A 56,676-nucleotide genomic window follows, 5' to 3' on the forward strand; every position below is an offset into this window, starting at 1 on the left:
TTGCGCCGAGGCACGCTCCCAGAACTGAGCGAGGTCGAAGGCATCGCCGAAACGACCGCGAAGCAACATGCGTGTCGCCTCGGCCGAAAGCCCGATCGTATCGAGATAAAGGGAGACAGGCATGTTGTGACCGAGCGCTGCCGCTGTCTGGATCATCGCGTCGCGGTAGAGCGCTTCGGTGTCGAAGAGCAATCCGTCCATGTCGAAGACGACGCCAAGAGGTTTCATGGGCAGGACGATGTTGGTCGAACCGATTTCGGGCATACGAAAAATCCAGCTTGATATCGACGGCTTCGAACTTGGAGCCAACAACGCGGCCGCGCAAGACCCACGGCATTGGCATTTTGCAGCGGCAACGGCCGCATGTTGCGGCCCTGTAAACGCGGCAAAAGGCCGTCTGCGGCGGAATTTGCTTGCCATTCGGCGCCGGGCGTGGTTTTACCGCCGCCTCAGCCGGTCGCATCCGGCGCGGAACTCTCAAAGACAGGTGATCCATGGCAGAGACCACGGCAGCCCACATCCTGATTGTGGAAGCGCGTTTCTATGACGATATGGCCGATGCATTGCTCGACGGCGCCAAGCATGCGCTGGACGCAGCCGGGGCCACCTATGATATCGTGACGGTTCCGGGTGCGCTCGAAATCCCGCCGGCGATTGCCATGGCACTCGACGGCGCCGACGAGGGCGGCACCGAATATGATGGTTTCGTGGCCCTTGGCATGGTCATTCGCGGCGAAACCTACCATTTTGACATCGTCGCGAACGAGTCTTCGCGCGCGATCATGGACCTCGCCGTCAGCGAGAGCCTTGCGATCGGCAATGGTATCCTGACGGTGGAGAACGACGACCAGGCCTGGGCGCGCGCCCGCCGGTCGGAAGGCGACAAGGGTGGCTTTGCTGCGCGTGCGGCACTGACCATGATTGAACTTAAGAAGAAATTGGGCACGGAAAAGTGACGAAAACCCCCTCGGATCAACCGCTGAAGCAGGTCAACCAGCGCGGTGCAGCACGCCTCGCTGCGGTGCAGGCGCTCTATCAGATGGACATCGGCGGCACCGGTGTCCTCGAAGTGGTTGCTGAATACGAAGCGCATCGCCTCGGACAGGATGTCGACGGCGACACCTACCTGAAGGCTGACGCCTCCTGGTTCCGGTCGATTGTCGCCGGTGTCGTGCGCGACCAGCGCAAGCTTGATCCGCTGATCGGCTCGGCCCTCCAGGACGACTGGGCTCTGTCGCGCCTCGATTCCACCGTGCGTGCCATCTTGCGCGCGGGCACATTCGAGATGCTCGAGCGCAAGGACGTGCCGGTTCCGGTGATCGTCACGGAGTATGTCGAGATCGCCAAGGCTTTCTTCTCGGATGATGAGCCCAAGCTGGTCAATGCCGTTCTCGACCGCATTGCCAAGCAGGTCCGCGGCGAACCGAGGAAGTAAAGTCGATGGTTGCGGCTGCTGCTGAGGACATGGGGAACACCCTTCGCGAAACACGCCGCAACGTTTACCTCCTGACAGCCGCACAGGCCGTTCTTGGCGTCGTCGGCCCCATCTGCTTTTCGGTCGGCGGTGTCGCCGGCTACCAGATGCTGGCGGAGGACAAGTCGCTGGCCACCGCGCCGCTCACCGCCTTTAACGTCGGCATGGCGCTCGGCGTCGTGCTGGTTGCGGTGTTGTCGCGCCTGATCGGCCGCCGCTTCGCCTTCATGAGCGGGACCGCAATCGCGGCCGCCGGGGCAGCACTCGCCGCCGTCGCGCTCTTCCGCGAGAATTTCTGGCTTTTCGCCTTCGCCCTTGCGATGCTCGGCTCGTCGAACGGCTTTACGCAGAAGTTGCGGTTCGCCGCCGCCGACGCCTCGCCGTCGTTCTACAAGCCCAAGGCAATCTCGCTGATCCTTGGTGGCGGCATCGTTTCGGCCGTTCTCGGTCCGCAGATCGTCATTTTTGCTGGCGACCTGTTCGCGCCGGTTTCCTTTGCCGGGGCTTTCGTCGTCCTGATGCCGATTTGCCTGGTTGCAGCCCTGTTTTTCGCGCCGCTGCGGCTGCCCGAGCCGGGCGCAATGGTGAGTGCCCACCACGATCAGTCTGTCCGTCCCCTCGGCGAGATTGTCCGCAGCCAACGCTTCGCCACCGGCATGATCTGCGGCATTTCCAGCTACGCACTGATGACCTTCATGATGACCGGGGCGCCGGTCGCCATGGTGATCGGCTGCGGCTTCTCGACCGAACTCGCCACGCTCGGCATCCAGTGGCACGTGCTGGCGATGTTCGCGCCAAGCTTCGTCACCGGCATGCTCATCAGCCGCTTTGGCGCCGAGCGCATCGTCGGCTGCGGCCTCCTTCTGCTGATGGCGTGCGCGGCGGTTGCGCATATGGGTATCGAGCTCTGGAACTTCTGGGGCGCGCTCGTATTGCTCGGCCTTGGCTGGAATTTCGGCTTCATCGGCTCGACGGCGATCGTTGCCAGCAGCTATCGCCCACAGGAGGCCGACAAGGTTCAGGCCTTCCACGACATCATCCTGTTCACCACGGTGGCGCTGTCGTCGTTTGCCTCGGGCAAGGTGCTCACCGCCTATGGCTGGGACATGCTGAACGCGGTCGTGTGGCCGGTAACCATCGTCTGCCTTATCCTCCTGCTGCTTCTGAAGCGGGCGCCGCGCAAGCCCGCCGCCTAACGCTCCATTCCCCTGAAATCTAAAGCGAACGAGGCGCCGCCAGTGGCGTTTCTCGGGGCTTGACGATCTCCTGTTGCAACCGCACTCTGGCCGCGCCGTGAGGGGTGCTGCTTGAGGAGGTGGTGCGTGATTCGCGGTTTTGAGGGGCCTGCGGCCGGGAGTGAGTCCGCGGGTTGTAACGGAGGGTAATGCGAAATGACCATTTTATTGGGCGTTATCGCATGCGGGTTGCTCGCGGTGGCTTATGCCATCTGGGCAACACAGTCGGTGCTTGCCGCCGACCAGGGGAACGCCCGCATGCAAGAAATCGCAGGCTACATTCGTGAAGGGGCGCAGGCCTATCTCACGCGTCAATACAAGACCATTGCCATTGTCGGCGTCGTCGTATTCATCGCCGCTTGGGTTCTTCTTTCTCCCGCCGCCGCTTTCGGCTTTCTGATCGGTGCGATCCTTTCGGGCGCCGCGGGGTTCATCGGTATGCATGTTTCGGTCCGGGCAAACGTCCGCACTGCCCAGGCGGCGTCAGTGAGCCTCGCCTCCGGCCTCGATATCGCATTCAAATCCGGCGCGATCACCGGCCTTCTTGTGGCCGGCCTCGCGCTCCTTGGCGTCTCGGTCTACTACGTCGTCCTCACGGCCGGCCTGGGTCATGAGCCCGCCTCGCGCGAAGTCATCGACGCACTGGTGTCGCTCGGCTTCGGCGCATCGCTGATTTCGATATTCGCCCGTCTCGGCGGTGGCATCTTTACCAAGGGTGCCGACGTCGGCGGCGACCTCGTCGGCAAGGTCGAAGCCGGCATTCCCGAGGATGATCCGCGCAACCCGGCAACCATCGCCGACAACGTCGGCGACAATGTCGGCGACTGCGCCGGCATGGCAGCCGACCTGTTCGAGACCTATGCGGTCTCGGTCGTGGCGACCATGGTTCTGGCGGCGATCTTCTTTGCCGGCACGCCTGTGCTTGCGACCGTCATGGTCTATCCGCTCGCCATCTGCGCGGCTTGCATCATCACCTCGATCGTCGGCACCTTCTTCGTGAAGCTCGGGTCCAACAACTCGATCATGGGTGCGCTATACAGGGGCCTGATCGTGACCGGTGTCCTGTCGATCCTCGGTCTCGGCGCCGCCACGTCCTTCACCATCGGCTGGGGCACGATCGGCACCGTCGCCGGCAAGGAGATCACCGGCTGGAATCTGTTCCTCTGCGGTATTCTCGGCCTGATCGTAACGGCCCTGATCGTGGTGATCACGGAATACTATACCGGCACCAACAAGCGGCCGGTCAACTCGATCGCCCAGGCGTCGGTGACCGGTCACGGCACCAACGTGATCCAGGGCCTGGCCGTCTCGCTGGAATCGACGGCTTTGCCGGCGATCGTCATCGTCGGCGGCATCATCGCGACCTACCAGCTTGCCGGCCTCTTCGGCACTGGCATCGCCGTCACCGCCATGCTTGGCCTTGCCGGCATGATCGTGGCGCTCGACGCCTTCGGTCCGGTCACCGACAATGCCGGCGGCATCGCGGAAATGTCGCATCTGCCGCCGGAAGTGCGTAAATCCACCGACGCGCTCGACGCCGTCGGCAACACCACCAAGGCCGTCACCAAGGGCTACGCGATCGGCTCGGCCGGTCTCGGCGCGCTGGTGCTCTTCGCCGCCTACTCGAACGACCTCAGCTACTTTGCCGCCAATGGCGACAAGTATCCGTACTTCGCCGATGTCGGGCAGATCTCCTTCGATCTCTCCAACCCCTATGTGGTCGCGGGTTTGATCTTCGGCGGCCTCATTCCCTACCTCTTCGGCGGTATCGCGATGACTGCGGTCGGCCGTGCGGCCGGGTCGATCGTCGAGGAGGTTCGCCGCCAGTTCCGCGAGAAGCCCGGCATCATGCAGGGGACCGAACGGCCGGACTATGGCCGCGCCGTCGACCTTCTGACAAAAGCGGCGATCCGCGAAATGGTCATTCCTTCGCTGCTCCCGGTGCTGGCGCCGATTGTCGTCTATTTCGGCGTGCTGCTGCTCTCGGGCTCGAAGGCTTCGGCTTTCGCGGCTCTCGGTGCCTCTCTGCTCGGTGTCATCGTCAACGGCCTCTTCGTGGCGATCTCGATGACCTCGGGCGGCGGTGCCTGGGACAACGCCAAGAAGAGCTTCGAGGACGGGTTTGTCGACAAGAACGGCGAACGCCATCTGAAGGGCTCCGACGCCCACAAGGCGTCGGTAACCGGCGACACCGTCGGCGACCCCTATAAGGACACGGCCGGGCCGGCCGTGAACCCGGCGATCAAGATCACCAACATCGTGGCGCTCTTGCTTCTGGCCGTCCTCGCCTGATCGCATCGATGCGCAAACAAAGGCCCGCGGAACATCGTTCCGCGGGCCTTTGTTTGGAATGGGGAGGATTAGTTGCCGAAATCCTTGAACAGGCTGCGCGCCGCGGCCTGACCGGCGCCGGGGCCTGTCAGCAGCTGGCCGAGGAAGCTCGTTTCCTTGCCACCTGTCGGCGTCGTGCGTGTCAGCATGTCGAAGACCTTGCCGTCCTTCAGCGTATAGTGAGCCAGCTGGCTGACGGTGCCTTCCTTGTCGAAATAGACGGCCAGGATCGATTGGTCGATCAGCTTGGGCTTCATGAAGGCGACAGGGCGCTTGCGCGTCTGCGAGATGTAGTAGAACACTTCGTTGTCGAAGGTCGCGGTCGTCGACGGCGTGCCGAGCGAGAGCAGCACCTGCTCGCGGCTGGAACCGACCGGAACGAGGTTTAGCGTTTCCTGATCAACCACATAGCCCTGATGGAGAACTTCACCGACATTGGCGGACTGGCAGGCGGAAAGGGTAAAACCGGCGATGGTGGCTACGACCGCCACGCGGCCGAGGGTCTTAAAGTTTTTTCTCAAATACCGCTTCGTCAACGACAGCTCCCCTTGGAGAAACGATGGCAGATCCGCCATTGCAATTCGTGCCTGCTTCGGTAAACCAGCTTCGGCTGTCATGCAACAACGTCATGGGCGCTTGCGCGCATTTCGAGAAAGCCAAGCCCGAGCTTTGTGATGATTTTTGGACTGTTTAAAAGAAAAAGTGGCAACACCGCGATTGTCGAGCGGCAATATGCATTGCTGACGGCGGCGGCACGCCAGCCCTACCTTTACACCGACCTCGATGTTCCGGACACGGTCATGGGCCGGTTCGAGATGCTGTCGGCGACGCTGATCCTCTATTTCCGCCGCACACGTGCTTCGGCAAGGCCTGGCCAGGAAATCGCCCAGGAGATCATCGATGCCTTCTTCGAGGATGTGGATCACTCGATCCGCGAGCTCGGTGTCGGCGACGCCGGCGTGCCGAAGAAGATGAAGAAGTTGGCCGGCATGTATTACGGTCGACTCGAATCCTATGCGGCGGCGCTGGAAGCAAGGGACGTCGAGGCCCTGGCGGCAGCGCTCAGGCGCAACTTCCACCCTGATGGCGGCGACGCGGCGCCTTCGATGGTTGCGCTCGCTGGCTATCTGCTGGCGGTTGAGGCCCAGCTCGTCGACGTCGCGGAAGACGCCGTCGAAATCGGCCAGTTGCACATTCCGCCGGCTGGGGCGTAATAGAAAACAAGAGCGTCGCCACCGGCAGCCGGTTGGCGGCTGCGTTCGCGATGGGTGCCAGGTAGCCCGCGCGAGGAAGGATCCAATCATGAAAGACGAAAGTCAGGCGGCCTTTTCTTATCCGGTGAAAGTAGGGCACATTTCGGCGAACGCGGTCAGCGTGCATCTCTCCGCCAACGAGCGCGAGCGCAAGGCGCTTGCCGCGCTTTGGAACATCAACGAGGTTCTGTCGCTCGAAGCCGACCTGCAGATCGCGCGCTGGAAGAAGGATGGCGTGAAGATCAAGGGCGACGTCAGGGCCCGCGTCGTGCAGAGCTGTGTCGTTACTCTTGAGCCGGTCGAAGCCGATATCGACGAACCGGTCGAAGCGATCTTCGTGCCCGAGGGCTCGCGGCTTGCCCGCCAGGCGAGCAATGACGGTGGCGAGATGATTCTCGACCCTGACGGCCCCGATATTCCCGATACCTTTATCGGCGACACCATCGACGCCGGCGTCGTCGTCAGCGAGCAGGTTGCACTCGCGATCGAGCCTTATCCCCGTAAGCCCGGCGTGACGTTCGGCGAGCGCATCGAGAGCACATCTGCCGATGACAAGAAGCCGAACCCCTTTGCGGTCCTGAGGGACTGGAAAAAGGACTGAGGTCGCGAAAGCGTCATCTACAATTCGGTTGTCACGCAAAGGAAAAGCAGTATTTTGGCCCCAAACCGGCCAGAAGAGCCGCTAAAGCGATCTGCCGCGTGCTTGGCTCAAGCGTCAGAAGCAATATGTTTCGTCAATGCGTTTCCGTTGAGTACGCCGCGGCGGCACGTGTTGTGTGGCAGAAATGAAGGATAAGACACGCGTGGTCAGAATTTCACTTGACGTGATGGGGGGCGACTATGGTCCTGAAGTCGTCATCCCCGGCGCCGCAAGGGCGCTTGAACGTCATCCGGACATCAAGTTCGTTTTGTTCGGCATCGAAGCGCAGTGCGCGGGCCTCCTTGAAAAACATCCGAAGCTGAAGGCCAACAGCACCTTTTACGACTGCGAGATTGCAGTCGCCATGGACGAGAAGCCGAGCCAGGCGCTTCGCCGAGGCCGCGGCAAGTCGAGCATGTGGAAAGCGATCGACGCGATCAATGCCGGCGAGGCAGATGTCGTCGTTTCCGCCGGCAATACCGGCGCGCTGATGGCCATGTCGGTCTTCTGTCTGCGCACCATGCAGGGAATTCAACGGCCGGCGATTGCCGCCATCTGGCCGACGCTGAAAGGCGAGAGCATCGTGCTTGATGTCGGCGCGACGATCGGCGCGGACGCGCAGCAATTGATGGATTTCGCGCTGATGGGCGGCGCCATGGCACGGGCGCTGTTCGAGATCGAGCGGCCGATGGTCGGGCTGCTGAATGTCGGCGTCGAGGAAATCAAGGGACAGGAAGAGGTCAAGGAAGCCGGCCGCCTGATCCGTGAGGCCAACATCGACGGCTTCGACTATTACGGCTTCGTCGAGGGCGACGACATCGGTCGCGGGACCGTCGACGTCGTCGTCACGGAAGGTTTTTCCGGCAACATCGCGCTGAAGGCCGCCGAAGGCACCGCGCGCCAGATCGCCGAGTATCTGCGCGCGGCGATGTCGCGCACGCTTCTTGCCAAGATCGGCTACATCCTGGCCAAGGGCGCATTCGACCGCCTGCGGGAGAAGATGGACCCGAGGAAGGTCAATGGCGGCGTGTTCCTCGGCCTCAATGGCGTCGTGATCAAGAGCCATGGTGGTGCAGATGCCGAGGGCTTTGCAGCCGCGATCGATGTCGGCTACGACATGGTGAAGAATGGCCTGAAGTCGAAGATCGAGCTCGATCTGGCGAAGTACCATGGCGGCGAACCGCCCAAGGCCCTTTCCGCCGGCATGAATGATGAGGTTTGAATAGATGATCCGTTCCGTCGTTCGCGGTTTCGGCGCAGCTTTGCCGAAGCGCGTGGTCACCAATCAGGAGCTGGAATCCAAGGTCGATACGTCCGATGAGTGGATCGTGCAGCGCACCGGCATCCGGCAGCGCTACATCGCCGGCGAGGGCGAAACCACAGCTTCGCTCGGGGAAGGTGCCGCGCGTGCTGCGCTCGCCAATGCGGGGCTTACCCCTGATGATATCGACCTGATCATCCTGGCGACCTCCACTCCCGACAACACGTTTCCAGCAACGGCTGTCAACATCCAGGACCGCCTCGGCATGCGCCATGGCGCGGCCTTCGACATGCAGGCGGTCTGCTCGGGCTTCGTCTACGCGGTTACCACGGCGGATGCCTATATCCGCGGTGGGCTTGCCAAGCGCGTGCTGGTGATCGGCTCGGAGACCTTCTCGCGTATCCTCGACTGGAACGACCGCACGACCTGTGTGCTCTTCGGTGACGGCGCCGGCGCCATCATCCTGGAAGCCCAGGAAGGCGAGGGCACCATTGCCGACCGGGGCGTGCTGACGGCGAAGCTTCGCTCCGACGGCGCACATCGCGACAAGCTCTATGTGGATGGCGGCCCTTCGACCACGGGGACGGTCGGCCATCTGAAGATGGAAGGCCGCGAAGTCTTCAAGCACGCGGTCGGCATGATCACCGATGTGATCGAGGCTGCCTTCGAGGCGACCGGGACGACGGCGGAAGATCTGGATTGGCTGGTGCCGCACCAGGCCAACCGGCGCATCATCGACGGCTCCGCCAAGAAGCTCGGCATCCCTCTCGATAAGGTTGTGGTCACGGTCGATCTCCATGGCAACACCTCCGCAGCCTCCATTCCGCTGGCGTTGAATGCGGCGGCGGGCGACGGCCGGATCAAGAAGGGCGACCTCGTCCTGCTCGAGGCCATGGGCGGCGGCTTCACCTGGGGCTCCGTGCTTCTCCGCTGGTAAAGAAATTGCTTAAGCAACAGACGCTTGACCGCAAAAGGCAAGGGCAATAGTCTTCGGACGCTGATCGGCGTACCAGACGTTGGTGGGGGAAGATGAGCGGAAAAACAGTAACACGGGCGGACTTGGCTGAGTCGGTTTTTCGCAAGGTGGGTCTGTCGAGGACAGAGTCTGCCGAATTGGTGGAAACCGTCATTGACGAAATATGCAACGCAATCGTGCGTGGCGAGAGTGTGAAGCTGTCCTCTTTCGCGACCTTCCAGGTCCGCGACAAGAACGAACGCATCGGGCGAAACCCGAAAACCGGCGAGGAAGTGCCGATTTCGCCCCGGCGCGTGATGACCTTCAAGGCGTCGAATGTCTTGAAGCAGCGCGTCCTGAAGGCGCATCTGGGCCGCAGGGCCAAGCAGAAACCGGTATCTCCCGTTTCGTGAACGCCTGACGACAGCCACAAATGTGGTTGAAAACCCATCCATAAGCCGTTGAAATGGAGCCGATTCGTGCCATCATTGGCGCGGTATCGGCTTCACTACGGCTTTCGAGCCTGAGTCGCACGGCATGGATTGGGAACGATATGGAAAAGAGCCCGGACGCTTTTCGCACCATCAGCGAGGTCGCTGACGATCTCGATCTGCCGCAGCATGTCCTGCGTTTCTGGGAAACCCGCTTCCAGCAGATCAAGCCGATGAAGCGCGGCGGCGGCCGGCGGTACTACCGGCCGGAGGATGTCGACCTTCTGAAGGGTATCCGGCATCTGCTCTATGATCACGGCTATACGATCAAGGGCGTGCAGAAGCTCCTGAAGACCAACGGCAACAAGTTCGTCGCGGCGATTGCAAGCGGCGATCTCGCGACCGTCGAGGCGCTGGCAGCCTCCAGCAACGAGGAGCCGGCACCGCCGAAGGCTGGTCTTTCCGAGGAGGATCAGATCGTCGGCCGTGCCAAGGCGCCGGCGAGCCGCCGCTTCTTCTCCTTCGGCGGCAGCAGCGACGACGTGCCGGAGATCTCGCTCGGAAAATCGTCGTCAGTGGGCAAGGAAGATCGCGCTCTGCTTCAGGAGGCGCTCTACGACCTCCTGGAATGCAAGCGGCTTCTCGACCAGGTGCGCTGAGAAAGCCTTTCAGGCGATTATCAAGACCGGTTCCGCACGGCCGAACGTCTGCCGAATGCGGTTGCCTCCACAGATACCTTTTACACAATTGCCAAGATGGTGCCGTCGGCGGGGTGCCCGCCGACGGGGGGCATATGCGCGTCCGTCCGCAGGGCGCCCGCGCATTATCCCAGCAAGGATTGAAAGCGTCAGTAGGAGATCCGGAAGCCGCCGGGGCTCGCCGCGGAGACGTCGGGCTCCGGGTAGGGGCCGGTCCACTGCGCATAGGTCGTGTTGGTCGAACCGGAGGTCGCACAGCCGGAGAGCGTGAGAAGCGCAAGCGCGGTGAGGGCCATAAGGGACTTAAGAGGCATGGTTTTCTCCTAGCAGGGGAGACGCTCCAGGCCTCAAGGGCCAGTATCAAACTGTCCCTCAATTCATCCATGATGGCAAGCTCACGTTGCGTTAGGCAGCAAGTTTCGAGCGACGGGATCTCGTTTTGGTGAAGGTTCGGTAGACGGACGGCCGGTCGGTGATTTCCTCGTCAGGCAGCATCGGAACTTGCAGACACCCAGTGGCGCGCGAATGGCGGGAGCTTTCTATGTCCATGGTCGCATCACAGGTGCGACGCCATGCTGTGAGTTTGCGGAAGTCCCGTTGGACTTTCGGTTCCCAAACATACTTTTCCACGCCGTTTGTTCCTTTTTCGATCCAGGCCGCATTTTCCCGCTTGCGCTCTAAGCGTTGGTTATATAGGGGTTTCCTCGGTTCGGAGCGTAGCGCAGCCCGGTAGCGCACTTGACTGGGGGTCAAGGGGTCGTGGGTTCGAATCCCGCCGCTCCGACCATTTTCCTCTTTGATTTCAGTCACACAGCAGCGCTACCGCAATTGGCGGCTGGCGGTAGCCAGCAGTTCCACGCGTAAAATCGCGCATTCGGGCACCCATTGCCCCGGCAAAAATCTCAAACGCCTGCTGATTTGTTTCGCTTTGGCCCACCGTGTCTGCTCCGAGATCGGATGCGGTTTTGTCGCTTGCGCCTGACAAAATTTATCGCCCATCGGAAATCGCTAAAATGCCTCGTTCCGGTGCGATGGTCCACGCGGTTGGGGTCGATCGCCGTCCTCGCGAAAGTGATGGAATGGCCTCATGGCGGGCGTCTGTCTGCCAAAGGAGGAAATGTAATGAAGACGTTTTCGAAGATTTTTGCCGCGTCGTTGCTCGGGCTTTCGGCCCTGACGGCAATGCCGCTCATCTCGGCGTCCGGCACTGCCCGTGCAGACGACGCCGTCATCCTCGTTCCGGGCCAGCCCACCGGCTCGCCGGGCGATACGGGTACAGCGAGTTCCAACCCGGACACCGGTGCTCCGAGCTCCAACCCTGATACCGGCACCGCAAACGCCAACGGTGATACCGGGGCGCCGAGTTCAAATCCCGATACCGGTGGCGGTTCGGGCGCAGAAGGGTCGACGCCTTAAGCGATCCTGCAACCGCAGCAAAAGAGGTCCTTCAGCAGGGCCTCTTTTTTGTTTCCCGATAATACAGCGCGGCAATCACGCCGTTCTTTCTGCGCTACCTGGTTGACTGGAGCAGGTCGACCGTCTGCCGCTTTGAGGCCGCGTTCTGGTAAAGGGCCTCTGTGCGATCGAGCATGACGGCGAGCGTAAAGCGGTCTTTCAGGTTTTCGGCGCTAGCCGACAGGGCCTTGAAGGGTTCGGGCTCCGCTGCCTGGATCATGGTCTTGGCGAGCGCGGACGTGTCGTCGCTATTGGGCAGGATATAACCGTTCCGATCGTCCTCGATCACCGTGCGCGCGCCACCGATGTCGGTTGCGATGATCGCCTTGCCGGCGGCGGCCCCTTCGAGCATCACATAGGACATCGCCTCGTAGCGGCTTGGCATCACCAGGAGGTCGAAGGCGGGAACGGCTTGCGGGCCGGTGAAGGCGGAGGTGAGATGCATGCGGTTCTGCAGTCCGCTTTCGGCGATCGCCTTGCGAAGGTCACCTTCGAGCTCGCCGCTGCCGACCATGACCAGGTGGCTGTTTCTGACGGAAGCGGCGACACTCTTGAACGCTGCGATCAGCCGTTCCGGCGCCTTCTGTGCGGAAAGTCGTCCAACAAAGCCGAAGACGAAAGCGTCCGGCGCGATCCCGAAGCTCGCGCGCAGCGTCTGCGCCATTTCGCATGAGGGCGGTGCCACGCCGTTGACGATCACCGACATGCGCTTCTCGGGCATATGCAGCGAGAGCGCATGGTGGAACTCGTCGTCGGAGACGCAGATCAGGTGATCGGTAAAGAAACGGGCCAGCGCCCATTCGATCGTGCCGTAGATGAGCCGTCCACCACGGCCGAGCGTCGGGTCCAGTGTGCGAAAGGCGTGGGGCGTGTAGATCCGCGGAACATGAGAACCAGGCAGTCGCAGGCGTGTCAGCGCACCGGCCTTGGAACTGTGGCCATGGATGATGTCGAAACTGTTGGCCCGCATGATGCGGCGGAGTTCGAGAAAGCGGATGACGTCAGACGGTCCGGGTGCGCGCTTCATGTTGACGGCGTGTACGGCAGGCAGGCCGATTGCCTTCAGTTCACGAACGAAACCTTCCTCGGCGCGCACCGGCGAATAGACGGCCTCGACGTGATGCCCGCGCTTGTGCATGCCGCGGCACAGATCGAGAAAGTGTCGGCCCGAGCCGCCGCCACTCGGCTCCAGCACCTGCAGGAGCTTGAGGGGAGGGGCCGGCGACCGGCGCGGAACCACATGTTCCATGGTCAGGAGCTCCGGCCGGCGCGCGCCTGCCGGCGATGGCGATATTCAAGGGCGGCGCATCCCCAGATGATTCCGATGAGCAGATAGAAGTGGCGCCAATGGTCCGTGTCGATGACATTGCCGACCCCGACATGGCCGAGAACGGCGACCCAGGCGATCATCAGATAGGTCTGCCAAGGGCGGTTGAGCAGCAGAAAGCGAAAGCCGAGCGAGAGCGTCCAGACGATCAGCGTCACGTAACTGACAAAGCCGAGCCAGCCGTAGGACGTCAGCGACTTCAGCCAGACGTTGTGCTCATCCTCCGGGAAGATCGTGCTGAAGACCATCGGGCCGATGCCGAGCGGCTTTTCCATCGACATCAGGAAGCCGAGGCGATGGCGATCGAAGCGGCCGAGGTGGCCGCCGTCATAATCCTGCACCAGCTGCGAGCGGCTGGAGAACAGTGTCGCGACCTGCTCGGACTGCAATGCCACGAGGAGCGCGCCGACGATCATGATCCCGCCGACGAGAGCCAACACCAGAATCCGCAGGCGGAAGAGGCCGTTTCGCTCCTTGAGCAGCATGACGAAGACGAAGGCGACGACACAGAAGAGGTTGAGGGCCCAGGCTGCGCGGGAGAACGAAAGAAAGACGCCAAGCGCCAGCACCATCAGCGCGGCGATCTTCGGGGGGGCTTTCTGGATGGGCTGCGTGAGGATGCCGTGGATGAGGTACATGGCCGGCACCGAGAGGAACGGGCCGAAGACGTTCGGATCCTGGAACGCGCCCTTGGCGCGGCCATAGAGCGTGAAGCTTTCCGCGCCCGGCACGGCGCCGAAGTAGCCGAGGATGCCGAGCAGGGCGGTGATGATGGCCGCCGCCGTCCAGGCATTGAAGATCAGCCGCAAGCGTTCGTGGCGGTCCTCGATGATGGCTGCGAAGAAGACCGAGGAGAGCGCGAGGAAGGCCGAGACCGCCATGTACATCGGCCCCTTCGTCAGGTCGGTCATGACCGTCAGGGACAGGATGCCGCCGACCATGAACAGGGTCAGAAGCGTCAGCAGCGGGGCGACGCTGCGCGAGATCTTGAGGCCCACGAGCGCCCAAAGGCCGATGAGCGCGACCAGGAACAGCTCATAGGGTGCCGGCTCGAAAATGACGAAACCGGAGAGAAACACGGCAAAGGCGACGAGCCCGGAGCCGAGCAGCGAGAGCGCCGCGAGCTGGGGGCGAGCGATCGGGAGCCGACCTGTATCGACGGTGCTCAATAGGCGTTCTCGGTATTGAGAAGCCGGAACGGCGTCAGGAACAGGATCTTGAGATCGAAGAGCAACGACCAGTTTTCGATGTAGTGCAGGTCGAAGGCGGTGCGCAGGCGGATCTTGTCGTCATTGTCGATCTCGCCGCGCCAGCCGTTGATCTGCGCCCAGCCGGTGACGCCGGGCTTGACGCGGTGGCGGGCGAAATAGCCTTCGACGACGTCGGAATAGGTTCGGTTCTGGGTCTGGGCGAGCACGGCGTGCGGCCGCGGCCCGACGAGCGACAGCTCGCCCTTCAGCACGTTGAAGATCTGCGGCAGTTCGTCGATCGAGGACTTGCGGATGAAACGGCCGACGGGGGTGACGCGCGGGTCGCGCTTGGTCACGGCGTTGCGGGCCGTCGGGTCGCTCATATGCGTATACATCGAGCGGAACTTGTAGACCTCGATGGTCTCGTTGTTGAAGCCGTGCCGCTTCTGCTTGAAGATGATCGGGCCCGGGGACGTCGCTTTGACGGCGATCGCCGCGCCGAGCATGATCGGCCACAGAAGCACGAGGGCGACCAGGCTGAAGAAGATGTCGAAGCCGCGCTTGGCGACCGAGTCCCAATCGGCGATCGGCTTGTCGAAGATGTCGAGCATGGGGACATCGCCGACATGGGAGTAGCTGCGCGGGCGGAACCGCAGGTTGTTGGCGTGGGCGGCGAGCCGGATGTCGACCGGCAGGATCCAGAGCTTCTTCAGAAGCTGGAGAATGCGCTTCTCCGCCGTCAGCGGCAGCGAGATGATCAGCATGTCGATGCGCGCCAGGCGGGCGAATTCCACCAGTTCGTCGACCGTCCCGAGCTTCGGGTAGCCGGCGATCACATTGGGCGAGCGGCGCTCGTCGCGGTCGTCGAAAATACCGCAGATGCGGATGTCGTTGTCGGGCTGGTCCTCGAGCGTGCGGATCAGGTCCTTGGCCGGCTGGCCGCCGCCGACGACGACCGCGCGGCGTTCCATCGTACCGTTCCGGGCCCAATGGCGAATGGAATAGGCGATGAAGGCGCGCTCCGCGATCAGAAAGATTGCGCCGCCGATGAACCAGCCGCCGAACCAGACGCGCGAATACTGGTGACCGGATTTCAGAAAGAACAGCGCGATGGCGATGCCGCCAAACGCGATGGCCCAGGAGGCGAGGATGCGCGGGATCACCCGCAGCCAGGCGCGCAGCGCCGGGATCTGATAGGTGTCGGCGATCTGCATGGCGGCGACCGCCAATGCGGAACCACCGACGAGAATTGCCAGGTACAGCGGCAGTTGTTCGAAGCCCGGCTGGACATAGAGCGCGTTGATGGCATAGCCGATCGTAAAGAGCGCGCTGAATTCGAACAGGCGCATCAGCCCCATGATCATCGCAGGCGAATAGGTATCGGCGCTGAACTGCTCGGCGATCTGCCGCGCCAGCGGATTGAGATCCGTGGTCGTTGTTTCGCCCGGCATTTCGCCGGGCGCGCGGGCGCGGATTTCCGAAATCTTCTTGCGAAGCGCTTCGGGATCGAACGAACCCGGGCGGTCAAACTTGTTCATGGCTGTCTTCCGGCGCTGAAGTCCCTCAGCCGGGATAGCAGAAAGCCACTAAGAAACGCTTACGTTGTGGGCAACACGCTATCGGCGGGCGGCTGGTAACGGCACAATTCCCGATAGAGGCTTAGCATATCCGCCGACATTACCGAAGCTGCAAATTGCGACTTGAACGTGCTCGGATCGGGCATCACACGTGCCGCCCAGTCCTTCTCGGTGATTGCGCGGGCCATGATGTCGGCGAGCGACCGGGCATTGGCGGGTTCGGCAAGTGCGGTGCTGTCGCGTCCGAGAATTTCCGGGATGCCGCCGACACGACTGGCGATGACCGGCTTCCGCGCCGCAAGCGCCTCGAGCACGATATAGGGCATGGACTCGGCGCGCGAGGGAACGACGATGTTGCGCGTCAGCGCGAAGGCCTCGCGCGTCTTCATCGCCGGCTGCATGCGGATGCGGCGGGCGAGGCCCTGCTGCAGCACCAGATCGCTGTATTCCTGCTGCTGCGGGCCGTCGCCGATCATCAGCGCCGACAGCGGCCTGCCGACAAGCCTTTCGGTCTGGGCGAAAGCTTCCACAAACAGATCGGGACCCTTCAGGTCCCGCATCATGCCGATATAGAGAAAGTCGACCGCATCCGGCCCAGGCGGGACGGTCTCGAACTCCCGGTCGTCGATGCCGTTGTAGATCAGTTCGTTGCGCTCACGCGGCGCGCCGACCTTTGCGAAATAGGTCTGCCGCTCGAAATCGCAGACGAAGACGAGGGCGTCGGTAATCCGCTGCTGGATCCGCTCCGCCGGGAAGACCAGCCGGCCTGTCATGGAGCCTGGACGGTAGTGCAGGCTGCCGCCATGCGGCGAATAGAGGCGGGCTACGCGATACCTGTTGACCCGCAAGGCTGAACCGATGAGCCGGGCAATGACGCCGCCTTTGGCGCCGTGCCCATGCAACACATCCGGTCGCAAACTTCTGATTTCCTTATAGCCGCGCCACAACGCGGCAAAATCCGACGGCCCGACCGAGCGATGGATCGGCATCCGTATCAGGCCGAGCGCCAGATAGGGGCGGATTTCGTCGAACAACCGATCCTCGTGACTGCCGCCTGTCGTGCTGTCGCAGAGGATCCCGACCTCATGGCCGGCCTTGGCATGCGCCTCGGCCAGGTCGCGCACGTGGCGGAATATCCCGCCGACAGGCGACCTGAAGCAGTGGATGATGCGCAAAGGCCGCTCTTGTTGCATCGAGATCAGAACAGGCGTTCGCGAACATAGATCGTGTCGCCGGCAAGAACCGCGTCGGTGATCGGAACCCGGCCGGTGATGATGCGGCCATTGATCTTGCGCGTGATGTCGGCGTTCGACTGATTGGCGCGCGGAGAGAAGCCGCCGGCGACCGCGATCGCGTTCTGCACGGTCATGCCGGGCACATAGGCATATTGGCCAGCCTGGCCGACTTCGCCCATGATGAAGACGGAACGGTAGCGATCGACCTCGATCGTGACGTCTGGATCGCGCAGATAGCCCTGCTTCAGCTTGGCGGCGATCATGCCCTCCAGTTCGGGTAGCGTCCTGCCGCGCGAGGCGACGGTGCCGATCAGGGGGAAGGCGACGTAACCGGCCTGATCGACCGTGTAAGTGCCGCTGAGACCGGCCTGTTCGAAGACATTGATGCGCAGGCGGTCGCCGCTGTCGAGCCGATAGGGCTGGATCGTGGCTTCACTGAAGGCCTTGGGTGCGGGCTGGTAGCTCGTGCAGCCGCCGAGCAACATCGACAGCGCTGCCGCCGTGATCGCGAGACCCGTCTTGATAGCTGCGGTGGACATGCGGTTCATAGGCTCCGGAAACGACCAGCTTTTGTGACGTTATCGGTCCGTTAGGGTTAATAGCAGGTAAACTCGCGGTAGAATTTTCGCGGAGACCTGGCGATACCGCCCCGTCTTTATCATCCGCAGGTTGATCGCATTAACCCTTGCGTTACCATGTTCCTTTACGGTCCGGCGAGATTTGAAGGTTCGGAGCGACTAGCATGTCGGGAAGCGGCAGCGCACAACAGGATGTGGATATCGACCTCGGCGGCCTGTTTCGCGCCGTCTGGGATCGGCGCGTCAAGGTTTTGCTCGCCACCGTCGCTGTGGCGGCGCTTGCCTTCGGCGCAGCAAAGATGATCGCGCCGGATTACCAGAGCGAAACCCGTGTACTCATCGAATCGCGCGAGCCGGAGTTCAGCGGCCCCAACCAGGCTTCCCAGGCGGGCGCCGACCGCGTCTTCGATGAATCCGGTATCCTCAGCCAGGTACAGGTGCTCAAGTCGGCCGATCTCATCAAGCAGGTCGCCCGCAACATGAAGCTCTATGAGCTCAAGGAATTCGACCCGTCGTCGGCGCCCTCGGCGCTTTCGGATCTTCTCGTCATGCTCGGGCTGAAGAAGAACCCGCTGGAGATGCCGCCCGAGGAGAGGGTGCTCAAGGAATTCTCCGACAAGCTCCAGGTCTACCAGGTGGAGAAATCGCGGGTGATCGCGATTGGCTTCACCTCGAAGGACCGCCAGCTTGCGGCCGCCGTGCCCAACGAGATGGCGAAGGTCTTCCTGGCGCTCCAGAGCGGTGCGAAACTCGACACCAATTCCGAGGCGACACGCTGGCTCGAACCGGAGATCGCCAATCTGCGCGAGAAGGTGCGCGACGCCGAGGCGAAGGTGGCGGCCTATCGCGCCTCGTCGGATCTGCTGCCGACCGGCGAAACCACCAACTTCGCGACGCGGCAGCTCACGGACATCTCGACGGAGCTGACCCGGGTGCGCGGCGAGCGTGCCAATGCGGAGGCGCGTGCCGCCGGGGTGCGTTCGGCGCTTGCGAGCGGCCGCGCGCCGGACACCATCGCCGACGTCGTCGGTTCACAGATGATCCAGCGGCTGAAGGAAACCGAGGCCAATCTCCAGGCGCAGGTCGCCGATCTTTCGACGACCCTGCTCGACGGTCATCCGCGCCTGAAGGCGCTGAAGTCGCAGCTCGAAGGCATCCGCGGCCAGATCAGCTCCGAGACCCGCAAGATCCTGACGAGCCTTGAAAACGAGGCGAAGGTCGGTGAACTGCGTGAGCAGCAGTTGACCCAGCAGCTGAATGCGCTGAAGGCGCAGTCGGCTCGGGCGGGCGAAGAAGAGGTGGGGCTGCGCGCGCTCGAGCGCGAGGCAACGGCGCAGCGGCAATTGCTGGAGACCTATCTCGCGCGCTACCGTGAAGCGACATCGCGCACGGTGGAGAATGCGACGCCGGCCGATGCACGGGTCATTTCGAGTGCCGTGGTTCCGACCGGCGCGAGTTTCCCGAAAGTGCTGCCGATCACGATCGTCGCAGCGCTTGCCACGTTCCTCCTGACCTGCATTGGAATCATGCTCGGCGAGCTTTTCAGCGGACGAGCCTTGCGGCCGGTCGCGGCTACGGGCGAACGGGCACCGGTCCACCCGCGTCCGGCGCTCGCCGCAAGCGTCGCCGATTTGCCGCCGGTCGAGATGGCTCAGGCTTCGCCTGCAATTGCGCCCGCAGCAGATGACGCCGTCGACTTGCTGCCTGCGATGGACGTGTCGCTTGCACCGGACATGGAGGAAGAGGCCGCCGAGGCGGATTTCTCGATCGAGGCCGTCGCCGAGCATCTGCGCGCCACCAACGTGCGCGTTGCGATTTCGGTTTCGCCCGGCGGAGACGAGGGTTCTACCGCCACCGTGATGCTCGCCCGGTTGCTGGCCGAAGAGGAGCTGAAGGTCGTATTGATCGACCTGACGGGTTCTGCCTGCCCGACACGCCTGATGGCGCGCTCGCAGCAGCTTCCTGGGATCACCAACCTGCTGGCGGGGGAGGTGCCCTTCACGGACACGATCCACGCCGACCGTTTTTCCGACGCGCACATCATTCCTCAGGGCGATGCCGATCCGCGTCAGGCGATGCGCGGCATCGACCGGCTGAAGATGATCATCGACGCCTTGACCAACGCCTATGATCTCGTCCTGCTCGAATGCGGCCCTGCCGATGAAATGGCTGTTGAGAAGATCGCTGGCCGAGATGGCGCGGAAATCATCCTGTCGGCGCCGTCGGTGAGCGATGAGCGGATCGTCGAGGTGCTGACCGGATTCGGCGCAGCGGGCTATCGCGACATCGTGCTGATGACCGGCCAGGTACAATCGGACCCCGAATACCCGGACCGCGACGCGGCATAATGGTCTCGCCGGCCACCGGCGACAACGCGCCTGGGCCCCGTCCTCTTATCTCGGTTATCAGTCGGCGCTGCTGTCGAAGGTCTTGTCTTGCCTTTGCCGTCGCGTGCGCTGGATGCGGGCATAAACGGCCCGGTTCGCCTTGATCGCCCTTTTTGCCCTCACGACGAGGTGATGCCGCAGGCCTGCGAGCCGGCCGGCGAACGTTACCGGCAACACGATGTCGCGCAGCGGTGTCTCGATCGTGCACCAGGAGCGTTTGTAGGGCTGGTCGCCGACGCCGAAATCGAACAGGCGCACGTCTTCCCCCGATAGGCGCTCGATCATGCGGTAAAACAGCAATTCACCCGGGCTGGCATCGCCGGCCAAAGCTTCGTCGATCGACCCGAACTGGCAGATCACGTGATCTGCCTTGCGGGAAAGTCCGGCGACGGCGACGATGCGGCCGTCGTTTTCGCCCCGCAGGCGGATGGCATTGAGTTCCATGAGTTGAACGTCGTCGCCCATACGGGCGGCGAGCGCATGGAAAAACGCCTGCGTTTCCTTGTCCTGGAAGACATCGGGAAGGCCGAGCGCAGCAAAACGCGTCGCCTTCTGCCGAAAGAAGGTATCAAGCAGCGCGTGGGCCTCGTCACCCGTACGCGCGACCACATAGTCGTAGCCGCCCATTTCAGCCAGCCGTCGCTCGGAAATGCGCATCTTTTTGCGCCGCCGCTTGGCGTTGAGCTGGGCCAGTGTCGGCTGAATGCCACCGAGAAGGGGAACCTGAAACGACGGGTTGGGATTGGCAACGCCCGAAAGCAGGGCGAAGGGGCTGGGGGCGCCGCGCCAGTCGCTCGGTAGACGATCGAGCATGACGATGTCGGCAAGGCCGCGCAGTGCGCCACAGATGGCGCGGGCAAGCGCGTCGGCAAGCGCGGGCGTACTGATGATCGCCGCGGCGTTGGGGGCAAAGAGCCCGGTGTTGAGGTTGCTATGCTCGGTTCCGATCAGCTTTGCCGTTCGAAACAAGCGTCCGCGCGCCACTTCCAGCGGCAGGACGAGCAGGAGTTCGCCATCGAAGGTAACGCGCAGAAGGGCCAGGTCGCTGACATGGGTCGCAGCCCAGGCGCTGCACCATTGATAGGCATGATGCAGCGAGTTCTCAGGAAGACCGTCGAGCACGCGCCACTCGGTTTCGAGCGCCTCCATATTGCGGTGAAGCGAGATTTCGAAGCGGCCGGCGGCATCGGTCGGATCTGCACGCAAGGACGCGTGCGCGCGGCGGTCGCCGGAGCCGTCCATGGTGAGTTCCGAGTTCGTCATCGCAGGTGCCGTCCGGTCCTTGTTGCGGAGAGATTGAACCTCAAGCCCGCTACGATCGCTTTAATTCGGGAATACTTATGAAGCCGATTGGGAATAACCGGCGAACGCGGTTAGCAAAGCGTGAAGCGAGGAATGTGAAGCGCGCGCAAATTTCAATCGAGAAAGCCGGTGGCCAACGCCTTTGCCCATTCCATGCGGTTGCGGCTGGCCGCAAGCCGGGACATTGCCATCCAGTCATAGGGGACATTGCGGAAGGTGACGTGCCACCCCGAGGCCGATTTCTCGATGATCGCGTAGCGGGCGTCCGGGGAGCCCGCCTCGACCTTGTGCGGCACCGGTTGGTCGTCGTCATACCCGGGGCAGCCGACGCTGCCGGGATTGACGACGAGGCGGCCGTCGGAAAGCCGCACGGCGCGCTGGATATGGGTGTGGCCGCACAGGATAACCGGATAGTCGACGCCGGCTGCTTTCGCTTCGATGGCCGAATGCTGCGCCATGTGGACGGTGCCATCGGCCGTCAAGGCCTCCAGCCAGTAGGTCTCGTCATCCGTCGGCGTCGCATGGCACAGGAAGAACGTTTGCTCGTGGACGTGTGCGACGGGCAGGGTCGCCAGCCATTCGCGGTGCTGCGGCTGCAATTGATCATAGGCTGCGCGATCAGATTGCCCCATTTCATGCGGATCCATGGTCAAAAGATAGCGATCGTGATTGCCGCGGATCGAAAGGATCGCCCGTTTGATGAGGATGTCGGCCGTGCGTGCGGCATTGAGGGGGCCGCTCAGATGGTCGCCAAGATTGACGATATCGGGGATCCCTTGCGCATCGATGTCGGCGAGCACCGCTTCGAGCGCAAGATCGTTGCCGTGGATGTCAGCGATAACTGCAAGTCGCATGGGCGTCCCCCCGAATGGCTACCGGATTGAGGATCAACGATCCTTGGCGGGCTTTTCCATCCATTTGATGATCAGCATGGCCGGCAATATCCAGAGCAGGCCGGTGAAGAAGAAGTAGGCCAGATGCACGTACCAGGGGGCAGCGCCGAGCAGTAGCGAGGCGAAGGTGACGGCGGCCAGCGCATAGACGACGACGAGGATGATGATCAGGATCGTGCCGATCAGCTTTCTGAGGCGTACGGGCATTTCATATCTTTCACATGGGCAAATGCGCGCGGAGCGGCCGCGACCGCATGCCGCAAAGGTTTCGGCCTTGTTTTGCATGCCGCTCTGGTGCAAATCAACGGCTTTCCTGAAGGTGCGACCGTTGATCCGTCCGGTTGCACCGCCGACAACCCTGCGACACCAGAGGGAACATGATGGCCGGCGTCGAAATGGCGACTGAACAAATGCTTCGAAACGAGATCGGCAGGACCGACCGCAACCGCCGGCAGATCCGCGGCTGGCTGGCAGTCGTGCTGTTCACCCTCTTTGCCCTGGTGCTCGTCGGCGGCGCGACGCGGCTTACCGAATCGGGCCTCTCCATCACCGAGTGGAAGCCGATCCATGGCGTGATCCCGCCGCTGACGGTCGCCGAGTGGGAAGAGGAATTCCAGCTCTACCAGCGCATTCCGCAGTATCAGCAGATGAACAGCAGCATGACGGTCGACGAGTTCAAGACGATCTTCTGGTGGGAATGGGCGCACCGTCTGCTTGCCCGCACCATCGGCCTGATCTTCGCGTTGCCGCTTGCCTATTTCTGGTTCACCGGAAAGGTCGAGCGCAAGCTGCGCATGCCGCTGCTCGGTATCCTTGCGCTTGGCGGTTTCCAGGGGTTCATCGGGTGGTGGATGGTTTCATCGGGCCTCGTGGAGCGCACCGAGGTCAGCCAGTACCGGCTTGCGACGCATCTCGTCATCGCCTGTCTGATCTTTGCCGCCTGTATGTGGATCTTCCGCGGGCTGAGCGCGCATTCGAATGACACGGCGCCCACCGACCGTTCGCGCAAGATGGCGGCGATCATCGCCATCTTCAGTCTGTTCCAGATCTATCTCGGCGCGCTCGTCGCCGGTCTCGATGCCGGCTTTAGCTACAACACCTGGCCGCTGATGGATGGCGCGATCATCCCGCAGGACCTGTTCCTGCAGCAGCCCTGGTGGATCAACCTGTTCGAGAACCCGAAGACGGTCCAGTTCGTCCACCGCATTGGCGCCTATGTGCTCTTTGCCTTCGCACTGATGCACATGATTGCCTCGCTGCGGGCCGCACCCGAAACCACCCATGCGCGCCGCGCCGTGCTCCTGTTCCTGCTCGTCTCGGTGCAGGCGGTGATTGGCATCACCACGCTGGTGCTGCAGGTGCCGGTCGGCTGGGGCGTGGCGCACCAGGGTGGCGCGCTTGTGGTGCTTGGCTTTGCCATCGCCCACTGGCGCGGTTTCTACGGCGAGTACCCGCGGCCGACGGCGATCGAACTACGCGACTGACCCGGACGAGCTCCGGAAAAAGAAAGACCCCGGCGAGCGGCTCGCCGGGGTCTTTTGTTTTGAGCTCAGTGCCGATCAGGCCGACAGCATCAGGTCCATGTTCTGGACCGCCGCGCCCGAAGCGCCCTTGCCGAGATTGTCGAGCAGGGCGACGAGGTTCACATGGTTGCCGCCAGGGGTGCCGAAGACGAAGAGCTTCATCGTGTCCTTGCCGGCAAGCTCGGTGGCGTCGATGCGGCCGAGCTTTTCACTCTCCTGGAGCGGCACGACCTCGACGATCGACTGGCCGGCATAATGCGCGACGATTGCAGCATGGATCGTCTCCAGCGTCGTGCCGGCGGCGAGGTCTTCGAGATAGAGCGGCACCTGGACGATCATGCCCTGTGCGAACTTGCCGACCGAGGGCGCAAAGACCGGTGCGCGGTCGAGCAGCCCGTGCATCTTCATCTCGGGCACATGCTTGTGCTTGAGCGTCAGGCCGTAGAGGAAGTGCGGTGCGCTGATGTGATCCGCATTGGTCTCGTCTTCCATCTGCGCGATCATCTGCTTGCCGCCGCCCGTGTAGCCGGAGACCGCGTTGACCGTCACCGGATAGCCGTCCGGCAGGATGCCGGCCTGGCGCAGCGGCCGGATCACGCCGATCGCGCCGGTCGGATAGCAACCGGGATTGGCGACGCAACGGGCGCTGCGGATCTTCTCCGGTTGCGCCTTGTCCATTTCGGCAAAGCCATAGGCCCAGTCGGGCGCAATGCGATGCGCGGTCGACGTGTCGATGATGCGGACCTTGTTGTTGCCCGAGACCATCGAAACCGCCTCGCGCGAGGCGTCGTCCGGCAGGCAGAGGATGGCGATGTCTGCTTCGTTCAGAAGATCTTCTCGCATCGCGGCGTTGCGTCGTTCCGCTTCCGGAATGGAAAGCAGTTCAAGATCGCTACGGCCGGCCATGCGCGTGCGGATCTGCAGGCCCGTGGTGCCGTGTTCGCCATCGATGAAGATCTTCGGTTTCATGATTTTCCCGTTCTGCCAGACAGTTAGAAGCCGTTCCGGAATCATTCTGGCATAGAATTGAATCAATTTCTCAACGGGCCGGCGGAACGCCGCCAAACCCACCTGTTCCTATATAAGCAGCGGCCATTCACCGCAACGGCAGCGCTCAGCGAAGCGGCGCACGCTCGGCAAGCTTCTCCGCATGCAGGCCCAGCATATACATCGCGACCGTCGCACCGGCGATTGCGGTGACGTCGGCATGGTCATAGGCTGGCGCCACTTCGACGACGTCGCTGCCGACCACGGTTAGCGCTCCGAGCTTGCGCAGGACAGAGAGGATCTTGGCACTCGACGGGCCGCCGGCGACCGGTGTGCCGGTGCCAGGCGCGTAAGCCGGGTCGAGGCAGTCGATATCAAAGGTCAGATAGGCCTTGCGCTCGCCGACCTGCCTTATGATCGTCTCGGCGATCTCGCCAGCGCTCATCTCTTCGACGTCGTAGCCATAGAGAATGCGGATGCCGCAATCCTCAGGCGCGTGCGTGCGGATGCCGATCTGGATCGAGGCATCTGTATCGATCAGGCTCTCGCGCGCCGCACGGCCGACAAAGGAGCCGTGGTCGATGCGCCCGCGTTCATCCGGCCAGGTATCCTGGTGGGCGTCGAACTGGACGAGGGCGAGGGGGCCGTGCAGAGCCGCCTGCGCCTTCAGGATCGGGTAGGTGACGAAGTGGTCGCCGCCGAGCGTCTGCAGATAGGCGCCACTCCTGATGATCTTAGTCGCTTCGCGTTCGATCGTTGCCGGCGTCTTCGAATGATTGCCATAGTCGAGGAGGCAGTCGCCATAGTCGACCGTCGCCATCTCCGCGAAGAGATCGCGGTCGAACGGGTACTGCGGATCGTTGTCGAAGATTGCCGAGGCGCGGCGGATCGCCTGCGGCCCGAAGCGCGCGCCGGGGCGGTTCGAAGTGGCGGCGTCGAAGGGAATGCCCCAGACGACGGCATCGACACCCTTCAACTGCTTCGAATATTTGCGGCGCATGAAGGAGAGAATGCCGGCATGGGTCGGATCGGACGCCGCCGATGTGAGTGAGCGCGCCGTCAGCGCATGATCGATCGTCCTGTTCGCCATATCCCGCCTCTGCCTCGGAGCCGGAAAGCGCGCATCCTCTGCGCGCATCCCGCTCAAACCTGTGGTGGCGGAAGGTTGGACAATCGTTGCCGGCAAGGCAAGGCCCTGCCGGCCGTTTCTTGGGCGATTACGAGGCCTTGGCTTCGTAGGTCGGGGCGAAATCGCCAAGCGCCTTGGCTTCGGTGATGCGCGCGGCGATATCCTCTTCGATGATCGTTTCCAGCTGGGCGAAACTGTCGATCACGTAATAGATCGGCTGGACGATATCGATGCGATAGGGCGTGCGCAGCACGGTCATAAAGTCGAACGGGCGGAACTCGACGCCTGGGGTCCCCATCGCGTTGCGTGTCTCGTTGGGCGAAGACACGATGCCGGCGCCATAGCAGCGGCGGCCCTTCGACGTGTTGATCAGCCCGAACTCGACGGTGAACCAGAAGATCCGGAACATGTGCCAGGAATAGCCCTTGCCTAGCGAAACCGCCTTTTCGCCGAAGCGACGGACGAAGTTGGCGTAGCTCTGGTTGGTCAGTAGCGGGCAGTGACCGAAGACCTCGTGGAAGATGTCGGGTTCTTCGATGTAATCGATATGCTCGCGGCGGCGAATGAAGGTCGCCAGCGGAAACTTGCCTTGGGACAGCAGTTCGTAGAAGCGGGACGGCGGAATGAGGGCGGGAACACCTTCGACACCGAAGCCGGTGGTTTCGGCAAGGCGGCGGTTCACGTCCTTCAACTGCGGCACGTGGTCAGGGCCGAGATCGAGCGTCTTGGCTCCCTCGAGGTATTCGTCGCACGCCTTGTCGGCCAGAAGCTTCATCTGCCGCTGGTACAGCTCGCCCCAGATCGCATCTTCTTCCGGGGTATAGTGATAGGTGCCGTCCGGTTCCGGCAGTTTGGCCGTGTAGCTGCTTTCCTTCGTCATGACGTCTCCTCGTTCGTCAGATGAACTCTCCTGTTGCAATTGTATCGCGGATGGAGCGAGTATTTGTTCCACAGTTGCCAGGTGGACGCCTGATCGCGGGAGGAAAATTCGAAATGCCTGCTGATGTGAAAGAAAGTCTTCAGCCCGTGCGAAAGCTGCTGCGGCTCATTCAGGCCGATAGCGGCCAGTCGCTCTCCGATCTCGCGGAGAAAGCCGGCATGTCGCAAAGCTCGGCCTGGCGGCGGCTGCAGGAACTGGAGACGGATGGCGTCATTCGCAAGCGCGTGGCGCTGCTCGATCCGGCAAAGCTCGACCTGAAACTCTGCATCATCGCCCATGTGACGCTCGAAGATCATCACGACGAGGCGATTGCCGCCTTTTCCGCCGTCGTGCGCGACCGGCCGGAGATCATGGAGTGCTACGCTCTATCTGGCACATTCGACTACATGCTGAAGATCCGCGCCAATGACGTCGAAAGCTACGATACCTTCATGACGCGCTATCTGATGCGCAATCCCCATGTGCGCACCGTGGTGTCGAGCTTCGTCCTGCGCGAACTCAAGTCGACGACGGAGTTGCCGATTTAGCCCGCTTGCCGGCGGCGACCGTGCGCAGCCGCAGAACTAGGGGCGTTCGAAACCGTATTGGCGCTCGATCTTGCCCACACGAACCTGATAATCCTCGTACCAGCGCTCGCGGCCGAGGCGCTGGGCCGTCAGGTGGCGGACATTGTTTTTCCAGGCCGCGATGCTCTCCTCATCCGCCCAGTAGGAATTGGTTAGGCCGAAGCCGTCGGCGCCGCGCACGCTTTCGAGACCGAGAAAACCCGGCTGCTCGCGCGCAAGTCGCTCCATTTCGTCTCCCATGTTGTCGTAGCCGTGGTCGCCTGCCGTGCGCCGCGAGGCGAACGTGACGATGTAATAGGGCGGCGCTGGGGTCTTGGCGACGGGGGAGCTTGTCATGCTGTGCCTCGAGGGGTCGACGTTGCGGGAAACGGTGCGGCGGATGATAACAAAAAAAGGCGGAGCAAAGCCCCGCCTTTCCAAGTGTCGCAGTTGAAGCGATTAACGCTTCGAGAACTGGAACGAACGACGTGCCTTCGCACGGCCGTACTTCTTACGCTCGACCACGCGGCTGTCGCGGGTGAGGAAGCCACCGCGCTTCAGGACCGAGCGCAGGCCCGGTTCGAAGTAGGTGAGTGCCTTGGAGATGCCGTGACGAACGGCACCGGCCTGGCCGGAAAGACCACCGCCAGCAACGGTCGCGTCGATGTCGAACTGGCCGTCACGGGCAGCAGCGACGATCGGCTGCTGCAGGATCATCTGCAGAACCGGACGGGCGAAGTAAGCCGCGTAGGGCTTGCCGTTGATGGTGATCTTGCCGGTGCCCGGCTTGACCCATACGCGGGCGACAGCGTCCTTACGCTTGCCGGTCGCGTAGGAGCGACCCTGGGCGTCGACCTTCTTGACGTGAACCGGAGCAGCCGGTTCCGCGGTCGTGGCGATTTCCTTGAGAGCGGAAAGGTCAGCCATTATCAGGCGCTCCTTGTGTTCTTGCTGTTCAGCTTGGCGACGTCGAGGACGGCCGGCTGCTGTGCTTCATGCGGGTGGTTGGCGCCTGCGTATACGCGCAGGTTCTTCATCTGGCGACGGCCGAGCGGACCGCGCGGAACCATGCGCTCGACGGCCTTCTCGATGACGCGCTCCGGGAAGCGGCCTTCGATGATCTGGCGCGCGGTGCGCTCCTTGATGCCGCCGGGGTAGCCGGTGTGCCAGTAGTACTTCTTGTCGGTGTACTTCTTGCCCGTCAGAACTGCCTTCTCGGCGTTGATGACGATGACGTTGTCGCCGTCGTCAACATGCGGGGTGAAGGTAGCTTTGTGCTTGCCGCGCAGGCGGTTTGCGATGAGGGAAGCGAGGCGACCAACAACGAGGCCTTCGGCGTCGATGATGATCCACTTCTTCTCCACCTCTGCAGGCTTCTGAACGAAGGTTGCCATATCAAAATCTTTCTTTGGACCCGAGCGGCGAACCGCTGGGCGTTTCTTGTTGCTTGGTTTTGTCCGGTTTCCCGGGCAAAAGAGAAAGCGGCCCTCAGAGGACCGCGATCTGCGGCAGCTTATACGCAAGTGCGAAACAAGCGTCAAGAACGCGAAATCTGCGGCATGGAAATAAAGATAAGCAAAAACAATATGTTATATGTATGGTATTTTGATACCACAAATTATCGCGGCGGAATCGAATAGGTCGCTGTGGCATGCGCAACGAGGTCGTCGTCGCCAACCTTGACGATCGACGCGTCGAGAACGGCGAGCCGCTTGCCGAGTTTGAGGATGCGGCAGGTGCATTCGAGCGGTTCCGGCTCGGGCTTGCGCAGGAAGTTGATGTTGAGATTGGTGGTGACGGCAAGCGCAACCGGTCCGATATGGGCGATCAATGCGACATAGGCCGAGACGTCCGCGAGCGCGAAAAGGGTAGGGCCGGAAACCGTGCCGCCTGGCCGGATATGCCGTTCGTTCGGGTCGAGCCGCATGGTGGCAAAGCCGGGTCCAACAGCCGTGACATGGAAGACCTTGCCGTCGGTATGGACCTGCGGGAAATCCGTGTCGAGAAATCGGTTGAGGTCGTCGACGGTCATGATCGGCTCGATGGTCATGCATTCTATCCTTCAACATGTCTGTCCGTCACCTGAAACCGGCTGGTGGCCGGACGCAAGGCGGAAAATGGTCGTAGGCGGAATGCGTCACGGGGGTGTGCCTGTCGGCTTGCACGGCACGCGTGGCCGGCGTACCACCAACCAAATTCAAGTTTCAGGAGAAGAAGATGGCCGACGTCGTGTCGTTCAAGAAGGAAGAGCCGAACGGCCTGCTGCTGCGTGAACAGTCTGGGCCCGTCTTGCGGTTGACACTCAACAACCCGCCGGCCAACGTGCTGTCGATCGCCATGATGGAGGCGCTGCACGCCGAGTTCGATGCGGTCGCCACCTCCAAGGACATCAGGGTCGTCGTGCTCGCCGCCACGGGCAAGCTGTTTTCCGCCGGTCACGATCTGAAAGAAATGACTGCGCACCGCGAAGACGACGACCGGGGCAGGGCCTTCTTCGAACGGACGATCCGCCTCTGCGGCGATCTCATGCTGAAAATCACCCGGCTGCCGCAGGCCGTCATCGCCGAGATCGATGGTTTGGCAACGGCAGCTGGCTGCCAGCTCGTCGCAAGCTGTGACCTCGCGATCTGCACCGACAGCTCCACCTTCTGCACGCCCGGTGTCAATATCGGCCTCTTCTGCTCGACGCCGATGGTCGCGCTCACGCGTGCGGCACATCGCAAGCAGGCGATGGAAATGCTGCTCACCGGCGAGACCATCGACGCTTCGACCGCCAAGGATTTCGGTCTCGTCAACCGCATCGTACCGCAGCAGTACCTGCGCCAGGTGGTCGACAAATACGCGGCAGTCATTGCCTCGAAGTCGCCACAGGCGCTGAAGATCGGCAAGGAGGCCTTCTATCGCCAGGCGGAGATGGACCTGCCAGAGGCCTACGATTATGCCGTCGGCGTCATGGCCGAGAACATGCTCGCGCGCGATGCCGAGGACGGTATCGGCGCATTCCTCGGCAAGCGCATGCCGGAATGGAAGGAAGACTGACGCTCAGGCGAGCTTCAGGAGCAGGGCGCCGAGCGCGATGACGCAGGCCGCTGCGATGCGCCAGACGCTGACCGGTTCCTTGAGGAACACGACCGAGATCACCACGGCAAAGAGGATCGAGGTCTCGCGGAGTGCCGCGACGGTTGCAACCGGCGCCTTGGTCATCGCCCAGAGCGCCAGGCCATAGGCGCCGATCGAGCCGGCGCCGCCGATGAGGCCCCGCCACCAGTTCTTGTAGACGTGGCGGGCGACCGGCTTGATGCCGCGCCGGGCAAAGGCCCAGGTGAAAAGCAGAACCGGCGGCAGCAGCGCCATCCACAGCGTGTAGGAGATCGCATTGCCCGAGACGCGCGCGCCGATGCCGTCGACAAAGGTGTAACTTGCGATGACGCAGGCATTGAGCAGCGCAAGCACGATCGCGTTCTTGCCGCCCTTGCGCGACTCGAAGGCGAGCGTCAGCACCCCGGCAGAGATCGTTAGGATACCGATCATCGTTCCGAAGGTGAGCTTTTCGCCGATCAACGCCCCACTGGTCATCGCGACGATCAACGGCGCCGCTCCGCGCATCAGCGGATAGACAAGGCCGATGTCGCCGGCGCGATAGGATGCGGCGACGAGCTGGAAATAGGCGAACTGGAACAGTGCCGAAACCAGGATGTATGGCCACGCTTCCGGTTTGGGCAACGGCATGAACGGCAGGAAGGGGATGGCGACGGCTGCGGCCCCGAGCGCGATCATCGCAGCGTCGAGCGACTTTTCCGTTCCCGCCTTGACCAACGCATTCCAGGTCGCGTGCAACAACGCCCCGAACAGGACGAGCGCAATGACATCAAGCGGCAAGATTGAAACCTCGGAAACGGTGTAGCGGGCGTTGAGACGCTTGTCGCGCCGCACGGGCGCAAAAGCAACCGGAAAGTCTTGCGGAAGCGGCAATCTTTGGCGGGGGACGAGCGGGCCGCACGGTTGACTTGGCCGGCCTCGCCATCATTATACGACCGTTTAACACGAACGGATCCGAAGCTGCAGATGAACCACGACGCTTACCCGGACTATTATCTCGCAGACATCCTGCGCGAGACCAAGACGATCGCCCTTGTCGGCGCTTCGCCCAATCCTGAGCGTCCGAGCCATCGGGTCATGGCGTTTCTGCTGCGCAAGGGCTACCGGGTAATCCCGATCAATCCCGGGCATGTCGGCAAGAGCATCCAGGGCCAGGCCGTGGTCGGGCGGCTCGCCGATATCAAGGAGCCGATCGATATGGTCGACGTCTTCCGCGCTGCCGACGCCGTGCCGGCGCTCGTCGACGAGATTCTCGCGTTGGAGACGCTGCCGCAGGCGATCTGGGGCCAGCTCTCCGTGCGCCATGACGGCGCTGCGGCGAAAGCGGAAGCCGCCGGCATCAAGGTGGTCATGGACCGCTGTCCGGCGATCGAGTACCCACGCCTGATCGGCTGATCTCGGGCGGCACATCGCCGGCGGACCATACAACCGTCAGTTCTTGAAAAATCCTCTTTGACCGCATGCGAAGGCTCTGGAATAGTGCCGCGGCTTGCGCGTGCAACTGCGCAGGTTCGATAGCGGTTCACGCGTAGATTCAAGGTGATAGAGCGTCTCCGGCGTGCCGGTTGGCGGCCGCGCTCTGGTCACGGGAGGGACGAAATGACGAAAGACAATCCTGGTTTCAATACGCTCGCAATCCATGCGGGGGCGCAACCTGACCCGACCACGGGTGCACGGGCGACGCCGATCTACCAGACGACGAGCTTCGTCTTCAACGACACCGACCATGCGGCGGCACTCTTCGGTCTCCAGCAGTTCGGCAACATCTATACCCGCATCATGAACCCGACGCAGGCAGTGCTCGAAGAGCGTATTGCCGCGCTCGAAGGCGGCACGGCGGCGCTCGCCGTCGCCTCCGGCCACGCCGCACAGCTCCTCGTCTTCCACACGATCATGAGCCCGGGCGACAATTTCATTGCCGCCAACCGGCTTTATGGCGGCTCGGTCAACCAGTTCGGCCACGCCTTCAAGTCCTTCGACTGGCAGGTCCGCTGGGCCGACCCTGCCGATCCGGCTTCCATCGAGGCGAAGATCGATCGGCGCACCAAGGCGATCTTCATCGAGAGCCTCGCCAATCCCGGCGGCACCTTCGTCGATATTGCCGCCATCGCCGAGGTTGCCCGCAAGCACGACCTGCCGCTGATCGTCGACAACACCATGGCCACACCTTACCTGTTGCGGCCGCTGGAGCATGGCGCCGATATCGTCGTGCATTCGCTGACGAAGTTCATCGGCGGCCACGGCAACTCCATGGGCGGCGTCATCGTCGATGGCGGTACCTTCGACTGGTCGAAGTCCGGCAAGTATCCGATGCTGTCCGAACCGCGTCCGGAGTATGCCGGCGTCGTGCTGCATCAGACCTTCGGTAACATCGCCTTCGCCATCGCCGCGCGCGTCCTCGGCCTGCGCGACTTCGGTCCGGCGATCTCGCCGTTCAATGCCTTCATGCTGGTGACCGGCTCTGAAACGCTGCCGCTGCGCATGCAGCGCCATTGCGACAACGCACTTGCGGTCGCCAAGTGGCTGAAGACGCACGACAAGATTTCCTGGGTCAACTATGCCGGGCTGGAGGACGACCCGAACCACGCCCTGCAGCAGCGCTATTCGCCGAAGGGCGCCGGTGCCGTCTTCACCTTCGGGCTCAAGGGTGGCTACGAGGCGGGCAAGCGTTTCGTCGAGGGGCTGGAAATGTTCTCGCACCTCGCCAATATTGGCGACACGCGCTCGCTCGTCATTCACCCAGCCTCGACCACGCACCGCCAGCTGACGCCCGAGCAGCAGGTGGCGGCCGGTGCCGGCCCTGACGTCGTGCGCCTGTCGGTCGGCATTGAGGATGTCTCGGACATCATCGCCGATCTCGAACAGTCGTTGGCAAAGCTTTGAAACACTAGCCGCGAAGGGCGCGTCAGCGCGCCCTTCGCAAGGGTGCCAAGATGACGAATATGCAGAAGTTTGACCTGTCCACCGTCGAGGCGGAAATCGGTACGCCGGCGGCCGACCGGCTCATCTCAGGCGCGCCGCAGTTCAAGACCTGGAACCTTGAGGAGGCCGAAGGCGGTCTCTATGCCGGGGTCTGGGAATCGACGCCCGGCAAATGGCGGATCGTCTACGAGGAGTGGGAATACTTCCACATCCTCTCAGGCTATTCGATCGTCACGCAGGATGGCGGCGAAGCGGCGCATCTGCGCGCCGGCGACAGCATGATCCTGCGGCCCGGCTTTGAGGGCACCTGGGAGGTCGTGGAGACGACCCGCAAGGACTATGTCATCCGTCTGTGATCGCTCGAGCACCGGAGATCAGTCTTCGGTGCTCGTCACCAGACGACGTCGAGGCGTTCCAGGCCGTGAAAATGGAACGCGTCCTTGACCTCGGGCTCGTTTTTCAGCCGCATGTTCGGCAGGCGCTGAAAGAGGATCGGCAGCGCCAGATTGAGCTCCAGCCGGGCAAGCGGCGCGCCGATACAGAAATGCAGGCCCGCTCCGAAAGAGACATTGGCGCCTTCGTCGCGCGTCGGCCGGAACGCGTTCGGTCCGGTGAACTTCTTCGGGTCCACATTCGCCGCTCCGAGCAGCAGGCCGATCTTGTCGCCCTTTCGCAGATTGACGCCTTCATCGAGTTCGATATCCGAGAGCGCATAACGCTGGAAAATATGCAGCGGTGCCGCAAAGCGCAGACACTCCTCCACCGCCAGCGCGGTTGCCCTCTCCGTGGCAAAGAGGTCTTTCGCCGGAAGTCCGGATTGCAGGATCGTCTTCACCGCGTTGCCGATCTGGTGCACGGTCGCCTCGTGACCTGCATTGAGGAGGAGGGCGGTGGTCGAGACCAGCTCCGCCTCCGACAGCCGCTCGCCATCCTTTTCCGAGGTAATCATGTGCGTCAGCAGGTCGTCTGCGGGGGTGCGGCGCTTCTCGGTGATGATGCCGCGCAGATAGTCGGCAAAATCTGCGGAGGCTTGATTAGCGTCGAGTTCGGTCTCGTAGCTCGGGTTGAAGACATACATCCGAACCATGCGATGCGACCAGTCGAGCAGATCGGGCGCCGCTTCGACGGGAATGCCGAGCATGCGGGCGATGATCGTCACGGGAAGCGTTTCGGCAAAGCTTTTCAGCAGTTCGACCTCGCCGTCATCGGCAAAGCTGTCGATGAGGGCATGCGACAGTTGCTCGATGTCCGGCCGCAGCTGTTCGATCTGCCGCGAGACGAAGGCCCGGTTGACGAGCGTGCGCAGCCGCGTGTGCGCCGGTGGTTCGAGTTCCAGCAGCGAATGCTCTTCGAGCGCGTCGAAATCCTTCAGATGCGGCTTCGGCAGCGGCAGGCCGAGTTCGTCGCGTGTCGCCACATGCAGTATCTGCCGGCCGAAGCGTCGGTCGCGCAAAAGCGCGTTCACCAGGTCGTAGCCGGCGAAATACCATTGCTGACGTTCCTCCCAGAAGAAGGCCGGGCACTGCGCATGGATCTCGGCATAGGCTGCGAGCGGATCACGGTAGAAGGCTGGATCCCGCGCGTCGATGGAAACGCGCCTCAGCGTGCGGTCGATGGAAATGGCAGGCATGGCAGCGGCTCTTCGCGGACTTCAATGGTCCCTATGTCTAAGGGAACCGCGGTTCGGCCGGCAAGGGCGGATATCGGCACCCGCGGCCATGAGGGCGTTGACAGCACGTGCCATGGCGGCCAATCTCTGCTGGCTGCGTAGGGCGCATCGGCAGAGGGCTGAAAGGGCAACGCCCGCCTACGGAACACAGACCGTAGTTGCGCCCATGCCAAACCTTGAAAACCTGAAGAAACAGGCGAAGCAATACCTCAGATGGCATCGCGACCAATACTATCCGGTCGCAGCCGAGATCAGGGCTGCCTTGCCGCGCTTCCGCGATCTTGACGACGAGACCATTCTCAAGTCGGAGTTCAAGCTCGCCGACGCGCAAGAACTGATCGCGCGTCAATCGGGGTTCGACAGTTGGCAGGCGCTCAAATCAGGAGCCCTGGCAATGACCATGCAATCCAAACCCGCCACACCCCAGCCGGTGCTGCAATCGACAGCCGCGCAGTTGTTCGTTGCCGATATCAGCGCCGCGTGCGACTTCTTCACAGAGAAGCTCGGCTTTGCGGTCGATTTCGTCTACGGCGATCCGCCCTTCTATGGGCAGGTGATCCGGGACAATGCTCGGCTCGCTCTGCGTCTCGTCTGCGAACCCGTCTTCGTCGGCGACATCCGGCAGCGCGAGCACCTGCTTTCCGCCTCCATCGCCCTCGATACCGCCAATGACATCAAGCAATTGTTCCTGAGCTACCAGTCGGCCGGGGTCTTTTTTCACCAAACGTTGCGCACGGAACCCTGGGGCGCACGGACGTTTATCGTGCTCGATCCCGACGGAAATCTGATCCTGTTTGCAGGGCCGGCCGATTGAACGAAAGCGCGGGAAGGGGCGCCGGTAGCGCGCGTTTGCTGCCGGCGTCCGTATCTCCAGGCGTGCTATCCGCGGGGAACAAACTTCCGCTTTCCTCCCTTTTTCTGTGGCACCAGGCGACCTATTTGCGCATGATGCGGCCAGCAAGCAGGGAGCGGCATGGGAAAAAACCAGTCCAGTCTATCGGCGGGGATCGTCGCTGCGATCCGCAAGAGACGCCCCACCGTCGTTCATCGCGAAGCCGCGGTCAGCCGTGGCGATATCGTAATCGCCTCCTACAACATTCACAAATGCGTCGGCACCGACGGGCGCTTCGACCCCGGTCGTACCGCCAATGTCATCGGTGAGTTGGGCGCAGATATCGTCGCGCTTCAGGAGGCCGACCAGCGGTTCGGTGAGCGTGCCGGTCTGCTCGATCTCGAGCATTTGCGCCGCGAGGCACACCTTGTTTCGGTGCCGATTTCCGGCTTTTCGACCAAGGGTCATGGCTGGCACGGCAATGTCCTGCTGCTGCGTGAGGGCGCCGTTTCCGACGTGCGGCAGCTCAAGCTGCCCGGCGTGGAACCGCGCGGTGCGCTGGTCGTCGATCTCGATCTGAAAGTGGGGCCGCTGCGCATCATCGCCGCCCATCTCGGACTTCTGCGGCATTCGCGTGCCCAGCAGGCCGAGGCGATCCTCGAGGCAGCGTCCGACGCGAACGGGCGGCCGACGCTGCTCATCGGCGACCTTAATGAATGGCGGATGGGGCGGCGTTCATCGCTGTCCTTCCTCAGCCCGGTATTCGATCCGTCCCACGCGACGGTCGCCAGTTTTCCCTCACGCTTTCCCCTGTTGCCGCTCGACCGTGTGCTCGGAAACCCGCATAGCCTGGTGACGTCGGTCGCCGTGCACGATTCGCCGTTGGCGCGGATCGCCTCGGATCATCTGCCGGTAAAGGCCTCGATCGACCTGAAGGCGGCGCAGCCGGAACAAAGAGACGGCCGACGGGTCGAAGCCGGGCGTACGGGGGCGGCCTAAAGGCACGGGCGAGTTTTCGATGGGATCCTCTATCCTGTTCACCGTTGCCGCCATCCTCGGACTGGTTGTGGCGACGGTTCTCTATGTCTACGGCCGGTTCGGCCGCCGCCCGCACGGGCCGCCGTCAAGTGCACTCCCGCTGGCCGATGCCGGCACGGAGCTCGACCGATATGTGGCGCCGCTCGTTGCGGGGCAGGCGGGTGCCAATGGGGTGGCGCTTGTTTCCGATAATATCGAGGCCCTGGTGGTCAGAGCGCACGCAGCACGGCGCGCCGGACGCAGCCTCGACCTGCAGTACTACTACTGGAAGGGCGACCTGACCGGTCTTCTTCTCGCCCGCGAGATCCTGGCCGCCGCGGACCGTGGCGTGCGCGTCCGGCTGCTGCTCGACGACATCAATGCGGGCATCCATGACCGAATGTGCATCGCGCTCGACGCCCATCCCCATATCGACGTACGGCTCTTCAATCCGAGCCGGGCGCGCACCGATCGCTTTCGCCGCGGCTTCGAAATGGCGATCCGCGCCTTCAGCGCCACGCGCCGCATGCACAACAAGCTCTGGGTAGCCGACGGCCGCGTTGCGATAGCCGGCGGCCGCAACATCGGAGACGCCTATTTCGATGCCGCCGAGCTCTCCAATTTCCGTGATCTCGATGTCTGGATGGTCGGACCCGTGCTGGAGCAGGCATCTGCCATGTTCGACCGCTACTGGAACAGCACATCCGTGCTCCCGATCGCGGCGCTGCGCACGCCGCGCAAGCAGTATCTGCCGGCACTGCGCGATGCCGTCGAAGGATTGGTGCGCACGCCGGCAGGCCGGTTCTATCTCGAGCGCGTCGACAAGGCGGTTGAAGAGGCGGAGATCTACCAAGGCACACGGCGGCTTCACTGGAGTTCCGAGATCCGTCTGGCATCCGATCCGCCGGAAAAGGCGCTGATGCAGCGGCGCCAGAACTGGCTGCTGCGCGAACTCTTTCCGCTGATCGAGGCAGCCACGCGGGACTTGCGGATAATCTCGCCCTATTTCATTCCCGGCGTTGCGGGCACGCGGGAGCTCGCCGCCATTGTTTCGCGCGGCGCTCGCGTGGCGGTCCTGACCAATTCGCTTGCAGCGACCGACGTTGCCGCCGTTCACGGCGGTTATGTCAAATATCGCCGGAAGCTCATCCGGGCCGGCGTCGCGCTCTTCGAGTTGAAGGAGCAGGGCGATGTCGCCGAGGGACACCGCATGACATTGTTCGGACGCCGCAACGCGAGCCTGCACAGCAAGGCGTTCGTGGTCGATGGCCTGAACGGTTTTGTCGGCTCGATGAACTTCGATCCGCGCTCCGCTTCACTCAACACGGAAATGGGCGTCGTCTTTCAGGATGTGGCACTCGCCGGCGAACTGGCTTCCATGTTCGAGGAGGAAACTTCGCCGTCGATCAGCTACCGGGTCGACATCGAAGGATCGCGTCTTGTCTGGCGTGATCGCGCCAATGGCTCCGAGCGGCTGGTGCGCCACGAGCCGGACGCGAGCCTGGCAAGGCGCATGATCGCCGGGGTAATCCGTGTGCTGCCGATCGAGTCGCAGCTGTGAACAGCGCCCAGGTTCGCGGAATTCCCCTTCGTTTACCGATATCACCGAAGCCTGTGTGCAGAGTTTGCGTCCATGGCCTCAACCGAGGATATCGATGGAAAAATGTTCTATCGCCAACCATGTGTGGAGGACGGCCGAACTTCGAAGCAAAGCGGACCTTCGATTAAGCTTATCGAAGCTTCGCGACTTGAAGTGAAGGGTGTTGACACTCTATGTAGGAGCAGAAGGTAAATCCCGTGATTCCCGGTTCGCAAAGGTTTTGCGAACCCGATTGATGAAGGTTCGATATGAGAAATCCCGTTGATACCGCCCTGGCACTGGTGCCGATGGTTGTTGAACAGACCAACCGCGGTGAACGTTCCTACGATATCTTTTCGCGCCTTCTGAAGGAGCGCATCATCTTCGTGACCGGCCCGGTCGAAGACCAGATGGCAACGCTCGTCTGCGCCCAGCTTCTTTTCCTTGAAGCAGAAAACCCGAAGAAGGAAATCGCGCTCTACATCAATTCGCCGGGCGGCGTCGTCACGTCGGGCATGGCGATCTACGACACGATGCAGTTCATCAAGCCGGCCGTTTCGACGCTCTGCGTCGGTCAGGCCGCCTCGATGGGTTCGCTGCTCCTGGCCGCCGGCCACAAGGACATGCGTTTCGCCACGCCGAACGCGCGCATCATGGTTCACCAGCCCTCGGGCGGTTTCCAGGGCCAGGCCTCGGATATCGAGCGCCACGCCAAGGACATCCTGAAGATGAAGCGCCGCCTCAACGAGGTCTACGTCAAGCACTGCGGACGGACCTATGAAGAGGTTGAGCAGACGCTCGATCGCGATCATTTCATGAATGCGGACGAAGCTCTGAGCTGGGGCCTTGTCGACAAGGTTCTGACCTCGCGCGAAGAGATCGAGGGCGGCGAGCAGGCCTGATAACGCGCATTTGTGTCGGGATAGATGTAATTGTGACACAATTGTAATGGCTCAAGGGCTTTATCGACAGGGTAAAGCCGGTAATATGAACCATTAATGCTATGTTGGAATCTGTCAGCGTAGTGTTCGTTCGGAGTTGGGAGAGTCGTTGCGGCTGCGTCGGGCGTTTACGCCTGGGGCGGTGAGTACTCCCGGAAGCCCTGTTTGAGGTTGAGGCTCAGGGCAAATTGAGTGGTCCGCGATACTTATCTTGAAAGTGTCCGGCGTGCTGGAAGGAAGTGGAAATGAGCAAGGTCAGCGGAAGCAACGGCGGTGACTCGAAGAATACACTTTATTGTTCGTTCTGCGGCAAGAGCCAGCACGAAGTCCGAAAACTGATTGCCGGACCGACCGTGTTCATCTGCGATGAATGCGTCGAACTGTGCATGGATATCATTCGCGAAGAGAACAAGACCTCGATGGTCAAGTCCCGCGACGGTGTTCCGACCCCTCAGGAAATCATCAAGGTTCTGGACGAATACGTCATCGGCCAGCAGCAGGCGAAGCGCATCCTGTCGGTCGCCGTTCACAACCATTACAAGCGCCTGGCGCACGCCGCCAAGGGAAGCGACGTCGAGCTTGCGAAGTCGAACATCATGCTGGTCGGCCCGACCGGCTGCGGCAAGACCTATCTCGCCCAGACGCTCGCCCGCATCATCGACGTGCCGTTCACCATGGCCGACGCAACGACGCTGACCGAAGCCGGTTATGTCGGTGAAGACGTCGAGAACATTATCCTGAAGCTGCTTCAGGCTGCCGACTACAACGTCGAGCGCGCCCAGCGCGGCATCGTCTACATCGACGAAGTCGACAAGATTTCGCGCAAGTCCGACAACCCGTCGATAACCCGCGACGTATCGGGCGAGGGCGTGCAGCAGGCGCTTCTGAAGATCATGGAAGGCACGGTTGCCTCGGTACCGCCGCAGGGCGGCCGCAAGCATCCGCAGCAGGAATTCCTGCAGGTGGATACGACCAACATCCTGTTCATCTGCGGCGGTGCCTTTGCCGGCCTCGACAAGATCATCTCCGCCCGTGGTGAGAAGACCTCGATCGGTTTCGGCGCAACGGTCCGCTCGCCGGAAGATCGCCGTGTCGGCGAAGTTCTGCGTGAACTGGAGCCGGAAGATCTCGTCAAGTTCGGCCTGATCCCGGAATTCATCGGTCGTCTGCCGGTTCTGGCGACGCTCGAAGATCTCGATGAAGATGCGCTGATCCAGATCCTGTCCGAGCCGAAGAACGCTCTGATCAAGCAGTACCAGCGCCTGTTCGAGATGGAAGACGTCGAACTGACCTTCCACGAGGACGCGCTTCGCGAGATCGCGCGTCGGGCGATCGTGCGCAAGACCGGTGCCCGTGGCCTTCGCTCCATCATGGAGAAGATCCTGCTCGACACCATGTTCGAGCTGCCGACGCTCGAAGGCGTGCGCGAAGTGGTCATCTCGGACGAGGTGGTCAAGGGCGCTGCCCGGCCGCTCTACATCTACTCGGAACGGTCGGACGAAAAGACCAACGTTTCGGCCTGAGCGTCCTGAATTACCCTCTGAGAAGCCCGCCTCGTGCGGGCTTTTTCATGTCTGCTTCATGTGTTCACACTTAGCTGTTGAGACACCTGCGCCGGGGCGCAGATTTCACAATTCGATTGTTGCTAAAGTGCCGCAAACAACGCAATGATGTGACGATTCAATGAAGGACCTTAATGGTTGCGGTCCATGAGCTTGTAGTCCGTCGCAAGGTCCGCAACAGCATTGATGCGTAGTCAGAAGGACCCGGCCACTGTTTGTGGATGTCTGCGTCGAGCCTTGAAATGGACGCGGTCGCACTCCACTTTCATGTGGAAAATATGACAGCCGGGAGTGCCTGTAGGGCTCCCGGATACGGGCCCGAAATCGGGACGGAAAGGAAATGACATGACGAACAAAACGTCACCGGCGACTGAAAGCGCGACCTACCCGGTCCTGCCGCTCCGCGACATCGTAGTCTTCCCGCATATGATCGTGCCGCTTTTCGTCGGCCGCGAAAAATCGATCCGTGCGCTTGAGGAAGTCATGGGCACCGACAAGCAGATCATGCTTGCCACCCAGATCAACGCCACCGACGACGATCCGGAACCGTCCGCGATCTACGAAGTCGGTACCATCGCCAACGTTCTGCAACTGTTGAAGCTGCCCGACGGCACCGTCAAGGTACTGGTCGAGGGCCGCGCGCGCGCCAAAATCGACGGCTACACGCCGCGCGAGGAATTCTATGAGGCTGCGGCGCATAGCCTGAGCGAGCCGGAGGAAGATCCGGTCGAGATCGAGGCGCTCAGCCGCTCGGTCGTCTCCGAATTCGAAAGCTACGTAAAGCTCAACAAGAAGATCTCTCCCGAGGTCGTCGGCGTTGCCAGCCAGATCGAGGACTATTCGAAGCTGGCCGACACGGTCGCTTCGCACCTGTCGATCAAGATCGTCGAAAAGCAGGAAATGCTGGAGACCACCAGCGTGAAGATGCGCCTGGAAAAGGCGCTCGGCTTCATGGAAGGCGAGATCTCCGTCCTGCAGGTGGAAAAGCGCATCCGCTCGCGCGTCAAGCGCCAGATGGAGAAGACCCAGCGCGAGTACTACCTCAACGAACAGATGAAGGCGATCCAGAAGGAACTCGGCGACGGCGAGGACGGCCGCGACGAGATGGCCGAGCTCGAAGAGCGTATCGCCAAGACGAAGCTTTCCAAGGAAGCGCGCGAAAAGGCTGATGCAGAGCTGAAGAAGCTGCGACAGATGAGCCCGATGTCGGCGGAAGCCACCGTCGTTCGCAACTACCTGGATTGGCTGCTCGGCCTGCCCTGGGGCAAGAAGTCGAAGATCAAGACCGACCTGAACCATGCCGAGGAAGTGCTCAACGTCGATCATTTCGGCCTCGACAAGGTCAAGGAGCGCATCGTCGAGTATCTCGCCGTGCAGGCGCGTTCGACCAAGATCAAGGGCCCCATCCTGTGCCTCGTCGGCCCTCCGGGCGTCGGCAAGACCTCGCTCGCCAAGTCGATCGCCAAGGCGACCGGCCGCGAATATGTGCGCATGGCGCTGGGCGGCGTTCGTGACGAAGCCGAGATCCGTGGCCACCGCCGCACCTATATCGGCTCCATGCCGGGCAAGGTCGTTCAGTCGATGAAGAAGGCGAAGCGGTCCAACCCGCTGTTCCTGCTCGACGAAATCGACAAGATGGGCCAGGACTTCCGCGGCGATCCGTCGTCGGCGCTGCTCGAGGTGCTGGATCCGGAACAGAACTCGACCTTCATGGACCACTACCTGGAGGTCGAATACGACCTGTCCAACGTGATGTTCATCACCACCGCCAACACGCTGAATATCCCGGCGCCGTTGATGGACCGCATGGAAGTGATCCGCATCGCCGGCTACACGGAAGAGGAAAAGCTGGAAATCGCCAAGCGGCATCTGCTGCCGAAGGCGATCCGCGACCACGCGCTGCAGCCGAAGGAATTCTCGGTCACAGACGGCGCGCTGATGGCGGTCATCCAGACCTACACCCGCGAAGCCGGTGTGCGTAACTTCGAACGCGAGCTGATGAAGCTCGCCCGCAAGGCCGTGACCGAGATCATCAAGGGCAAGGCCAAGAAGGTCGAAGTGAACGCTGCCAACATCAACGACTATCTGGGCGTTCCGCGCTTCCGCCACGGCGAAGCCGAACGTGACGATCAGATCGGTGTTGTCACCGGTCTCGCATGGACTGAGGTCGGCGGCGAGCTTCTGACGATCGAAGGCGTCATGATGCCCGGCAAGGGCCGCATGACCGTCACCGGCAACCTGCGCGACGTGATGAAGGAATCGATTTCCGCGGCGGCTTCTTATGTCCGCTCGCGCGCAATCGACTTCGGCATCGAACCGCCGCTGTTCGACAAGCGTGACATCCACGTGCACGTACCGGAAGGTGCGACGCCGAAGGATGGCCCGTCGGCCGGCGTCGCGATGGCAACCACGATCGTGTCGATCATGACCGGCATCCCGATCTCCAAGGATGTCGCAATGACCGGCGAGATCACGCTGCGCGGCCGCGTGCTGCCGATCGGCGGTCTGAAGGAGAAGCTGCTGGCAGCGCTGCGGGGCGGCATCAAGAAGGTGCTGATCCCGGAAGAGAACGCCAAGGATCTCGCCGAGATCCCGGACAACGTGAAGAACGCGCTCGAAATCATCCCGGTTTCGCGGGTGGGCGAGGTGCTCGAACACGCTCTGGTGCGCATGCCGGAACCGATCGATTGGGACCCGGCAAACGAGCCGGCAACCGTAGCACCGGTTGATTCGCAGGACGAAGCAGGCTCCTCCGTCGCCCACTGACGGGCGCTTGAAAATGGGTGCAGCCGGCTCGCGCGGCGCTCATTTTGCAGAAAAATTGGGAAGACCGGCCATTGGCCGGTCTTTTTTGTTGTAAAAGCGCCCTGCAAGCCTTGCATTCCAAGGGATTAGGCGCAATTGGGAAAGGCAAGACGCGGGCGAAGCGCAAGCCGCCGCGCCTTAAAACACAGTCGTTTCGAACCAATCTGAAAGGGGTGGAAACATGAACAAAAATGAGCTCGTGTCTGCCGTTGCTGAGAAGGCCGGACTTTCCAAGACCGACGCATCTTCTGCAGTTGATGCAGTTTTCGAGACCATCCAGGCTGAGCTGAAGAACGGCGGCGACATTCGCCTGGTCGGCTTCGGCAACTTCTCGGTTTCGCGCCGCGAAGCCTCGAAGGGCCGTAACCCGTCCACGGGTGCGGAAGTTGACATCCCGGCACGCAACGTGCCGAAGTTCACGGCCGGCAAGGGCCTGAAGGATGCCGTCAACGGCTGATGAGATTTGCTTGGCGGCCGGACACGAGGCCGGCAGTCCAGGTATTCGAGGGTTCGGCGCAAGCCGGACCCTTTCGCATTTTGGGGGCAGCCCTTGCGGGTGTCCGTCATTTGCTCTAGGGCTTGCCCATTCTCAGGGCGGGGTGAAAGTCCCCACCGGCGGTAAGGGCATGACAGCGCGGCGTCTTGGAGACGCGCGAAGGTGGCCCAAGCCCGCGAGCGCCTTTCCTCGATTTTTGGGGAGAGGGTCAGCAGATCCGGTGCAACTCCGGAGCCGACGGTCATAGTCCGGATGAAAGAGAATGGTCGCTGGCACGAAGGGCAGGGATGCCCGGCGTCGTGCCGTGCGCTCATGCGTCCTGATTTGTGTTTGGTCCGCTTTCAGGGTGCATGACATGAATCAGACTTCCCTCGGCTTTTCCTCCTCGCGCGCCATGGCCGGAGCCGGCTTCATGGTGTTGGCCGGGATCGCTTTCGCCGGCCTCAATGTCGTCACCCAATGGCTGACGATGAAGCTCGGTTTTCCAGCCACCGCCATGGCGTTCTGGCAATATGCCTTCGCCTTCCTCTTCTCACTGCCGTTTCTGCGACGCGTCGGGCTGTCGGCCATGCGCACCGACTATCCCTGGCGTCACGTCGCGCGCGTGGTGTTGGCCGCCTTCGGTGTGGGGGCCTGGGTCTCCGGTCTGGCGCACGTGCCGATCTGGCAGGCGATCGCGCTGGTCATGACCTCGCCGTTCTTCATCATCCTCGGCGCCCGCCTGTTTCTCGGCGAACGCGTCGGCGCGGCGCGTTGGGCCGCAACCGCGGTCGGTTTCGCCGGGGCGATGATTATTCTCGAACCGTGGTCGGACAGCTTCAGCTGGGCCGCCCTTTTGCCGATCCTGTCGGCGCTGTTGTGGGGCGCTTCGTCGCTCATCACCAAGAGCCTCACAAGTCTCGAGCGCCCCGAAACGATCACCGTATGGCTGCTTGTGCTTCTGACGCCGATCAACGGCGCCATCGCGCTTTCGGCCGGCTTCACCATGCCGGATGGGACAGCACTCGGCTTCCTGCTGCTCGCCGGGATACTGACCGTAGTCGCACAATATCTGCTGACGCTCGCCTATACTGTTGCCGACGCTGCCTACGTGCAGCCCTTCGACGATCTGAAGCTGCCGCTTAACGTCTTTGCGGGCTGGCTGGTCTTCGGTTACGCGCCGACAGGATATCTTTGGGTCGGCGCAGTGCTGATCCTTGGCGCCTCGCTGTTCATCATGCGCAACGAGATGCGGCGCGAGCGCGCCGCGCCTGCAACCGGAACGGTGTAAAACCCAAGCGTTGTCATTCGGCTGTCATCGGCATCGCGCAGAACCCCCATGTTTTCAGTGTTCGCACATGGGGGATTTCATGACCATCACTTCGCGCGTGACCGCGCTTGCGGCCGTTCTTCTTGCATCCGCAGCATTTCCTGCGGCGGCCGAGCCCGTCTTCAACCGCATTGCATCCTTTGCTGTTGCCGATAACCTGCCGGAAGGCGATGCGCGCAAGGCGCTGACATCTGCCGAAATCATCACGGCCAGCGAAGACGGCAACACGCTTGTCTATTCCGACAGCCCCGGCAAGCGCGTCGGCCTGATCGACATCACCGATGCCAAGGCGCCGAAGGCAGCCGGCACGGTCTCTTTTGACGGCGAGCCGACCTCGGTCACCATCGCCGGTGCAAAGGCACTCGTCGCGGTCAACACGCGCGAAAGCTTCGTCAAGCCTTCGGGGCTTCTTGCGATCGTCGATCTGGCCTCGAAGAAAGTCGATGCGACCTGCGATCTCGGCGGCCAGCCGGATTCGATCGCCGTCAACAAGGACCGCACGCTGGCGGCCATCGCCATCGAGAACGAGCGCGATGAAGAGCTGAACGACGGCAAGATCCCGCAGATGCCGGCCGGCGACCTCGTCATCTTGTCTTTGAAGGATGGTGTTGCCGATTGCGGTTCGCTGAAGCGCGTGACGCTGACCGGTCTTGCCGAAATCGCCGGTGAAGACCCGGAGCCGGAATTCGTTTCCTTCAACGGCAAGGACGAGATCGCGCTGACGCTGCAGGAGAACAACCACATCGTCATCATCGACGGCAAGACGGGAACGGTGAAGACGCATTTCTCTGCCGGCACGGTCGACCTCAAGAACATCGACACCAAGCGCAACGGCGCGATTGCCTTCAAGGACGAGCAGCCGGGCCGCAAGCGCGAGCCCGACGCGGTGAAGTGGCTCGACGACAACCGCATCGTTGTTGCCAACGAAGGCGACTATGAAGGCGGTTCGCGCGGTTTCACGACCTTCGACACCACCGGCAAGGTGCTCTTCGAATCGGGCGCGAGCTTGGAGCATGCGATTGCCGCCATCGGCCACTATCCGGAGAAGCGCTCTTCGGCCAAGGGCGTTGAGCCCGAGGGCCTGGAAGCGGCGAAGTTCGGTGACGACAACCTGTTCTTCGTTCTGTCCGAGCGTGCCTCGATCGTCGGCGTCTACAAGGATACGGGCGCCGAGCCTGAGCTGCTGCAGCTCCTGCCGTCGGGCATCTCGCCGGAAGGCGCCGTCGCGATCCCCGCGCGCAATCTCCTTGCGACCGCAAACGAAGTCGATCTCGTCGAGGACGGCGGCGCGCGCTCGCACGTGATGATCTATGAGCGTGCCGAGGGCGAAGCGGTCTATCCGCAGATCCGCTCCGCCGAGAAGGATGGCCTGCCGATCGGCTTCGGCGCACTCTCCGGTCTCGCTGCCGTCGCCGACAAGCCCGGCTTCCTGCGCGCCGTCAACGATTCGGTCTACTCGTCGCAGCCCACGATCTTCACCATCGACGCCACCCAGAAGCCGGCGCTGATCGCCGAAGCGCTCGCCATCACCCGCGATGGCGCACCGGCGCAGAAGCTCGACATCGAAGGCATCGCCAATGACGGGGAAGGGGGCTTCTGGCTCGCGTCGGAAGGCAACTCCGACAAGCTCTACAGCCACGCCATCTTCCACGTGAACAAGAAGGGCGAGATCAAGAAGGAAATCGCCCTGCCGGAAGAGCTGCGTGCCGGCGAAACCCGCTTTGGCTTCGAAGGCATCACCGTTGTCGGCGAAGGCGACGAGCAGACGCTGTGGATGGCGGTTCAGCGCGAATGGAAGGATGACGAGAAGGGCTTCGTCAAGCTCGTCTCCTACAACGTGAAGAGCGAAGAATGGGGCGCCGTGCGCTACCCACTCGAAAAGGCCGGTGACGGCTGGGTTGGTCTGTCGGAAATTTCCGTCCACGGCGACTATGCCTATGTCATCGAGCGCGACAACCTGATCGGTCAGGCTGCCAAGCTGAAGAAGATCTATCGCGTTGCGCTCTCGGAACTGAAGCCAGCTGCCCTTGGCGGTGAACTGCCCGTCGTCAAGAAGGAAGAGGTTCGTGATCTCATTCCGGAACTGAAGGCGCTGAATGGCTACGTCGTCGACAAGGTCGAAGGCTTCACCGTCGATGCCGCCGGCAACGGCTATGTCGTCACCGACAATGACGGCGTCGACGACTCCTCTGGCGAAACCCTGTTCTTCTCCATTGGCGCCATCAACGCGATGTAAGCGTTACGGCCCGGAGAAAACGGGAGAGGCCGGGACATGACGTCCCGGCCTCTTTCTGTTTCGGCACTTGTGATTTGCGACGAGCGAGAACGCGCTCCTAGCGGGCGATCGCGATCTGCGCTGCCTCTTCGGCCTCATCCTTGCGCTTGCGGATCTCGTCCGTCCGGTCGACCAGTTTGCCGACGATATCAAAGAGCGCGTCGAGTTCTTCGTCGTCGAGGGCCGAGAAGATCTCCTCGAGCAGCTGCTTGCGCGGATGCTCTGCGGCTTCCAGTACGACGCGGCCCGTTTCGGTGATCGAGACGATCTTGGCGCGCCGGTCTTCAGGATCGGGCTTGCGCATGACCAGGCGGTCACGCTCCAGGCCGTCGATCGCTTCGGTGACGGTGCGCGGCGCGAAGTTCAGCGCGCAGGCGATGTCGGTCGAACGACAGGGGCCGAGCTTGCTGAGGAAGAAGAGGAACTTGCTGCGCGCCAGCGACACGCCTTCCTCGGTCATCGATTCGTTCACCAGCCGGTGAACCCGGTGGTAAAGTTCGAACAGTCTATCGGAAACTTCAAATGTCTTCTTCATGATCGTCGCTGGAATTTCATGAGGTGCCATGTGAAATGGCAGTAACATTAGTGATAGTTATAATTGCCGCATTTGTCGACACAAACCTCCGGCGTTTCACGGTAACTCCATCGCCGACAAAGAAACGGCCGCCATTTCTGGCGGCCGTTTCACTTGATGCGGCATGAAATTCTCGCGACAGGCGACCGTTTGCGCGTCACACGACTTGCGCGTCGCCTCCGATCGCGATTAGGCGGCCCAGCGCGCGCCGTTGGTCGACTGGGTGTAGCCGTGACCGCCAGCCTCGGCGAGCGTGAAGCGCGCGATCAGTTCGCGCAGACGGCCGGCTTCCTGGGCAAGCGTCGCGCTTGCCGCATTGGCTTCCTCGACCATCGCCGCGTTCTGCTGGGTGACCTGGTCCATCTGGTTGACGGCCGTATTGACCTCGGAGAGCCCGGCGGACTGTTCCTGTGCCGAGACGGCGATCGCGTCCATATGCTGGTTGATCGTGACGATGAAGCCTTCGATCGTGCGCAGAGCCTCGCCGGTTTCGCGCACGAGACGGACGCCGCTTTCGACTTCGACGGCGGAGTTGCGGATCAGATCCTTGATCTCCTTGGCCGCGTTGGCCGAGCGCTGGGCAAGCTCTCGCACTTCCTGGGCGACGACGGCGAAACCCTTGCCGGCATCACCGGCACGCGCTGCTTCGACGCCGGCGTTGAGCGCCAGCAGGTTGGTCTGGAAAGCGATCTCGTCGATCACGCCGATGATGTTGGAGATCTGGCTCGACGAATGCTCGATGCGGCCCATGGCGTCGACCGCGCCCGAGACGATCGCGCCGGACTTGCGGGCGCTTTCGTTGGCCTGGCCGGCAACGCTGCGGGCCTCGTGGGTGCGCTTTGACGAATTGCCGACATTGACCGTGATCTGGTCGAGTGCTGCCGCCGTTTCTTCCAGAGACGCTGCCTGCTGCTCGGTCCGGCGCGACAGGTCGTCGGCGCTCTGGCTGACTTCACGGGCACCGCTGTCGATGCTGCCAGATGCTGACGAGACGGCGGCAAGCGTGTCGGCGAGCTGGGCGACAGCCTGGTTCAGGTCGTGACGCAGCTGCTCGAAATCGGGCGAGAAGGGTTCGTTGAGCTGGAAGGCGAGATCGCCCGAAGCAAGGCGGCGCAGGCCGCTCGCAAGACCGGCGGTGGCTTCCTGAAGGCGGCGCTGGGCTGCTGCTTCCGCTTCTTCCGTCACGCGCAGACGCTCGGCTTCCGCTTTGGCGCGCTGTGTCTGGGCGTCGGCTTCGAGATGCTGATTGGCGATCGCCGCCTGGCGGAAGACCTCGACTGCACGGGCCATCTCGCCGATTTCGTCCTTGCGGGCGCCATAGGGGATGCTGCTGTCGGTGTCACCTTCGGCAAGGCGTGCCATTGAGCGGGTGATGATCTGGATCGGGCGAGCGATGCCGCGCACGGCATAGAGGATGGCGCCGAGCACGATGACGGCGGCAAGGGCGATGACGCCGATCTCGATCATGCGGATCTGGTCATGCGTGGCCGAGCTTGCGGCAACGGCGGCATCCGCGCCGGCGAGGTTCAGCGCCCGCATTTCCTTGATTGCCTCGTCGACCTTGCCTTCGGTCTCGCGCATCTCGACCTTGAAGACGCTCTGCGCCTTCATGTTCTCGAGGTTGTTGGAGAGCTTGACCATGCCTTCGGCGACGGAGAGATAGGCCTGATAGGCAGTCCGGACATTGTCGAGCGCCGCCTTGTCGGCATCGGTGACCATCAGGCTCGAATATTCGTCGGCGAGCTTGTTGAAGCCTGCGACGGTCTCACCGATGACCTTTTCCGCTGCCTTCTTTTCAAACGGCGTCAGGGAAATCAGATGGCGGGCAAACGCCATGCGGGTATCGGAAAGCTGCGTTTCGAGCGCGCGGGAAAGCGAGACGCGCGGTAGCCAAGTGGTGGCGATCTCGTTGTTGCGCTCGTTCATCATCTTGATGCCGCCGAGAGATGAAACGGCAAGCACCGAGACGATAACGGCGACCACGAGGAAAAGGGCAATAAGCGTGTGGGAAATCTTGAGCCGTGACATGGTACCCCCGGAAGGACGGCCGTCCGTAAAACTGTACTTGAATTAAGTCATTCCGGCTCTTGATCGTCATGACGGAGCGGATAGCCGAAGCAGGAATCATTCCGGTGCCTGGACGCGCTTGAAACGCAGCCGGGGCAAACCTATCGAACAAGATGTTACAAAAGCCCTAATCGATTAAAGTGAGTATAATCTCATATTTGCAGGCAGCGCCGCGATGTCTTGAACAGACGATGTTAACAATCGCCGCCAACCGCATTTGTATTAGCGCCGCCTTTACTTCAGCAGGCTGAAATATGCTTGCCGGTAGCCTGCGCATCTCGCAAGTGGATGACGTGTGACGGCTGATTGACGGGCGGTGGCGGGACGGCCATGGTCGGCCATGCCCTTCCGTTTCGTCCATACCGCAGACCTGCATCTCGATTCGCCTCTCCGCAGCCTCGCCCTTAGAAATGCCGACCTCGCAGAGATCGTGCGCGGGGCGTCGCGGCAGGCTCTGGTCAAGATCGTCGATCTCTGCATCGCCGAAGAGGCCGATGCCTTGCTGATTGCCGGCGATCTCTATGATGGCAGCCAGACGTCGATGAACACGGCCCTGTTTCTCGGACGGGAACTGCGCCGGCTGGATGAACACGGCATCCGCGTCTTCATCATCCGCGGCAACCACGACGCCCAGTCGCAGGTCACCAATGAACTGACCCTGCCGCCGTCCGCCCACGTCTTCAAGGGCAGGGCAAAGGCGGTGGTCGCCAAGACGCTGGCAAGCGGTCGCGACGTCTATGTGCACGGCGTAAGCTTCGCCAGCCCGCATGCGCCCGAAAGCCTGCTTCCGGCCTTCCAGCCGCCGGTGCCCGGCGCGGTGAACATCGGCATGCTGCACACGAGCCTCGCAGGGGCCGCGGGTCACGATCTCTATGCCCCCTGCAGCGTCGCCGATCTCGTTGCCCATGGCTTCGATTACTGGGCGCTTGGCCACATCCACCAGCGGCAGGTCCATGCGGCGGACCCCTTCATCGTGATGCCGGGTATGCCGCAGGGTCGCGACATCAATGAAGTCGGCGTGAAGAGCGTGTCGTTCGTCACGGTCGACGACGACGGCCATGTCAGTCTTGCCGAGCGGGCGATCGGCATCGCCAGCTTCGAACGCCTTCGTGTCGATCTGACGGGCATCACGGAATGGCGCGACATGCTCGATGCCGTCAGGCAGGCGCTTTCGCGCACCTGTGGTGAAGCGGCGGCAGAGAACGTCATCCTGCGTCTGACGCTCGCCGGCGCGACGCCCTTGGCCTGGCGCCTTCGCCGTGACGCGGACCTGTTGCGGGCGGAGATCGACAACATCGCCGCCGGCATCGCCGGCTGCTGGATCGAGAACGTCGAACTCACCTGCGGCAACGCCCGGACCGAAAAACCGGGCGCCATGCTCGATCCCGTCGAAGAGCTGGCGGCGCTCGTCGAAGCGGACGTCTTGCCGGCGCACGGGTTTCGCCAGGACGTGCTGGCGGCCGTGGAAGACGTCCTGCACCAGCTTCCGCCCGAGCTTCGCCAATCGCTGGCACCGGACGAAGAGGCGGTCGCGCGGCTGGCGTTTGAAGCCGGTGTGTCGGGAACCGCCGAGGTGCTCGCCCATCTTCATGGCGGTGGCGCCGGCGAGGGTGGCCACTGATGCGGATCAGCGCGCTCGATCTCGTCCGCTACGGCAAGTTTACCGATCGTCGCCTTGACTTCGGCGATGGCGTGCCCGGCACTCCCGACCTCCACATCGTCTACGGCCCCAACGAGGCTGGAAAGTCGACCCTGTTTTCCGGATTCCTGGATCTGCTCTTCGGCATCGAGCATTCGAGCCCCTACGGCTTCCTGCACCCTTACCAGACGATGCGCGTGGGCGGCACGATCGAAGCGGCCGGCCGCAGCGATCGCGTCTTCCGGATCAAGCGAAAGACGAACTCGCTGGTCGGCCTCGACGACCAGCCCTTGCCCGACAACCTGTTTTCCGGAGCGCTCGGCGCGATCGATCGCGACACCTACCAGATGATGTTCTCGCTGGACGACGAGAGCATCGAGAAGGGCGGCGAGGCGATCCTGAAAAGCGAAGGCGAACTCGGGTCGCTGCTGTTTTCGGCAAGCTCGGGCCTTCCGGACAGCACGGCGATCCTTGCAGCCCTGCGCGGGCAGGCCGACGGCTTCTACCGGCCACAGGCGCGCAAGCATCAGCTTGCGGAACTGAAAGGCGAGCTTGAGGCCCTGAGGGTCGAACGCAATGCGCTCGATATCAATGCACGCGAATATGCGGCGCTGCGTAAGACGCTGACGCAGGCGCGTGAACGCCACGATGAAGAGATCATGCGTCGAGCCGAGTTGCGGCTGGCGCGGGCCCGCCTGAAAGCCGAGGTCGAAGCGTTGCCCCATTTCGGCAGGCTGCGCGCCCTCCGCGCGGAACTGGCGGGCGCTCCGCCGCTGCCGGTACCGCCAGCGGAGTGGGCGAGTGAACTGCCGGCGCTTCGGCGCCAGGAGGCGGAGACCGAGATCAGGCTACGACAGATCGACAACGAGATGCAGCATCGCCGCGATGCGCTCGAGGAAATGCCGCTCGACAAGGAAGGCCTCTGCCTGATCGAGCGCCTGACCGCGCTTCAGGAAACCGCGCTTGATGCGCGTTATGTCACCGCGGCGCGCGACATGCCGTCTCGATTGGAGGATCTGGCGCGGACCGGGGCAGAAATTCTTGGCTGCCTGTTGCGGCTCGGCGAACCGGCCGACCGCGATCCCGCGTCGCTTTTACTTGCGGCCGGGACCGGCGCGCAGCTTCAGGATTTGGCGCGCCGGCACTCGGCCCTCGTCGAACGTGTCGCTTCGGCTCGCCTGGAGCTGCAGAGCGCCGTCGAATCGGATCGGGACGCTGAAGGCGATTTGCTACGGCTCGAAGAGCAGGGGGCAGCGGACGTCTCCGGGCTTGCCGAAAAGCTGTCGCTGCTGCGGCGCAGCGACTGCGTCCTGCGCAAGCAGGCGGCGCAACAGGCCATCGACCGGCTGGATGCGGAACTCGCCGACAAGCTTGTGCAACTGAGGCCCTTTGCCGGAACGGCCGATGACCTGCTCGCGCTCGACGCCCCGTCGCCGGCAACGCTGGAGACCTGGCGCAGGGCAGCTGCCAGTCAGGAGGAGCGGCATTTGCGAGTTGTCGACCGCATCGCCGCCGAGCAGGAGTTGCTGGCGGGGGACGAGGCGCGGCTGGCCGGGCTGTCCGCCGTTGGCGGCACGATGGACGATTTCTCGGCCTCAGCACTGCGTCAGCGCCGCAATAAAGCGTGGCGCCAGCACAAGGCGGAGCTTGCTCTGGAAACGGCCACTGCCTTCGAGCAGGCGATGAGCGAAGACGATGAGGTTTCCGCGCGACGCCTTGCGGACACGGCGCAGCTTGCCGACATGCGCGGCTTGTCGCTGTCGATCGCCGAGCGGCGTGCCCGGATCGAGACGCTGCGTCAGCAGGAGAAGCAATCTCTGGCCGACGCGGCGACGCAAGCGCAGGTTTTGGCAACAGCCGTCTTGGCCTGCGGCTTACCTAGCGTGATGCGTCTGACGCAGCTGGAGGCTTGGCTGACCACACGGCTTGCGGCGCTGGACCTGCGCGCGCATTTGCGCGCGGCGCGCCAGGATTTCGATCGCGCCCATTCCGAGGAGGCCGAAGCGATTGCCGGCTTGCGCGAGGAGCTTGCGGCCATAGATATCGACGGACGCCTGCCGGAGCGGCTCGACAACCTTCTCCTTGCCGCCGAGCAGGCGGTGTCGCAGGCGCGTGCGCTGGACGGCGCCCGCAATGCAGCCCGTGAGGCGGCAAGCGGGCGCGAACGCTTCTGGAAAGCCGGCAGTCGGCGCTCGATCTGGCTGAAGACGCGATGGACGCGTGGCAAGAACAATGGTCGGAACTTCTTGCCAAAAGCTGGCTGGCCGCGCGGAGCGAACCGCTGACGCCAGAGCAGACCGGTCCGATGCTGACGATCCTGCAGGAGCTCGATAAGCTGACGCAGCGCAAGGCCGACCTCGAATATCGCATCGCCGGCATGCGCAAGGACCAGGTTGAATTCGACCGTGCCATTGCCGAGCTTGCCCGCGGGACGGCCGCTGATGACACACTGACGACCTACATGACGTTGAAGACGCGCGCCGCCGAGGCGCAGCGGCTTTCGGATCGCCGCGCAACCTTCCTCGCCGAAATCGCCCGCCTGGAGGAAGAGCGGCGTGTCGCCTGTGCGGAGCGGGAACTCCATGTGGCGCGCAGGCGGCAGGTGCTTGAATTCTTCGACTGCGAAACGCTCGATGAGGCCGCGCAGCTATTCGAGGCCGGTCGGGAACAGCAGCGCCTGCGTGAACGCGTCGCCGAATCGGAGGCGGATCTTGCCTCCCGCCTTGATGTCGCCGAGAGCACGCAGGCGGAGGCTTTGCTCGCGGAACTCGATGACACGGCGGTGCGGCTGGAGCTGGCACGGCTGGATGCCGCACTCGAACAAAGCGACCGCGACGTGAGTGAACTGCATACGGAGATGCGGGAAAGAGAAAAGGCGCTCGCGGCTGTCGAAGGCGGCGACACGGTCGCAGAACTCGAACAGAAGCGGCGGACGTTGCTGCTCGACATCGAAAACAAGGCGCTTGCCAATCTGCGGCTTCGCGCCGGCGTAATCGCCGCCGAGACCGCGCTCCGGCTTTTCCGCGAGCGGCATCGCAGCGCAATGATGCGGCGCGCGTCGGAGACCTTCAGCCGGATCAGCGGCGGAGAATATTCCGGCCTGTCGGCGCAGTCCGACCGGGGACAGGAGTTCCTGATCGCCAATGCGTCGGCCGGCGGGTCGAAGCTTGCCAAGGATCTCTCCAAGGGCACGCGCTTTCAGCTCTACCTGGCGCTCAGAATCGCCGGCTATCACGAAATCGCAGCCGCGCGCGAATCGCTGCCCTTCATTGCCGACGACATCATGGAGACCTTCGACGACGGACGCGCCGGCCGCGCCTTCGAGCAGATGGCCGAAATGGCCCGCGTCGGCCAGGTGGTCTATCTGACGCACCACGAGCATCTTTGCGAGATCGCCCGTGAGGCCTGTCCGACTGTGACAATCCACAGGTTATGATAGGCTCGCGGGCGAGGCCGGGCCTGTTGGCCGTAGCGTACTTTCGCTGACGACGAGCGCCACACACGAAAATCGGAGGAACGAGATATGGACATCATACCCGGTGGATCGAGACCTTCGATACGCGCCCCGGCGGAATACTTCACCGGCACGGTACGCCAGGACCCGGTGATCGAGGCCGCAGACCCGGCGCGCGTCCGCGCTGTCAGCGTCACCTTCGAACCCGGCGCTCGGACGGCCTGGCATACGCACCCGCTCGGCCAGACCCTGGTTGTCACCGCCGGCCGTGGTCTCGTGCAAAGCTGGGGTGGCCCCGTGCAAGAGATTCGTATGGGCGATGTCGTCTGGTTCCCGCCGGGCGAAAAGCACTGGCACGGTGCAGCACCCGATACGGCCATGGTGCATCTTGCGATTCAGGAAGCGCTCGACGGCAAGGCTGTGGATTGGCTGGAGCATGTCAGCGACGAGCAGTATCGCGGCGGGTAGCGCCGGTGGGCCTATCGATACGTCGGGATTTGGCGGGTTTGCTGCTCCGGCGAGGCTGACGGTGCGGGTATCGCGATCGAGGCCGTCGAATCCCTGATTCCCGACTGTTGACGGCTGAGCTCTAAAGCCAAAGCAATTCGAAGCGGCAGGCCTATCGCAAACGGCACGCGATAACGCGAACAGCAATTTGAGCAGATTTGGTGATGATTTTCTGTGGGAGAAAATGGTGGGCGATGAGAGACTCGAACTCCCGACATCCTCGGTGTAAACGAGGCGCTCTACCAACTGAGCTAATCGCCCTTCCGCGTTTGGACCGGATCAGTCCGCCGCGTCGGTGGCCGTGATCTAGGCGTAACCGAAAAAAACCGCAAGAGCATTTGTATCGTTTTTATGATTTTTTTTGTTGGCGGTTGCGCGACACCCCGAAACTGCGGGCTTCGTGCTTGTGGACAAAATGCGCGGACGGCGCCTCGGTAACGGCGAACGGGGGGAGGGAGGGGAGGCAATCCGGAATCAGCCTCCGTGTACGCGCATCGACGAGTGCGTGTTGGGATAGGTGACGGCGGGCCGGTGGCGGCAGGCGCCATTGGTCCATTTCGATTTCGATCCTTTTATCGCCCTG

The 56,676-nt window shown here is 62.5% G+C and carries 51 protein-coding genes, 2 tRNA genes, 1 pseudogene and 1 riboswitch (1 of these 55 running past the window's edge); of the genes and pseudogenes, 31 read left to right on the forward strand and 23 right to left on the reverse strand.

The window, feature by feature from the left end:
• Positions 1-264: the start of an HAD family hydrolase gene (locus ASE71_RS17215; protein WP_060522167.1), read on the reverse strand. Its footprint begins 429 nt before the window's first position; only the first 264 of its 693 coding nucleotides appear in the window; it begins with the start codon at positions 262-264; the stop codon falls past the left edge of the window.
• 230 nt (positions 265-494) lie between these two features.
• Between ASE71_RS17215 and ribH the strand changes: the two genes are divergently transcribed.
• The 4 genes from ribH (at position 495) to ASE71_RS17235 (ending at position 5,001) form a co-directional block, all read left to right on the forward strand.
• On the forward strand, positions 495-956 hold the full coding sequence (ribH, locus tag ASE71_RS17220) for a 6,7-dimethyl-8-ribityllumazine synthase (protein ID WP_034803742.1): 462 nt from the start codon (positions 495-497) through the stop codon (positions 954-956).
• Positions 953-1,435 carry a transcription antitermination factor NusB gene (gene nusB / locus ASE71_RS17225; protein ID WP_034803740.1) on the forward strand — a complete coding sequence of 161 codons (483 nt, stop codon included), beginning with the start codon at positions 953-955 and terminating at the stop codon, positions 1,433-1,435. The genes ribH and nusB overlap by 4 nt, the downstream gene beginning before the upstream one ends.
• Positions 1,436-1,440: 5 nt before the next feature.
• Positions 1,441-2,670 (forward strand): MFS transporter, encoded by a 1,230-nt coding sequence (locus tag ASE71_RS17230; protein ID WP_060522168.1) that lies wholly within the window; start codon positions 1,441-1,443, stop codon positions 2,668-2,670.
• 195 nt (positions 2,671-2,865) lie between these two features.
• Complete coding sequence (locus tag ASE71_RS17235) at positions 2,866-5,001, forward strand: sodium-translocating pyrophosphatase (RefSeq protein ID WP_060522169.1); 2,136 nt, start codon at positions 2,866-2,868, stop codon at positions 4,999-5,001.
• A gap of 68 nt (positions 5,002-5,069) precedes the next feature.
• Here the strand turns inward: ASE71_RS17235 and ASE71_RS17240 are convergent, their stop codons facing one another.
• Positions 5,070-5,576, reverse strand: a complete 507-nt coding sequence (locus ASE71_RS17240; RefSeq protein WP_034804258.1) for an outer membrane protein assembly factor BamE — start codon at positions 5,574-5,576, stop codon at positions 5,070-5,072.
• 138 nt (positions 5,577-5,714) lie between these two features.
• On the opposite strand from ASE71_RS17240, the gene ASE71_RS17245 reads away from it, so the two are divergent.
• The 6 genes from ASE71_RS17245 (at position 5,715) to ASE71_RS17270 (ending at position 10,239) form a co-directional block, all read left to right on the forward strand.
• A complete protein-coding gene (locus tag ASE71_RS17245) occupies positions 5,715-6,254 on the forward strand; it encodes a ubiquinol-cytochrome C chaperone family protein (protein ID WP_034803730.1) in 540 nt (179 codons plus the stop codon).
• A gap of 88 nt (positions 6,255-6,342) precedes the next feature.
• Positions 6,343-6,894, forward strand: a complete 552-nt coding sequence (locus ASE71_RS17250; RefSeq protein WP_060522170.1) for a YceD family protein — start codon at positions 6,343-6,345, stop codon at positions 6,892-6,894.
• A 202-nt stretch (positions 6,895-7,096) separates the two neighbouring features.
• Positions 7,097-8,155, forward strand: coding sequence for a phosphate acyltransferase PlsX (plsX, locus tag ASE71_RS17255; RefSeq protein ID WP_034804255.1), 1,059 nt, complete (start codon positions 7,097-7,099; stop codon positions 8,153-8,155).
• Positions 8,156-8,159: 4 nt separating this feature from the next.
• On the forward strand, positions 8,160-9,131 hold the full coding sequence (locus ASE71_RS17260; RefSeq protein WP_034803724.1) for a beta-ketoacyl-ACP synthase III: 972 nt from the start codon (positions 8,160-8,162) through the stop codon (positions 9,129-9,131).
• 92 nt (positions 9,132-9,223) lie between these two features.
• Entirely contained in the window at positions 9,224-9,562 is a 339-nt protein-coding gene (locus ASE71_RS17265; RefSeq protein WP_034803721.1) for an integration host factor subunit alpha, read from the forward strand.
• Positions 9,563-9,702: 140 nt separating this feature from the next.
• Complete coding sequence (locus tag ASE71_RS17270) at positions 9,703-10,239, forward strand: MerR family transcriptional regulator (protein ID WP_034803717.1); 537 nt, start codon at positions 9,703-9,705, stop codon at positions 10,237-10,239.
• A gap of 188 nt (positions 10,240-10,427) precedes the next feature.
• On the opposite strand, the gene ASE71_RS36470 is transcribed toward ASE71_RS17270, so the two are convergent.
• Complete coding sequence (locus tag ASE71_RS36470; protein WP_089043959.1) at positions 10,428-10,592, reverse strand: hypothetical protein; 165 nt, start codon at positions 10,590-10,592, stop codon at positions 10,428-10,430.
• A 396-nt stretch (positions 10,593-10,988) separates the two neighbouring features.
• Here ASE71_RS36470 and ASE71_RS17275 point away from each other — a divergent pair.
• Positions 10,989-11,065: transfer RNA gene (locus ASE71_RS17275), tRNA-Pro, on the forward strand.
• A 335-nt stretch (positions 11,066-11,400) separates the two neighbouring features.
• Complete coding sequence (locus tag ASE71_RS17280) at positions 11,401-11,694, forward strand: hypothetical protein (protein ID WP_034803714.1); 294 nt, start codon at positions 11,401-11,403, stop codon at positions 11,692-11,694.
• A gap of 94 nt (positions 11,695-11,788) precedes the next feature.
• On the opposite strand, the gene ASE71_RS17285 is transcribed toward ASE71_RS17280, so the two are convergent.
• Genes ASE71_RS17285 through ASE71_RS17305 form a run of 5 tightly spaced genes read right to left on the reverse strand, consistent with a single transcriptional unit; the run spans position 11,789 to position 17,601 of the window.
• Positions 11,789-12,982 carry a glycosyltransferase gene (locus ASE71_RS17285; RefSeq protein WP_060522171.1) on the reverse strand — a complete coding sequence of 398 codons (1,194 nt, stop codon included), beginning with the start codon at positions 12,980-12,982 and terminating at the stop codon, positions 11,789-11,791.
• Between the two features lie 2 nt (positions 12,983-12,984).
• Positions 12,985-14,229 (reverse strand): O-antigen ligase family protein, encoded by a 1,245-nt coding sequence (locus tag ASE71_RS17290; RefSeq protein WP_060522172.1) that lies wholly within the window; start codon positions 14,227-14,229, stop codon positions 12,985-12,987.
• Complete coding sequence (locus ASE71_RS17295) at positions 14,226-15,788, reverse strand: undecaprenyl-phosphate glucose phosphotransferase (RefSeq protein ID WP_060522173.1); 1,563 nt, start codon at positions 15,786-15,788, stop codon at positions 14,226-14,228. The genes ASE71_RS17290 and ASE71_RS17295 overlap by 4 nt, the downstream gene beginning before the upstream one ends.
• A 59-nt stretch (positions 15,789-15,847) precedes the next feature.
• Positions 15,848-17,020 (reverse strand): glycosyltransferase family 4 protein, encoded by a 1,173-nt coding sequence (locus ASE71_RS17300; RefSeq protein WP_060522174.1) that lies wholly within the window; start codon positions 17,018-17,020, stop codon positions 15,848-15,850.
• Between the two features lie 5 nt (positions 17,021-17,025).
• Positions 17,026-17,601 (reverse strand): polysaccharide biosynthesis/export family protein, encoded by a 576-nt coding sequence (locus ASE71_RS17305; protein ID WP_034804249.1) that lies wholly within the window; start codon positions 17,599-17,601, stop codon positions 17,026-17,028.
• 203 nt (positions 17,602-17,804) lie between these two features.
• On the opposite strand from ASE71_RS17305, the gene ASE71_RS17310 reads away from it, so the two are divergent.
• Positions 17,805-19,988, forward strand: coding sequence for a GumC family protein (locus ASE71_RS17310; RefSeq protein WP_060522175.1), 2,184 nt, complete (start codon positions 17,805-17,807; stop codon positions 19,986-19,988).
• A gap of 57 nt (positions 19,989-20,045) precedes the next feature.
• Here ASE71_RS17310 and ASE71_RS17315 read toward each other — a convergent pair whose 3' ends face one another.
• The 3 genes from ASE71_RS17315 to ASE71_RS17325 all read right to left on the reverse strand — a co-directional run bounded on the left by ASE71_RS17315 (position 20,046) and on the right by ASE71_RS17325 (position 22,429).
• Positions 20,046-21,290 (reverse strand): GNAT family N-acetyltransferase, encoded by a 1,245-nt coding sequence (locus ASE71_RS17315; protein ID WP_060522176.1) that lies wholly within the window; start codon positions 21,288-21,290, stop codon positions 20,046-20,048.
• Positions 21,291-21,442: 152 nt separating this feature from the next.
• On the reverse strand, positions 21,443-22,183 hold the full coding sequence (locus ASE71_RS17320; RefSeq protein WP_060522177.1) for a metallophosphoesterase family protein: 741 nt from the start codon (positions 22,181-22,183) through the stop codon (positions 21,443-21,445).
• 33 nt (positions 22,184-22,216) lie between these two features.
• On the reverse strand, positions 22,217-22,429 hold the full coding sequence (locus ASE71_RS17325; protein ID WP_034804246.1) for a DUF2842 domain-containing protein: 213 nt from the start codon (positions 22,427-22,429) through the stop codon (positions 22,217-22,219).
• 173 nt (positions 22,430-22,602) lie between these two features.
• On the opposite strand from ASE71_RS17325, the gene ASE71_RS17330 reads away from it, so the two are divergent.
• The gene (locus ASE71_RS17330) at positions 22,603-23,706 is read left to right on the forward strand and encodes a COX15/CtaA family protein (protein ID WP_034803680.1); all 1,104 of its coding nucleotides are present in this window, start codon (positions 22,603-22,605) and stop codon (positions 23,704-23,706) included.
• Between the two features lie 75 nt (positions 23,707-23,781).
• Here ASE71_RS17330 and argC read toward each other — a convergent pair whose 3' ends face one another.
• From argC to ASE71_RS17345, 3 genes are all read right to left on the reverse strand, one after another.
• On the reverse strand, positions 23,782-24,714 hold the full coding sequence (gene argC, locus ASE71_RS17335) for an N-acetyl-gamma-glutamyl-phosphate reductase (RefSeq protein ID WP_060522178.1): 933 nt from the start codon (positions 24,712-24,714) through the stop codon (positions 23,782-23,784).
• A 145-nt stretch (positions 24,715-24,859) separates the two neighbouring features.
• Positions 24,860-25,822 carry an agmatinase gene (gene speB / locus ASE71_RS17340; RefSeq protein WP_060522179.1) on the reverse strand — a complete coding sequence of 321 codons (963 nt, stop codon included), beginning with the start codon at positions 25,820-25,822 and terminating at the stop codon, positions 24,860-24,862.
• A 127-nt stretch (positions 25,823-25,949) separates the two neighbouring features.
• Complete coding sequence (locus tag ASE71_RS17345; protein WP_060522180.1) at positions 25,950-26,741, reverse strand: phenylalanine 4-monooxygenase; 792 nt, start codon at positions 26,739-26,741, stop codon at positions 25,950-25,952.
• A gap of 113 nt (positions 26,742-26,854) precedes the next feature.
• On the opposite strand from ASE71_RS17345, the gene ASE71_RS17350 reads away from it, so the two are divergent.
• The gene (locus ASE71_RS17350) at positions 26,855-27,328 is read left to right on the forward strand and encodes an Lrp/AsnC family transcriptional regulator (protein WP_060522181.1); all 474 of its coding nucleotides are present in this window, start codon (positions 26,855-26,857) and stop codon (positions 27,326-27,328) included.
• Between the two features lie 36 nt (positions 27,329-27,364).
• Here the strand turns inward: ASE71_RS17350 and ASE71_RS17355 are convergent, their stop codons facing one another.
• From ASE71_RS17355 to ASE71_RS17370, 4 genes are all read right to left on the reverse strand, one after another.
• Entirely contained in the window at positions 27,365-27,703 is a 339-nt protein-coding gene (locus ASE71_RS17355; RefSeq protein ID WP_034803669.1) for an antibiotic biosynthesis monooxygenase family protein, read from the reverse strand.
• A gap of 102 nt (positions 27,704-27,805) precedes the next feature.
• Positions 27,806-28,273, reverse strand: a complete 468-nt coding sequence (rpsI, locus tag ASE71_RS17360; RefSeq protein WP_034803667.1) for a 30S ribosomal protein S9 — start codon at positions 28,271-28,273, stop codon at positions 27,806-27,808.
• A 2-nt stretch (positions 28,274-28,275) separates the two neighbouring features.
• The gene (rplM, locus tag ASE71_RS17365) at positions 28,276-28,740 is read right to left on the reverse strand and encodes a 50S ribosomal protein L13 (protein ID WP_057252379.1); all 465 of its coding nucleotides are present in this window, start codon (positions 28,738-28,740) and stop codon (positions 28,276-28,278) included.
• A gap of 224 nt (positions 28,741-28,964) precedes the next feature.
• Entirely contained in the window at positions 28,965-29,396 is a 432-nt protein-coding gene (locus ASE71_RS17370) for a PaaI family thioesterase (RefSeq protein WP_034803663.1), read from the reverse strand.
• Positions 29,397-29,563: 167 nt separating this feature from the next.
• On the opposite strand from ASE71_RS17370, the gene ASE71_RS17375 reads away from it, so the two are divergent.
• Positions 29,564-30,385 (forward strand): enoyl-CoA hydratase, encoded by an 822-nt coding sequence (locus tag ASE71_RS17375; RefSeq protein WP_060522182.1) that lies wholly within the window; start codon positions 29,564-29,566, stop codon positions 30,383-30,385.
• 3 nt (positions 30,386-30,388) lie between these two features.
• Here ASE71_RS17375 and ASE71_RS17380 read toward each other — a convergent pair whose 3' ends face one another.
• Positions 30,389-31,225 carry a DMT family transporter gene (locus tag ASE71_RS17380; RefSeq protein ID WP_034804240.1) on the reverse strand — a complete coding sequence of 279 codons (837 nt, stop codon included), beginning with the start codon at positions 31,223-31,225 and terminating at the stop codon, positions 30,389-30,391.
• 186 nt (positions 31,226-31,411) lie between these two features.
• Between ASE71_RS17380 and ASE71_RS17385 the strand changes: the two genes are divergently transcribed.
• From ASE71_RS17385 to ASE71_RS17395, 3 genes are all read left to right on the forward strand, one after another.
• Positions 31,412-31,840 (forward strand): CoA-binding protein, encoded by a 429-nt coding sequence (locus tag ASE71_RS17385; protein WP_060522183.1) that lies wholly within the window; start codon positions 31,412-31,414, stop codon positions 31,838-31,840.
• Between the two features lie 204 nt (positions 31,841-32,044).
• A complete protein-coding gene (locus tag ASE71_RS17390) occupies positions 32,045-33,328 on the forward strand; it encodes an O-acetylhomoserine aminocarboxypropyltransferase (protein ID WP_034803656.1) in 1,284 nt (427 codons plus the stop codon).
• 50 nt (positions 33,329-33,378) lie between these two features.
• A complete protein-coding gene (locus ASE71_RS17395; protein WP_060522184.1) occupies positions 33,379-33,723 on the forward strand; it encodes a cupin domain-containing protein in 345 nt (114 codons plus the stop codon).
• A 35-nt stretch (positions 33,724-33,758) separates the two neighbouring features.
• On the opposite strand, the gene ASE71_RS17400 is transcribed toward ASE71_RS17395, so the two are convergent.
• On the reverse strand, positions 33,759-34,997 hold the full coding sequence (locus ASE71_RS17400; RefSeq protein WP_060522185.1) for a cytochrome P450: 1,239 nt from the start codon (positions 34,995-34,997) through the stop codon (positions 33,759-33,761).
• A gap of 205 nt (positions 34,998-35,202) precedes the next feature.
• On the opposite strand from ASE71_RS17400, the gene ASE71_RS17405 reads away from it, so the two are divergent.
• From ASE71_RS17405 to ASE71_RS17445, 9 genes are all read left to right on the forward strand, one after another.
• Complete coding sequence (locus ASE71_RS17405; RefSeq protein WP_060522186.1) at positions 35,203-35,850, forward strand: VOC family protein; 648 nt, start codon at positions 35,203-35,205, stop codon at positions 35,848-35,850.
• Positions 35,851-36,009: 159 nt separating this feature from the next.
• Positions 36,010-36,867: an endonuclease/exonuclease/phosphatase family protein gene (locus ASE71_RS17410; RefSeq protein ID WP_034803635.1), complete on the forward strand. Its 858-nt coding sequence runs from the start codon at positions 36,010-36,012 to the stop codon at positions 36,865-36,867.
• A 19-nt stretch (positions 36,868-36,886) separates the two neighbouring features.
• Positions 36,887-38,446 carry a phospholipase D family protein gene (locus tag ASE71_RS17415; RefSeq protein WP_060522187.1) on the forward strand — a complete coding sequence of 520 codons (1,560 nt, stop codon included), beginning with the start codon at positions 36,887-36,889 and terminating at the stop codon, positions 38,444-38,446.
• Between the two features lie 287 nt (positions 38,447-38,733).
• On the forward strand, positions 38,734-39,366 hold the full coding sequence (locus tag ASE71_RS17420) for an ATP-dependent Clp protease proteolytic subunit (RefSeq protein ID WP_034803630.1): 633 nt from the start codon (positions 38,734-38,736) through the stop codon (positions 39,364-39,366).
• Between the two features lie 284 nt (positions 39,367-39,650).
• A complete protein-coding gene (clpX, locus tag ASE71_RS17425) occupies positions 39,651-40,928 on the forward strand; it encodes an ATP-dependent Clp protease ATP-binding subunit ClpX (protein WP_034803621.1) in 1,278 nt (425 codons plus the stop codon).
• Positions 40,929-41,312: 384 nt separating this feature from the next.
• Positions 41,313-43,733, forward strand: coding sequence for an endopeptidase La (lon, locus tag ASE71_RS17430; protein ID WP_060522188.1), 2,421 nt, complete (start codon positions 41,313-41,315; stop codon positions 43,731-43,733).
• 220 nt (positions 43,734-43,953) lie between these two features.
• Positions 43,954-44,229 carry a DNA-binding protein HupB gene (gene hupB, locus ASE71_RS17435; protein ID WP_034803616.1) on the forward strand — a complete coding sequence of 92 codons (276 nt, stop codon included), beginning with the start codon at positions 43,954-43,956 and terminating at the stop codon, positions 44,227-44,229.
• A 124-nt stretch (positions 44,230-44,353) separates the two neighbouring features.
• A riboswitch (FMN riboswitch) is annotated at positions 44,354-44,536 on the forward strand.
• An 87-nt stretch (positions 44,537-44,623) separates the two neighbouring features.
• Entirely contained in the window at positions 44,624-45,538 is a 915-nt protein-coding gene (locus ASE71_RS17440; RefSeq protein ID WP_060522189.1) for a DMT family transporter, read from the forward strand.
• Between the two features lie 67 nt (positions 45,539-45,605).
• Positions 45,606-47,813, forward strand: a complete 2,208-nt coding sequence (locus tag ASE71_RS17445) for an esterase-like activity of phytase family protein (protein ID WP_162251927.1) — start codon at positions 45,606-45,608, stop codon at positions 47,811-47,813.
• A 97-nt stretch (positions 47,814-47,910) separates the two neighbouring features.
• On the opposite strand, the gene ASE71_RS17450 is transcribed toward ASE71_RS17445, so the two are convergent.
• Positions 47,911-48,387, reverse strand: a complete 477-nt coding sequence (locus tag ASE71_RS17450; protein ID WP_034803611.1) for a MarR family winged helix-turn-helix transcriptional regulator — start codon at positions 48,385-48,387, stop codon at positions 47,911-47,913.
• A 228-nt stretch (positions 48,388-48,615) separates the two neighbouring features.
• Entirely contained in the window at positions 48,616-50,454 is a 1,839-nt protein-coding gene (locus tag ASE71_RS17455) for a methyl-accepting chemotaxis protein (protein WP_060522190.1), read from the reverse strand.
• 379 nt (positions 50,455-50,833) lie between these two features.
• Here ASE71_RS17455 and ASE71_RS17460 point away from each other — a divergent pair, with 379 nt between their 5' ends.
• From ASE71_RS17460 to ASE71_RS17470, 3 genes and pseudogenes are all read left to right on the forward strand, one after another.
• Complete coding sequence (locus ASE71_RS17460) at positions 50,834-52,114, forward strand: metallophosphoesterase family protein (protein WP_060522191.1); 1,281 nt, start codon at positions 50,834-50,836, stop codon at positions 52,112-52,114.
• Positions 52,114-55,568, forward strand: a pseudogene (locus ASE71_RS17465) (AAA family ATPase). The gene ASE71_RS17460 and the pseudogene ASE71_RS17465 overlap by 1 nt, the downstream one beginning before the upstream one ends.
• Before the next feature lie 87 nt (positions 55,569-55,655).
• Positions 55,656-56,054, forward strand: a complete 399-nt coding sequence (locus ASE71_RS17470; RefSeq protein ID WP_060522192.1) for a cupin domain-containing protein — start codon at positions 55,656-55,658, stop codon at positions 56,052-56,054.
• A gap of 224 nt (positions 56,055-56,278) precedes the next feature.
• On the opposite strand, the gene ASE71_RS17475 is transcribed toward ASE71_RS17470, so the two are convergent.
• A tRNA-Val gene (locus ASE71_RS17475) sits at positions 56,279-56,354 on the reverse strand.
• Between the last annotated feature and the right edge of the window lie 322 nt (positions 56,355-56,676).

It is taken from the genome of Ensifer sp. Root954 (genome assembly GCF_001429005.1).
Taxonomy (GTDB): Bacteria; Pseudomonadota; Alphaproteobacteria; order Rhizobiales; family Rhizobiaceae; genus Ensifer; species Ensifer adhaerens.

Coding starts and splice junctions, on each gene's coding strand:
- ASE71_RS17315 (WP_060522176.1), bottom strand. CDS start 21,290: ATGACGAACTCGGAACTCACCATGGACGGCTCCGGCGACCGCCGCGCG.
- ASE71_RS17330 (WP_034803680.1), top strand. CDS start 22,603: ATGGCCGGCGTCGAAATGGCGACTGAACAAATGCTTCGAAACGAGATC.
- ASE71_RS17460 (WP_060522191.1), top strand. CDS start 50,834: ATGCCCTTCCGTTTCGTCCATACCGCAGACCTGCATCTCGATTCGCCT.
- ASE71_RS17280 (WP_034803714.1), top strand. CDS start 11,401: ATGAAGACGTTTTCGAAGATTTTTGCCGCGTCGTTGCTCGGGCTTTCG.
- ASE71_RS17325 (WP_034804246.1), bottom strand. CDS start 22,429: ATGCCCGTACGCCTCAGAAAGCTGATCGGCACGATCCTGATCATCATC.
- ribH (WP_034803742.1), top strand. CDS start 495: ATGGCAGAGACCACGGCAGCCCACATCCTGATTGTGGAAGCGCGTTTC.
- ASE71_RS17250 (WP_060522170.1), top strand. CDS start 6,343: ATGAAAGACGAAAGTCAGGCGGCCTTTTCTTATCCGGTGAAAGTAGGG.
- speB (WP_060522179.1), bottom strand. CDS start 25,822: ATGGCGAACAGGACGATCGATCATGCGCTGACGGCGCGCTCACTCACA.
- ASE71_RS17370 (WP_034803663.1), bottom strand. CDS start 29,396: ATGACCATCGAGCCGATCATGACCGTCGACGACCTCAACCGATTTCTC.
- ASE71_RS17355 (WP_034803669.1), bottom strand. CDS start 27,703: ATGACAAGCTCCCCCGTCGCCAAGACCCCAGCGCCGCCCTATTACATC.
- ASE71_RS17455 (WP_060522190.1), bottom strand. CDS start 50,454: ATGTCACGGCTCAAGATTTCCCACACGCTTATTGCCCTTTTCCTCGTG.
- ASE71_RS36470 (WP_089043959.1), bottom strand. CDS start 10,592: ATGCCTCTTAAGTCCCTTATGGCCCTCACCGCGCTTGCGCTTCTCACG.
- ASE71_RS17295 (WP_060522173.1), bottom strand. CDS start 15,788: ATGAACAAGTTTGACCGCCCGGGTTCGTTCGATCCCGAAGCGCTTCGC.
- ASE71_RS17345 (WP_060522180.1), bottom strand. CDS start 26,741: ATGACGAAGGAAAGCAGCTACACGGCCAAACTGCCGGAACCGGACGGC.
- ASE71_RS17420 (WP_034803630.1), top strand. CDS start 38,734: ATGAGAAATCCCGTTGATACCGCCCTGGCACTGGTGCCGATGGTTGTT.
- argC (WP_060522178.1), bottom strand. CDS start 24,714: ATGAAACCGAAGATCTTCATCGATGGCGAACACGGCACCACGGGCCTG.
- ASE71_RS17285 (WP_060522171.1), bottom strand. CDS start 12,982: ATGGAACATGTGGTTCCGCGCCGGTCGCCGGCCCCTCCCCTCAAGCTC.
- ASE71_RS17265 (WP_034803721.1), top strand. CDS start 9,224: ATGAGCGGAAAAACAGTAACACGGGCGGACTTGGCTGAGTCGGTTTTT.
- ASE71_RS17230 (WP_060522168.1), top strand. CDS start 1,441: ATGGTTGCGGCTGCTGCTGAGGACATGGGGAACACCCTTCGCGAAACA.
- rplM (WP_057252379.1), bottom strand. CDS start 28,740: ATGGCAACCTTCGTTCAGAAGCCTGCAGAGGTGGAGAAGAAGTGGATC.
- ASE71_RS17375 (WP_060522182.1), top strand. CDS start 29,564: ATGGCCGACGTCGTGTCGTTCAAGAAGGAAGAGCCGAACGGCCTGCTG.
- ASE71_RS17410 (WP_034803635.1), top strand. CDS start 36,010: ATGGGAAAAAACCAGTCCAGTCTATCGGCGGGGATCGTCGCTGCGATC.
- ASE71_RS17415 (WP_060522187.1), top strand. CDS start 36,887: ATGGGATCCTCTATCCTGTTCACCGTTGCCGCCATCCTCGGACTGGTT.
- hupB (WP_034803616.1), top strand. CDS start 43,954: ATGAACAAAAATGAGCTCGTGTCTGCCGTTGCTGAGAAGGCCGGACTT.
- ASE71_RS17245 (WP_034803730.1), top strand. CDS start 5,715: ATGATTTTTGGACTGTTTAAAAGAAAAAGTGGCAACACCGCGATTGTC.
- ASE71_RS17310 (WP_060522175.1), top strand. CDS start 17,805: ATGTCGGGAAGCGGCAGCGCACAACAGGATGTGGATATCGACCTCGGC.
- ASE71_RS17320 (WP_060522177.1), bottom strand. CDS start 22,183: ATGCGACTTGCAGTTATCGCTGACATCCACGGCAACGATCTTGCGCTC.
- ASE71_RS17300 (WP_060522174.1), bottom strand. CDS start 17,020: ATGCAACAAGAGCGGCCTTTGCGCATCATCCACTGCTTCAGGTCGCCT.
- rpsI (WP_034803667.1), bottom strand. CDS start 28,273: ATGGCTGACCTTTCCGCTCTCAAGGAAATCGCCACGACCGCGGAACCG.
- ASE71_RS17400 (WP_060522185.1), bottom strand. CDS start 34,997: ATGCCTGCCATTTCCATCGACCGCACGCTGAGGCGCGTTTCCATCGAC.
- ASE71_RS17445 (WP_162251927.1), top strand. CDS start 45,606: ATGGGGGATTTCATGACCATCACTTCGCGCGTGACCGCGCTTGCGGCC.
- clpX (WP_034803621.1), top strand. CDS start 39,651: ATGAGCAAGGTCAGCGGAAGCAACGGCGGTGACTCGAAGAATACACTT.
- ASE71_RS17390 (WP_034803656.1), top strand. CDS start 32,045: ATGACGAAAGACAATCCTGGTTTCAATACGCTCGCAATCCATGCGGGG.
- ASE71_RS17450 (WP_034803611.1), bottom strand. CDS start 48,387: ATGAAGAAGACATTTGAAGTTTCCGATAGACTGTTCGAACTTTACCAC.
- ASE71_RS17260 (WP_034803724.1), top strand. CDS start 8,160: ATGATCCGTTCCGTCGTTCGCGGTTTCGGCGCAGCTTTGCCGAAGCGC.
- ASE71_RS17350 (WP_060522181.1), top strand. CDS start 26,855: ATGCCTGCTGATGTGAAAGAAAGTCTTCAGCCCGTGCGAAAGCTGCTG.
- lon (WP_060522188.1), top strand. CDS start 41,313: ATGACGAACAAAACGTCACCGGCGACTGAAAGCGCGACCTACCCGGTC.
- ASE71_RS17440 (WP_060522189.1), top strand. CDS start 44,624: ATGAATCAGACTTCCCTCGGCTTTTCCTCCTCGCGCGCCATGGCCGGA.
- ASE71_RS17270 (WP_034803717.1), top strand. CDS start 9,703: ATGGAAAAGAGCCCGGACGCTTTTCGCACCATCAGCGAGGTCGCTGAC.
- ASE71_RS17395 (WP_060522184.1), top strand. CDS start 33,379: ATGACGAATATGCAGAAGTTTGACCTGTCCACCGTCGAGGCGGAAATC.
- ASE71_RS17470 (WP_060522192.1), top strand. CDS start 55,656: ATGGACATCATACCCGGTGGATCGAGACCTTCGATACGCGCCCCGGCG.
- ASE71_RS17405 (WP_060522186.1), top strand. CDS start 35,203: ATGCCAAACCTTGAAAACCTGAAGAAACAGGCGAAGCAATACCTCAGA.
- ASE71_RS17385 (WP_060522183.1), top strand. CDS start 31,412: ATGAACCACGACGCTTACCCGGACTATTATCTCGCAGACATCCTGCGC.
- ASE71_RS17305 (WP_034804249.1), bottom strand. CDS start 17,601: ATGTCCACCGCAGCTATCAAGACGGGTCTCGCGATCACGGCGGCAGCG.
- ASE71_RS17235 (WP_060522169.1), top strand. CDS start 2,866: ATGACCATTTTATTGGGCGTTATCGCATGCGGGTTGCTCGCGGTGGCT.